Here is a 55,034-nt window from a genome sequence, read left to right on the forward strand (position 1 = left end):
CGGCATCTTGAGGAGAAGCCAGTTGAGTAACGTGCTTTGGCAGGGGGTCTTTCCTGCCGTAACGAGTAAGTTCCATGCCGACGAGACCCTCGACTTCGAGGCGATGCGCAAGCACTTCGGTTTCCTGATCGACAACGGCGTCCATGGCCTGGTCACCTGCGGCTCGCTGGGCGAAGCCAGCACCCTGACCCTGGAAGAAAAGCTGGAAGTGACGCGCTGCGCGGTCGAAGTCAGCGCGGGCCGCATTCCCGTCCTGGCCAACGTGTCGGAAACCAGCACCCGCGAAGCGCTGCGCTTCATCAAGGCCGCCGTGGAACTGGGCGTGGACGGCTTCATGCTGATGCCCTCGCTGATCTACGTGGCGGATGCGCGCGAAGCGATGCAGAGCATCCGCACCATGGCCGAAGCGGCGCAGAAGCCCTGCATGATCTACAACAACCCCGTCGCCTACCGCGTGGACCTGAAGACCGAGCACATGGCCGAACTGGCCGACTGCAAGTGGCTGGTCGCCATCAAGGAAAGCAGCGACGACGTGCGCCGCCTGACCGACCTGCGCAATGCGCTCGGCACCCGCTACCAACTGTTCATCGGCGTGGACGACCTGTCGTTCGAAGCGCTGGCGCTGGGCGCCGACGGCCTGCTGGCGGGATTGGTGACCGCCTTCCCGCGCGAGACCGTGGCCCTGTACGACCTGATGAAGGCCGGCAAGTGGCAGGAAGCGCTGGCGCTGTACCAGTGGTTCACGCCGCTCTTGCACCTGGATGTGTCGACCAAGCTGGTGCAGAACATCAAGCTGGCCGAGACGCTGGCCGGGGTGGGCAACGAGCACGTGCGCCGTCCACGCCTGCCGCTGGTCGGGGCCGAGCGCGAACGCTGCGCCGCCATCATCCAGGCCTCGTTGGCCAAGCGCCCCGCGCAGTACCAGTCGAAGTAAGGCCGGGCTCCGGAAGAAGCACGAACCTCCTGGCGCGTGGCGGAGCCGCGACGCGCCAGGGCCTGTCCTCCCGCAAGCCTAACGGACATCATGCAAAGCGACATCATTCTTCAGACCCGGGGCCTGAGCAAGGAATTCCGCGGCTTCGTTGCGGTCAACAACGTCGACATGAGCGTGCGCCGCGGCGCCATCCACGCGCTCATCGGCCCCAACGGCGCGGGCAAGACCACTTTCTTCAATCTGCTGACCAAGTTCCACATCCCGACGCGCGGCGAGATCCTGTACGACGGCGTGGACATCACGCAGGAACGCCCCGCGCAGATCGCCCGCCGCGGCATCGTGCGCTCGTTCCAGATTTCCGCCGTGTTCCCGCTGCTGTCGGTGCGCGAGAACGTGCGCGTGGCCCTGCAGCGCAAGCTGGGCGTGGACTATTGCTTCTGGCGTTCGGAACGCACGCTGGAAAGCCTGCACCATCGTGTCGAGGAACTGCTGGACCAGGTTGGCCTGCGCACGCATCTGGACGTGGCCGCGGGCGACCTGCCCTATGGCCGCAAGCGCACGCTGGAGATCGCCACCACGCTGGCGCTGGAACCCGAACTGCTGTTGTTGGACGAACCCACCCAGGGCATGGGCCACGAAGACGTGGACCGGGTCAAGCACCTGATCAAGCAGGTCAGCGCGGGCCGCACCATCCTCATGGTCGAACACAACATGAAAGTGGTGGCCGACATCTCCGACACCATCACCGTGTTGCAGCGGGGCGAGATCCTGGCCGAAGGCCCCTACGCAACCGTGTCGGAAAACCCGGCGGTGCGCGAAGCCTACATGGGAGCCGAAGATGAATGAAGCCGCCGCTGCTCCCAGCATGCTGGAGATCCGCAACCTGCACGCCTGGTACGGCGAATCGCACATCCTGCACGGCATAGACCTGGACGTAAAGCCGGGCGAATGCGTGACCTTGCTGGGTCGCAACGGCGCGGGCCGCAGCTCCACGCTGAAGTCCATCCTGGGCCTGGTGGGCCGGCGCAGCGGCTCCATCAAGATCCAGGGCCAGGAGACCGTCGGCCTGCCGCCCCACAAGATCGCGCGCCGCGGCATCGGCTATTGCCCCGAGGAACGCGGCATCTATGCGTCCTTGAGCGCCGAGGAAAACCTCATGCTGCTGCCCTCGGTGGGGCCGGACGGCATGTCGGTGGCGGAGATCTACGACATGTTCCCCAACCTGAAAGAGCGCGCCCACAGCCCTGGCACGCGGCTGTCGGGCGGCGAACAGCAGATGCTGGCGATGGCGCGCATCCTGCGCACCGGCGCCCGCCTGCTATTGCTGGACGAGATCACCGAAGGCCTGGCCCCGGTCATCGTGCAGTCCCTGGGCCGCGTGATCCGGCAATTGAAAGAGCGCGGCTACACCACCGTGCTGGTCGAGCAGAACTTCCGCTTTGCCCAGCACCTGGCCGACCGCCATTACGTCATCGAGCACGGCCAGGTGGTAGCGGTGATCGACCGCGCCGAGGTCCGGCAATCGCAGGACAGGCTGAACGCCCTGCTCGGCATTTGAGTTTTCCAGCCACATTCCTTCCGACCGCAGTCCCCTTCCTACACGGAGCGTAGTCAGATGAAATTGAATCGAATCTCAGCAGCGCTGTTCGCCATCGGCATGATCGGCGCCGCCCAGGCCCAGACCAAGGTCAGCGACGACGTGGTCAAGATCGGCGTCCTGACCGACCTGTCCGGCGTCTATTCCGACCTGGCCGGCAACGGCTCCGTGATCGCGGCCCGCATGGCCGCCGAGGAAATGGGCAACAAGGTGCTGGGCAAGCCGGTGGAAGTGGTTTCGGCTGACCACCAGAACAAGCCCGACGTCGCCGCCAACCTGGCGCGCGAATGGTTCGACCAGGGCAAGGTCGACATGATCACCGACTTCCCCACCGCGTCCACCGCGCTGGCGGTGATGGAGATCGCCAAACAGAAGAACCGCGTGACCATGCCGTCGGCCGGCCTGTCCACCGCCATCCTGGGCGAGAAATGCTCGCCGCTGAACGCCCAGTGGACCACCAACACCTATGCCCTGGCCGCCGGCACCGCGCGCGCGCTGGTCAAGGAGGGCAAGAAGAGCTGGTATTTCATCACCGCCGACTACACCTTCGGCCACTCGCTGGAAAAGGACGGCACCGAGGTCATCCAGGAGAATGGCGGCAGCGTGGTGGGCGTGTCGCGCCACCCCTTCCCCGGCAATGATTTTTCCTCGTTCCTGTTGAAAGCGCAGGCCTCGAAGGCGGATGTCATCGCGCTGGCCAACGCCGGCAACGACACCGTCAACGCGGTCAAGCAGGCCAACGAGCTCGGCATCAACAAGAAACAGATCGTGGCGCCGCTGCTCACCTATATCTCGGACGTGCACAGCATGGGCCTGGCCAAGGCGCAGGGCATGTACCTGACCGAAGCCTTCTACTGGGACTATGACGACGCCTCGCGCGCCTGGGCCAAGAAGTTCTTTGAAAAGGCCAAGAAGATGCCGACCGCCTCGCAGGCCGGCGTGTATTCGGCCACGCTGTCGTACCTGAAGGCGATCGAAGCCGCCGGCACCGACGAGGCGCCGGCAGTGATGGCCAAGCTGCGCGAAATGACCATCAACGACGCCGTGATCCGCAACGGCAAGCTGCGTGCCGACGGCGCGCTGGTGCATGACATGCTGCTGTTGCAGGTGAAGACGCCCAAGGAATCCAAGGCGCCCTGGGACTACTACAACGTGAAGTCGGTGCTCAAGGGCGAGGACGTGTTTCCCAAACCCCAGGCCGCGTGTTCGTTGAACAAGACGTAAAGTCGCCACGCGCCGCACGCCTGGCGTGCGGCGCCGGCTGCCCTGGCCGCGGCGCACCGCCGCGCGCTTCCCGGAAATCGACGCGACACCTGTCCGCCCGCCGCCTACTATGTTCGACATCTCGCTTCCCGCCTTGCTCGCCCAACTGCTGGTGGGGCTGATCAACGGCTGCTTCTACGCCATTCTGAGCATGGGGCTGGCCATCATCTTCGGCCTGCTCAACATCGTCAATTTCACGCACGGCGCCCAGTTCATGATGGCGGCGTTCCTGGCCTGGATCGGCTTCACGCAGCTGCCGCAGCTGCTGGGGCCGGGCGTGCAGATCAACTTCTGGGCCGCGCTGATCGTTGCGCCGCTGCTGGTGGGGCTGGTGGGCATCGCGATCGAGAAGACGCTGCTCAAGCGGCTCTACCACCTGGACCATCTGTACGGCCTGCTGCTGACCTTCGGCATCGCGCTGATGATGGAAGGCGGCTTTCGCTACTTCTACGGCATCTCGGGCGTCGGATACGAGCCGCCTGAAGTCCTGCAAGGCGGCTTCGACCTGGGCTTCATGTTCTTGCCGGCCTACCGCGCTTTCGTGGTGGTGGCGTCCCTGGTGCTGTGCTTTGCCACCTGGTATCTGTTCGAGCGGACCCGGCTGGGCGCCATGCTGCGCGCCGGCACCGAAAACCCCAGGCTGCTGCAAGCCTTTGGCGTCAACGTACCGGTGATGATCACCCTGACCTATGGCTTCGGCGTGGCCCTGGCCGGCGTGGCCGGGGTGCTGGCCGCGCCGGTCATGCAGATCAACCCGCTGATGGGGTCGAACCTGCTGAACATCGTGTTCGCCGTGGTCGTGATCGGCGGGCTGGGTTCCATCATGGGCGCCATCGTCACCGGACTGGCCCTGGGCTTGCTGGAAGGGCTGACCAAAGTGTTCTATCCCGAAGCCTCGACGGTGGTCGTCTTCATCGTGATGGCGATCGTTCTGCTGACGCGCCCGGCCGGCCTGTTCGGCAAGGAGAAATAAGGTGCAGCGCATACCCTCCTCGATCCGCATCCTGGCGCTGCTGCTGGTGCCGGCCCTGCTGGTGCCGTTCTTCCCGCAGATCGTCTACCCCGTGTTTGTGATGAAGGTGCTGTGCTTTGCGCTGTTCGCGCTGGCCTTCAACCTGCTGACCGGCTTCACCGGCCTGGTGTCTTTCGGCCACGCCGCGTTCTTCGGCTGGGCCGGCTACGCGGCCGGCGAAATGATGATCCTGTTCGGCGCCCGCGGCCTGCCGCCAGAGATCGCCATGGCCTGCGGCGTGGCCATGGCCGCCGCCATCGGCTACGCGATCGGCTGGCTGGCGATCCGGCGCACCGGCATCTACTTCGCGATGATCACGCTGGCGCTGTCGCAGGTGGCGTACTTCATGGCCGTGCAGGTGGGCTGGACGCGCGGCGAAGACGGCATGCAGGGCATCCCGCGCGGCAAGTTCCTGGGCCTGGTGGATTTGAGCGTCGACGCCAACATGTATTACTTCGCGTTGGGGGTGTTTGTACTGGGCTTCCTGTTTGTCTACCGGGTGATCCATTCGCCCTTCGGCCAGGTGCTCAAGACCATCCGCGACAACGCGCCGCGCGCCATATCGCTAGGTTACGATACAGACCGGTGCAAGCTGCTGGCCTTTGTGCTGTCGGCTGCGGTCGCCGGCCTGGCCGGTTCGCTGAAGGCGCTGGTGCTCCAGCTGGTTGCATTGAACGACGTGTCGCTCGCCACCTCCACGGAAGTGCTGCTGATGACGCTGCTGGGCGGCATCGGCACGGTATGGGGGCCGGTGGTGGGCGCGACGCTGGTCGTCAGCTTGCAGAATTATCTTGCCACCCTGGGCGACATCGTCACCATCGTCATTGGACTGATTTTCGTGTTGTGCGTGTCGTTCTTCCGGCGCGGATTCGTCGGCGAATGGCTGGCCTACGCGCAGTGGCGCAAAACGAAGGAAAACAATAGTTGATGGCAGCAGCAGAATCCAAACGGCGCGCCGCCGATGTCGCCTACGACCAGATCGAAAGCATGATCGCCACGCTGCAATTGCAACCGGGCAGCGCGGTCGTCGAAGCGGATCTGGTCGAAAAGACCGGCCTGGGCCGCACGCCGCTGCGCGAGGCGCTGCTGCGCATGGTGGCAGCCGGGCTGATACGCCCTGAGCCGCGGCGCGGCCTGCGTGTGTCCATGATCCAGCTGGCCGACCACATGGACCTGATCCAGACCCGCCGGGCGCTGGAACAACTGATCGCGGCCAACGCCGCGCGCCGCGCCACGCCGGCTCAGCGCAGCCAGATCGTGGATTGCGCGGCGCAGATGATACGCGCGGCGGAAGGCGGCAATCTCGACGACTACATGCATGCCGATCAGCTGCTGGACCACGTCTGCCACCAGGCCTGCCGCAATGCTTCGGCCGTGAACGCCGTGGCGCCGCTGATCATCCAGTGCCGGCGCTTCTGGTACGCCTACCAGCACGAGGGCGACATTGCCGAAGGCGCGCGCCGCCACATGCTGATGGCCGAAGGCATCGCCACCGGCAACGAGTCCGCGGCCATCAAGGGCGCGGACTCGCTGATGGACTACCTGGAGATGTTCACGCGCAAGGTGATTGACGCGTGACGGCCGGCGCGCCCTGCCCATTGCGGCGGGCCAGCCACTGCAAGACCCGCGGCCGCGAGCGGTCGTACGCCAGGTTGTAGAGGAAGGCGTAGGGAAGATAGAACAGCACCAGCGCGATATCCAGCACGAAGGCCTGCCACAGGCTGATATTGAGCCACCAGGCCGCCAGCGGGATCACGATCAGGATCAGGCCCAGTTCGAAGCCGAAGGCGTGCACCACGCGCAGCCGCAGCGTGCGGGTCCAACCCATGCGGTTCTCGATGCGGTCAAAGCCCGCGTTGTAGATCATGTTCCAGACCAGCGCGATCCAGGCGATCACCGCGGTCAGCACGCCCATTTCAAACAGGGACTTGCCCATGGCCCAGGCGGCCGCCGGGGCGCACAGGCCGATGGCGATGATTTCGAACAGAAAGGCGTGAAGGAAACGTTCTTTGAGGGATTTCTTGGCTTGGGTCATGACCCACCTGCGGTCGGTTGATACTCAGTGGCAGGGATTTTCGACGATATTTCCGTTACCATAAAGATGGTTTTCATCGGAAAAACCGATAACCCATCAGCCCTACCCCAGAGCCTGCCCGCATGCGCCACTCCCTGGAATCCCTGGCGGCGTTCGCCCAGGTCGCCTCCGAAGGCACGTTTTCCGCCGCCGCCCGCAAGCTCGGCAAAAGCCAGTCCACCGTCAGCGAGACCGTGGCCAACCTGGAGGTGGACCTGAACGTCATGCTGTTCGACCGCAGCCAGCGGCAGCCGACGCTGACCGAGGCCGGCCAGGTGCTGCTGGGGCAGGCCCTGCAGGTGCTGGCGGCGAACGACAGGCTGAACCGCAGCGCCAGCCAGTTGGCCGAGGGCCTGGAACCCCGGCTGACGGTGGTGCTGTCCGACACCTTCCAGTCCGAGACCTTCGATACCATGCTCAGCCAGATCGATCAGCGCTATCCGGCGCTGCGCTTCGAATGCCTGATCGCGGAATATGAGGACGTGGTGGCGCTGGTGCAGCAGGGACGCGCTCACCTGGGACTGATGGCCGCGCAGGACAGCTATCCGCCCGACGTGGCGCACGCGACGCTGGCGGAGCTGTCGGAGATCGTCTTGTGCGTGGGCCGCAGCCATCCTCTGGCCAAGCTGCCCCAGGTCACCGAAGACCAACTGAAATCCGAGCGCGCCCTGCGCCTGAGCACGTATGAACTGGGCGACAAGGACGCCGAGCCGGCCTATGCCACCTGGTCGGCGCCCGGCTATCTGATGCTGCTGGAAATGGCCAGCCGCGGATTCGGCTGGACCGAACTGCCGCGCTGGATGATCCAGCGCTTCGGCCAGGACCAACTGGTGGAGTTGAAGGCGCCGGGCTGGCCGCGCCACATCAGAGTGGATGCGGTCTGGTCGCGGCGCCGTGCGCTGGGGCCGGCGGGCGCCTGGCTGCTGCAGAGCCTGACGGGCGGCTAGCGCCGCACGCAACAGGATCTGGAGCCGGTCAGCGCGCCGTGGCGGGCAAGCGCGAGATGTGCACGCCGTTGGCGTTGAGCCAATCACCCAGCTTGGGGCTGGCCAGCACGTCGAATTCCGCGCGGCGCTGGCGCGACATGGCGCAGCCGTCCTGGCTGCCCATCGCCGGATGGCACATGAGCAGGTCGCAGTCGCGCGCGTTGAACAGCCAGTTCTGCAGCAGATCCGCATAGCGGCGCTTGCCGCCTTCGAAACCGTAGACGCCCAGCAGCCGGCGATTGGTGCGCATGCCGTCCTGGCGCGCCTGGCGCGCCAGCGCCGCTGAGCCCAGCGCCCCGATGACGCGCGCCTTGATGGCTTCCTTCAAGGGTATGCCGAACTGCATGCCTGGCGCCGTCTGGCGCAGCCACGGCATGTGCGCTCCGTAGCGGCGCTTGAGCAGCTGCAGCAGGCGTTCGCGGATGCCGGGCAGCTGATGCACGTGCTGGTGGCCATCGACGTAATCCGGCGCGCGGCCGAACGCGGCCTCGAAGGCGTCGAACTGGCGTTCCAGCAGCGCCTCGACCCAGGCGCCGTCCAGCCTGCCCGTGTAGGCGTTGAGGATCAGCCGGCTCAGCGTGGGCATGGGTTCAGCGCCGGGTTCAAGCGCTTCGGTGAAGTTCACGTGCAGGCCGATATCCACGTTCATCTGCGCCAGCCGCCCTGCGTTCGCCGCGAACGAAGGGCCCAGCGCGAGGCAACTGACCGCGCTCAGGCGGCCCATGCCGGCCAGCGCAATCATGCCTTCATCGATGTCGGCATTCATGCCAAAATCGTCACCGCAGACCACGATACGTTTGCTCATCGCTATACCTTTGACTTCCCTTTCATCACAGCCTTCATGCGCGCCCTGCTGCAACAAGTAAGCACCTTCATTGCTGTCGGATGCGCCGCCGCAGCCACCCATTGGGCTGTCGCCGTGGGTTGCGTCGAACTCTTCCGCATGCCGCCCCTGGCCGCCAACCTGGTGGGCTGGCTGATCGCCTTCGCGGTTTCCTTCACCGGCCACTACCGGCTTACGTTCCGACATTCCAAAACTCCCTGGACGGTAGCAGCGCGCCGTTTCTTCTTTGTGTCAGCCATAGGCTTCCTCATCAACGAAGCCGCTTACGCCTGGCTGCTGCACAACACCGCCATCCGCTACGACATCCTGCTCGCGCTGATCCTGCTCGGGCTCGCCGTGGCGACCTTCATCGTCAGCCGGTTCTGGGCATTCCGCCACAAACCCGCTGCCTGAAGGCCGCGTCCACGTCGACGCGCCACATCACGTACTTCACGCTGCTGACCACGGGCGCCAGCCCCTGCAGCGGCGGATAGACCGGGTTGTCCGCCGCGGTACCCCAAACCCAGAAACGCGCTCCTTCCGCCGCCTGGCACAGGCGCGCAGTGAACTCCGTCGGGCTGAGCAGCACCTCCGCGCCCGTCGCGGGATCGAACTGGGCGGCGTCGTACAGTTCCTTGCGCCAGTTGTCGCGCACCGGCACCTCGGGGTTGCGCCAGTCGTCCACCACCCACGCGGGCCGCGCGGCTCTGGCGTACAGCGCCAGATCGAAGGGATAGGTGTGCAGCGACACAAAAGTGTCTTCCGGCCGCGCCTGTTCGCGCACCACCTTGGCCAGGGGCGCGGCGCTGCCGCGCGCATTGTTGGCCGCAACGCCCACCGCGACGACGCAGATGCCTGCCGCCACGGCTGCGCTCAGACGCACCAGGCGCGCGGTGCCTTCGGCATCGGCGCGCCTGGCGCCCTGGATCACTTCCGCCAGCAGAAAGGCCAGCGGCGCCAGCGCCGGCAGGACATAGCCCACGAGCTTGGAGTCCGGCAGCGAAAAAAACACCAGTACGACGGCAAACCACACCAAGGCCAGGCGCCGCAGGCTGCGCGTGGGGCCTTCCCAGAACGCCTTGCGCAGAATGCCGCCGCCCCATAGCGACCATGGCAGACTGAGCCCGACGACCACCGGCAGGTAGAACCAGAACGGCTGCGCGTTGTTGAAACCGCTGGCCGCGAAGCGCTGGAAATGCTGGTAGACGAAGAAATAGTCGTAAAAACCGGGATAGCGCAGTTGCATCAGCACGAACCACGGCGCCGCCACGGCGATGAACGCCAGCAGCGCGGGTGGCCACAGCAACGCGGCCAGGCCGCGCCAGCGCCGCTCCCACAGCAACCAGATCAGCAGGATGGCGCCCGGCAACGCCAGGCCGATCAGGCCCTTGGCCAGAACCGCCAACGCCGCCAGCACACCTGCCGCCACCGACATCGCACGCCAGGCTTGACCGCACTCGATACGCAGCGCCGTATCCACGGCGGCCAGCACGCACAGCGTAATCAGGCCCGCAACCAACATGTCCAGATTCGCAAACTGCGCGCCACCATAGAAAAACGGCAGGGTGGCGAGAACCAGAACGGTCAGCGCGGCGGCCGTGGTATCGCGGTAGCGCCGCACGAAGCAATACAGGGCCGCAACGGCGCCCCACGCGGCAAGCCAGGAAGGCACCCGCGCCGCCCAGGGATGCACGCCGAAGATCGAGAAGGACAGCTCGGTCAACCAGTAGTAGAGCGGCGGCTTGTGGAAATACGGCATGCCGTCCAGCAAGGGCACCGCATGCGAGCCGCTGCGCAGCATGTCCCAGGCCACGCCGGCATAACGTCCTTCGTCCGGCAGCGTCAGCGGCCTGAGCCAGGCCAGGAAGGCAAGCCACGCGCCTATCGCGAGCAGGAAGCGTCCCGCCGGCGGGGTCCAATCGGAACGCCGCCAGAAAGTGGTGGCGGACATGTCAGCTCAAACCTTGGCCCGGCCGGGAAGCCCGGCCCTGGCGGCGGCGCACCACAAACAGCGGGCGGCCCTTCACCTCATCGAAGATCCGGGACACGTATTCGCCCACCACGCCCAGCGAAATCAGGTTCACGCCGGCAAAGAACAGCACCGCCGTCACGATCGTCGTCCAGCCCGAGACCTCGTTGCCGAAGAACAGGTATTCCCCCACCAAGTAAGCCGCATAGGCCAGCGCCAGCATGGCGAAAGCCACGCCGACCAGGCTGACCAGGCGCAGCGGCCAAGTGGTGAAGGCAGTCAGGCCGTCCAGCGCCAGCCGGAACAGGCGCATGCCGCCAAAGCGGCTGTCGCCGTGCATGCGCTCGTCGGGGGTATAGGTCAGGGCCTCGCCCTTGAAGCCGACCCAGGCGTACAGGCCCTTCATGAAACGGGTGCGTTCGGGCAGGGCGATCAGCGCATCCACCACGCTGCGGTCCATCAGGCGGAAATCGCCGGCGTGCGGCGGCACGTCCACGCCGCGCGCGCCGCTCAAAAGCTTGTAGAACCAGCGCGCGCCAGCGCGCTTGGCCCAGGATTCATCGGCGCGCGTCTCGCGCACGGCGTAGACCATTTCGACGCCGGCCGCCCAGCGCGCCAGCATCTGCTCGATCAGCGCGGGGGGATGCTGCAGATCGGCGTCCAGGCAAATCACTGCATTGCCGGTGGCCGCTTCCAGGCCGGCGCTGATCGCGGCTTCCTTGCCAAAGTTGCGCGACAGCTGCACGTAGCGGAAGCCATCGTGCCCGGTCCATTCGGCCATCAGCGCTTCCGTGCCGTCCGTGCTGCCGTCGTCGGCCACGATGATTTCCCAGCTGGTGCACAGCGCTTCCAGGCGGTTGCGCAGCAAGGGCAGCAGCACTCGCAGGTTCTCGCATTCGTTCAGGCAGGGAATCACACAAGTCACGCAGGTGTCGTACGGCACGGGAGCCTGCGCAGCCGGCCACACCGTTTCCAGGGGAAACGATTTGGTCAATACTTGCTGAACGGCGGGTTCGGACCGGAACTGGATGTGCATGGCTTTAGACTCGGATTGCAGGACTATGGCGAGCAGTATGCGCAGCAGGTCGTTGAATTTTCATAAAATGCGCCGCAGCCCGATCAGCCGGTAATCCAGGGCAAATTCTAGGGGTCCGATCCCTGGAAACAATAAAGTCCGGTGAACCTGTGTCCCCAATTTGTGAAGGCCTGTAAAGCCGGGGACCGCGCGCGCATCGGTAAAATGCGCCCGAGTTCTTGTTTTCGCAGGTTGTCATGCAATATCGAGTCCGGCCCATGCGGGCCAGCGACGTGAACGCCATCCTGGCCCTCCAGACCCTGGCCTATCCCGGTTTCCTGCTGGAAAGCGCCGGTTTCTTCCAGAACCGCCTGACGCTCGCCCCCACGCACTGCTGGGTCGCGCAAGCTTCCGCCAATCTGGACGGGTTGCTGGGCTATCTGATCTCCTATCCCTGGGACGCGGGACTGCCCCCGGCGCTGGACGTCGCGCTGACTGCGTTGCCGGCCGATGCCGACCACTGGTTCCTGCACGACTGCGCCGTGGCGCCGTCGGCGCAAGGGTTGGGCGTCGGCCAGGCGCTGCTGCGCGCCGCCGCGGCCAGCGCGCATGAAGGCGGTTTGCGCCGGGCAAGCCTGGTGTCCCTGGAGTCCGCCGTGGGCTATTGGCAGCGCCACGGCTATCAGCCCGTCAGCGCAGACAGCGCCGACCTGGCTGAAAAACTGGCCGGCTACGGGCCACGCGCGCAATACATGTCGCGCGCGTTTCCGCTTTAGCCGCCGCCCGGCCGCGGCGGTCTCCTGCCACGGCCCCGCCCGGCTCCGCGCCGCGCGCCGCTCCCCTGCCCCCATGTACACCGCTATCGCGGCGGACGTAACATAAGCCTCAGTCCGTGTGAGGCGGCAGGGTTCCAATAGCCAGAAAGTTCACCGTGTCCTGACAGGGCGCAAAGGTACCTATGATCTCGCTTACGCCCGTTCAATCGCTGCTGGCATGCTGCCTCGTCCTGGTCATCGGACGCGTGCTCACCACCAGGATCGGCGTCCTCGCCCGCTACAGCATTCCCGACCCCATCGTGGGCGGCCTGCTGTTCGCCGTGCTGGCCTATCTGCTGTCCACCTGGGGCGGCGTTTCCGTCTCGCTTGAAACCAGCATCAAGCCGACCTTGCTGCTGCTGTTCTTCGGCAGCATCGGCCTGACCGCCAACCTCAAGCTGCTGGCCAAGGGCGGCCCCAGGCTGATCGCCTTCCTGCTGGCCCTGATCCCCTTCCTGGTGCTGCAGAACGCCGTGGGGCTGGGCATGGCCTGGCTGCTGGACATGCATCCGCTGATGGGCCTGCTGGGCGGCACCATCACGCTGGTGGGCGGACACGGCACGGGCGCGGCCTATGCCACGCGCTTCGCCGACTTCAACAATATCCAGGACGTCATGGCGCTGGCGATGACCTCCGCCACCCTGGGGCTGGTGCTGGGCGGCGTGGTGGGCGGACCGGTGGCCGAATGGCTCATGCGGCGCCACAAGCTGGCCGGCAGCCTCGACCACGTGCCGGGCGACGGCCACGAGGCCCCGGACCTCATGGAAAACGCGCCTACGTCCACCGCGGGCTCCTACATCGTGTCGCTGACCGCCGCGCTGGTCTGCCTGGTGGTGGGCGGCTACCTGGCCGCGCTGGTCGAGGACGCCCCGGTCAGCCTGCCGAACTTCCTTTGGTGCCTGGCCACGGGCGTGCTGATCCGCAACGGCGGCGAACGACTGGGCCTGAAGCTGGACGACCGCGCCACCGAGATCATCGGCACCATCTCCCTGTCGCTGTTCCTGGGCATGACCATGATGACGCTGGACCTGTCCAGCGTGGCGCGCCTGGCCGGTCCCCTGGCGATGATGCTGGTGGTGCAGACCCTGGTATGCGCGCTGTACGCCGCCTGGGTGGTGTTCCGCATGCTCAAGCGCGACTACGAGGCCGCCATCATGTCGGCCGCGTTCTGCGGCTTCGCGCTGGGCGCGACCGCCACCGCCATCGCCAACATGCAAGCATTGACGCGACGCCACGGCCCGGCGCCGGAAGCGTTTATCGTCGTGCCGGTCACCGGCGCCTTCCTGGTCGACATCCTGAACGTGATCGTGCTGACTTCGCTGATCTCCTTGCCGTTCGTAGGGGGTATGTGACCATGTTCAAACGCCTCGTCATCCTGAGTCTCTGCCTGCTGCTGGCGGCCTGCGGCCGCGCGCCGGATACGGACGCCTTGCGCGCCGACGTCGAGCACAGCCTGACCACCGCCTATGGCGCCGGCCTGTTCCGCATCGCCGAGCTCAAGCGCATGGGATCGGCCTCGGACAACAGCGCCCCCGCGGGCGAAACCCGCCGCGTGGTCTATTACGACGTCGAACTGGACCTGGGACGCAACGTCACTTTGGGCGCCTGGGACCAGCCCGGCGCCGCCGCGCTGGTCACGCTGCTGGGGGCCGGCCCGCGCAGCATCAGCGGCGTGAAATCCGGCGGCAACCAGGCCGGCGACCGCATCGTCGCGCACGCCAGCGCGATCTACCGCAAGGACGGCGATACCTGGAAACTGGTGACCCCGGCCGGATTCAAGGCAGCCGAGGCGCCCAACCTGGACACCGGCGCGCCGCCGCCCGTCACGCGCCAGTTGCTGGATACGCTGGACCAGATCACCCATTCGGTTTCCTATAGCGCCTCCAGCACCGCGCAGCACGTGGTGCAACAGGAGCTGGAACGCTCGGTGGCGCGCATCAACGGCCGGCTGGCCCGCATGCAACAGGGCTACCCGCTGGCCGGCGGCCCGGACCGCGGCGAGTACGTGGCCTTCGCGCGCGCCCTGAGCGACGTGGCGCGCAAGCAGCAGATCCGCGTCTCGCCCCTGATCACTGGCGGCGGCGCCGAGAATATCGCGCTGCTGCGCAGCGGCGACGCCGTGGTCGGGCTGGCCCAGGCCGACACGGCGCGGCTCGCCTACGACGGCAAGGGGCCGTTCGCGGGCCAGGGCCCGTTCACCGGGCTGCGCGCCCTGGGCAGCCTGTATCCGGAACTGGTCCATATCGTGGTGCGCGACGATGCTTCCCTGCGCGGCGTGCGCGACCTCAAGGGCAAGACCATCGCCCTCGGGCCGGAAGGCTCGGCGGTGCGCGCCACGCTGGAAACCGTGCTGGCCGCCCACGGCCTGCAGGCCGGCCGCGACTACAAGGTGGCCGACACACCCTTCACGGAGTCCCTGCCGGCCTTGAACTCTGGCACGGTCGACGCCGCCGCCCAGGTCATCGGCGTACCTGCAACGCCCCTGCGCGACGCGCTGACCCAGGCGCGCCTGAAGCTGCTGCCGCTGGACCCTGCCGCCATCAAGACGCTGACCGCGGCCGAGGACAACGCACTGATGCCGCTGGACATCGCCGCCGGCACCTACCCCAACCAGACGGAAGCGATCCCCACCGTGGGCATGGCCGCGCTGCTGCTCACCACCGCCGACCTGACCCGCGATGAGGCCCTGGTGATCGTGCGCGCGGTTTACGTGACCGGGCAGGACCTGCTGGCCGCCGGATCGGCCCAGGGCGCTCAAGTGGGGCTGGCCACCGCCCGGCGCGGGCTGACCGTGCCGCTGCACGACGGCGCCCAGGAAGGGCTGGCCAAGCTGGAACAGGCCAAACCGCAATAAAGCCGGTTGCGCTTATGATTGCGCTCCCTACCAGGAATTCCCATGAATAAATTCGATCTGCAGAAAAACCAGGCCCTGAAGCTGGCCGGCCAACTCAAGCAAGCCGCCACGCCGGACCGCTTCGGCACCGCCTCGCAAGCGCCCGACCGCCGCGAGCAGCGCAAGCTGGATCAGGCTGCCGGCCTGGTGCCGTTCCCGCTGAAGCTGTCGCAGGCCCACGCCGACAAGCTGCGCGCCCTGGCGGCCGAACGCGGCGTGTCCACCAACGACATCGTGGCCGAAGTGCTGCAAAACGCGCTGGACAAGTAAGCGCATGCACATCTGGGTCGATGCGGACGCCTGCCCCGCAGTCATCAAGGACATCCTGTTCCGCGCCGCCCAGCGCTGGCAGGTGCCGCTGACGCTGGTGGCCAACCAGATGCTTTACACCCCGCCCTCGCCGCTGATCCGCGCGGTGCAGGTGCCGCGCGGCTTCGACGTGGCCGACGCCCATATCGCCGAACGCGCGGAGCCGGGCGATCTGGTCATCACCGGCGACATCCCGTTGGCTGCGCAAGTCCTGGAAAAAGGCGCGCTGGCGCTGAACCCGCGCGGCGAGCGCTATTCGCCGGAAACCATCCGGGAACGGCTGGCGCTGCGGGACATGATGGAAGAACTGCGGGCCAGCGGCGTGGACACGGGCGGCCCGGCTTCGTTCAGCCAGGCCGACCGCAAGGCCTTCGCCAACCAGCTGGACAGCCTGCTGGCGCGCACCGCGCGCAACGCGCAGAAGGGCTGAGTCCCCGGCGGCCGCGACAGGCGGTCAATAGAAGGTGATGTAGGCCTTGTAGATGATCGTGCCCAGGGCCGTGATCAGGCCTACGCCCATCAGCCCCATGCCGAGATTGCGGTCGCGCAGCCCGAAGCCGATCAGCATGAGCGCCACGCCAGCGCCGATGATGATCAACATGGTAGTGGTGTGCTCGGACATGACCTTCTCCTGTTCGCCTACGCCTGGCCCCACGGGCCAAAGCCTTTGTTATCAATGATAGTCAGGCTCGCATGCGATGCGGCTCAATCGATGAGAGTCCGCTTGCGTCAAATCAATCTAAGCGTAATGAAAGGGACGGTTCCGCGCAATGGCTGGCGTCCCATATGCAAAGCACCCCGGGCCAAAGCACTTGGGTTTGAAGGCGGGCTCGATATGTCCGACGCGCGCAAAACAAAAAAGCCAACCTCGCGGCTGGCTTTTTGCTTTGCGTCTTTTTAACCTTGGGACGCCGACAACGATGGGCCTGGGGCCTGCGTTATCTTCCAAGGGTCTTTGGTGGGTAGTACTGGGTTCGAACCAGTGACCCCTGCCGTGTGAAGGCAGTGCTCTACCACTGAGCTAACCACCCCGAAAGAGGCGAAATATTAGCACGTTTTTTTGAACGTGTGCAAGTCGCCTCTGAAAAACCTTATGCGGCCGCCACCGGCGCGTCGATCTTGCGCCAGGTGCACTCCCCGCCCACGGACTTGTCCAGTGCCGCGAGGTAGGTTTCATGCTCGGCCAGTTCCGCTTCGCTGGCCTTGAGCACGGGCAGGCCCGACGCGTCGAACCGGGCCAGCACGACGCCGTTGCCGCCTGCGCCGGCGCCATCGTCCACGTCGATCAGCAGCGCGTCCTGGCCGCGGGTCATGGCCAGCCAGACTTCCGCCAACAGCTGCGAGTCCAGCAATGCGCCGTGCAGCGTGCGGTGGGCGTTGGAGATGCCGAAACGGTCGCACAGCGCGTCCAGCGAATTGCGCTTGCCCGGGAACAACGAGCGCGCATGCAGCAGCGAATCGGTGACCGTCTCGCAGTAGTCGGTGACCGGGCCGCGCCCGGTCTTGGCGAGTTCGGCGTTGAAGAACTTGACGTCGAATGCCGCGTTGTGCGCGATCAGCTCGGCGCCCTGGATGAACTTGACGAACTCGTCCGCGACATCGGCGAAGCGGGGCTTGTCGGACAGGAACTCCGTGGTCAGGCCGTGCACCGCCAAGGCCTCGGGATCGCTGTCGCGGTCCGGGTTCAGGTAGATGTGCAGGTTGTTGCCGGTGCTCATCCGGTTGACCATTTCCACACAGCCGATTTCGACAATGCGATGGCCCTGGGCAGGGTCCAGTCCGGTGGTTTCCGTGTCAAAGATGATCTGGCGCATAACTTATTCCGACGCTTGGGCAGGCGCGGCGGGCTGCGCTTGCGGCGCCGGGGCGGGGTCCGGATGATGCGCTGCGCTGCCGGCCTGGCCGGGTTTCTTGCGTGCGGTGGCAATCAAGGTATAGGCCACCGGCACGACGAACAAGGTCAGTAGTGTACCCAGCATCAGCCCGCCCACCAGAACCCAGCCGATCTGCTGGCGCGATTCCGCCCCCGCGCCCGTGGACAGCGCCAGCGGCACGGTGCCCAGCACCATGGCGCCGGTCGTCATCAGGATCGGGCGCAGGCGCAGCACGCTGGCCTCGACCACGGCCTCGAACAATTCCTTGCCCTCGTCGCGCAGCTGGTTGGTGAATTCGACGATCAGGATGCCGTGCTTGGTGATCAGCCCCACCAGCGTGATCAGGCCGATCTGGCTGTAGATGGACAAGGTGCCGCCGGTCAGCCACAGCGCCAGCAGCGCGCCGGTCATGGACAGCGGCACCGACAGCATGATGATGAAGGGATTGCGCCAGCTCTCGAACTGCGCCGCCAGCACCAGGTAGATGAAGGCCAGCGCCATGGCGAAGACCAGATAGATGCTGCCGGAGGAATCGCGGAACTCGCGCGACTGGCCGTCCAGGTCGGTCACGATGGTATTGGGCAGCACGTCGCGCGCCACCTGGTGCATGTGAGCCAGGACTTCACCCAGGGCGTAGCCCGGCGCCACCGCGCCGTCGATCTTCACGGCGCGCAGGCGGTTGAAGTGGTTCAGCGACTGCGGCGACACGCCTTCGTGCACGCCCAGCAGGTTGTCCAGCTGCACCATGCTGCCGTCGCGCGCCCGGACATAGATGCCGGAGATGTCGGTGGGATTGGCGCGGTCGCGCGGCGTCACCTGCACGATCACGTCGTACTGCTCGCCTTCGTCCTTGTAGCGGGTGACCTGGCGGCCGCCCAGCATCGATTCCAGGGTGCGGCCCACGGTGTCCACATTGGCGCCCACGTCGGCCATCTTGTCGCGGTCCACCCGCACCCGCAATTCGGGCGTGTTCAGGCGCAGGTCGGTGTCCAGGTTGATCAGGCCGGGATACTTGCGCAGTTCGGTCAGGAAGACTTCGGTCAAGCGCGACAGCTCGGCGTACGACGCCTGGCTCATGATGATGAATTCCACCGGCTTGGAACGCGCCGACTGGCCCAGCGAAGGCGGATTGGTCGGAAACGCCCGCACCCCGGGCAGCGAGGCGAACTGCGGCTGCAGCTGCTGCGTGATGGCCTGCTGCTTGCGGCTGCGTTCTTCCCAGGGCTTCAGGCGCAGGATCGCGGTGCCGTCCGTCACCGTGGGAAAGCCCACGGTCACCTGGCTGCCGCTGGCCTCCGGAATCTCGGAATAGAACTTTTCGATGCCCAGCATGCTTTCCAGCGTGTAGTTCAGCGTGGCGCCTTCGGGCGAGCTGACGATGCCGAACACCACGCCGCGGTCCTCGATGGGCGCCAGCTCGCTCTTGACCACCTTGAACAGCACGCCGCTTGCGGCCGCGACCGCCACGCCTATGGCCACCACCAGCCAGCGGTGGCGCAGGGACGCTCCCAGCGCGCGCCGGTAGCCGTTGCTCATGGCATTGAGCCAGCCTTCGATCAGGTTGTACCAGCGGCTGTGGCTGCTCTGATGGCGCAGCAGCACCGAGCACATCATCGGCGTGAGCGTCAGTGCCACGAAGCCCGACACCAGTACCGCGCCGGCCAGCGCCAGCGCAAATTCAATGAACAGCCGGCCGGTGCGGCCGGTGGCGAAGGCCAGCGGCGCGTACACGGTGACCAGGGTCATGGTCATCGCGACCACTGCGAAACCGATCTCGCGCGATCCGCGCAACGCGGCTTCCTTGCGCGGCATGCCCTCTTCGATGTGGCGGAAGATGTTCTCCAACACCACGATGGCGTCGTCCACCACCAGGCCGATGGCCAGCACCATGGCCAGCAGGGTCAGCGTGTTGATGGAAAAGCCGAACAGGTACATCAGCGCACAAGCGCCCACCAGCGACACCGGAATGGTGACGATGGGGATGATGCTGGCGCGCAGGTTGCGCAGGAAGAAGAAGATCACCAGCACCACCAGGACGATGGCTTCACCGATGGTGCGGAACACGGAATCGATGGAGCGCTCGATGAACACCGACGAGTCGTAGGCGATGTTCAGCTTCATGCCGGCCGGCAGGTTCTCGTTCAGACGCGCCACTTCCTCGCGCGCTGCCTTGGACAGTTCCAGCGGGTTGGCGGTGGACTGGCGCGTCACGCCGATGTTGATGGCAGGCTTGCCGTTGAAGCGCGACAGCACGCGGTCGCTGGCGGCGGCGATCTCCACATTGGCCACATCGCGCATGCGCACTGGGTAGCCTTTGACGTTGGCGACGATCACGTTCTCGAACTGCGCGGGCGTCTGCAGGTCGGTGGACGACACCACCGAGAATTCGCGGGCGCGCGATTCGATGCGGCCGGCCGGAATCTCCACGTTCTGGCTGCGCAGCGCGGCCTCCACGTCCTGCACGGTCAGGCCGTAGGCGGCGAGCTTGTCGCGGTCCACGTAGATGCGCATGGACGGCAGGCGTTCGCCGAAGACGCGCACCTCGGCCGCGCCGGGCAGCACCGACAGGCGGGTCTTGATGTAGCGGTTGATGTAGTCCGAGGTCTGGATCGCGGAATACGTACCGGACTCGACCGCGATGTAGATGATGGGCTGGGAGTCCGCCTCGACCTTGCCGATGATGGGTTCATCGATCTCGTCGGGCAGGAAGCGGCGCGCACGCGAGACCTTGTCGCGGACTTCCGCGGCTGCGGCGTCCGGATTGCGCGACAGATTGAACTTGATGTTGATGAGGCTGCGTTCCGAGCGGCTGCGCGAGGTCATCACGTCCACGCCCTCGATGCCGGCCAGCTGGTCTTCCAGCGGCTTGGTCACCTGCGATTCGATCACCTCGGGCGAGGCGCCCTTGTAGGTGGTGTCCACCGAAACGATGGGTTCATCGATCTTGGGGTACTCGCGCACGGTCAGCCGCGAATACGAAATCAGGCCGATCAGCACGATGATCAGCGACAGGACCGATGCGAACACCGGCCGCTTGATGCAGGTTTCCGAGATACGCATTGCGCTACCGCCAGATAGGGAAAAAAGCCGGCGTCACGCGCCGTTGGCCAGAACGGTCACCGCGGCGCCGTCCGTCACCCGTTGCAGGCCCGACACCACCAGCTGGTCGCCCGCCGCCACCCCGGTCAGGATCTCGACGCGGCCCTCGCGGCGCTCGCCGATGGTGACCTCGCGCCGCTCGGCCGCGCCGTTCTTGACCCGGTAGACATACTGCGTCGCGCCCGAGGGCGACAACGCGGCTTCCGGCGCGACCAGCGCCTTGTCCTGATTGAACTGCAGCTGCACGCGGGCGAACATGCCCGGGCGCAGCACCGCATCCTTGTTGGCGACCGTGGCGCGCATCAGGATGGAACGTCCGCCCGCGTCGACCAGCGGGCTGACCGCGTAAACCGTACCCGGCCGCTCCTGGCCGGGCAGCGCATCCATGCGCAGCGTCAATTGTTGGCCCACGCCCACCTTGCTCAGATACATCTCGGGGACGCGGAAGTCCACCTTGAGCGGATCGATCGCCTCCAGGGGAGCCAGGTCCTGGCCCTGATTGACGTAGTCGCCCACCGACACGCTGCGCAAGCCCGCGATGCCACCGAACGGCGCCGAGATCGTCATCTTGTCCAGCCGCGCCTGGGCTAGTGCCACGGCGGCTTCCTGCACCTTCAGCGTGCTGGCCGACTCGTCGCGCGCCTGCTGGCTGACGAAGCCCTTGCCCTGCAACTCGACGGAGCGCCGGTAGTGGCTTTGTGCCAGCGTCAGGTTGGCGCGCGCCTGGGCCAATTCCGCACGCGGCACGGAATCGTCCAGGCGGATCAGCACGTCACCGCGCTTGACCGGCTGGCCTTCCTTGAAATCGATGGACTGGATGCGGCCGGCGACTTCCGGACGCAGCACCACGGATTCGTCGGAGCGCAGGCTGCCCACGGCCGAGATGCCGCGCGCGAAAGGAATCTCTTCGACGGCGGCCACTTCGACCCGGACGGGCGCCGCGCGCGTGACCAGGGGCGCTTCGACGGCGCCGGGTGGTGGACTGACGGTTCCGAAGGCGAGCCAGCGCGGCACAAAAACGCCGAGCGCGGCCCCCGCGGCCAACCCTGCCGCTACGGCGGCGAGCAGTACTGCTTTTTTCATGCGCGAATGTGGCGGTATTGCGGCGCGGGCCTGGCATGCCCCCACGCGGACTGCGCCGCAGGAACTGGAATGAGGGTTGGCACTTTAGCACCCGGATTTACATACTGGAACAATCCTGAAGCCGGATGAAAGAACTAAATCCGCCCCTGAGGGCGGATTTGAGGGTATATCCCGATGCCCTCAGCCCCGCTTGGCCGATTCCACGCCCATATTGGCCAATTGGTCAGCCCGTTCGTTGCCCGGATCGCCGGCGTGTCCGCGGACCCAGCGCCAGGACACCGTATGGCGCTGCACCTGTTCGTCCAGCAATTGCCACAGTTCGACGTTCTTGACTGGCTTCTTGTCGGCCGTCATCCAGCCGCGCCGCTTCCAGTTGGCCAGCCACTCGGTCATGCCCTTCATCACATATTGGGAGTCCGTGTGGATGATGACCGTGCACGGGCGCTTGAGCGCGCGCAGGCCCTGGATGACCGCCAGCAGTTCCATCCGGTTGTTGGTGGTCTGGAGTTCGCCGCCATGCAGCGTCTTCTCGTGGCCCCCGGCGCGCATCAGCACGCCCCAGCCGCCCGGACCAGGATTGCCCTTGCAGGCGCCGTCGGTCCACATTTCCACTTTCTGCTCGTTCGCTTTGTCGTCCTGCATGGTGCTGCCTGGTATTCCTTGCTAAAAAAAATCGGCGCCGCGGCGCGGAGCCATGCCCTTCAGGAGCCGTCGTCCGCCTGGCGGTTGACCACCACCGACGCAGCGCGGGCGCGCTTGGGTTTGGCCTTCTTCCAGGCCGGGCCAATGATACGCATGCCGGCCACCCGCTTGACCGCCGACACCACGTAGACCGCGCCGCCCAGGCTCCACCAGCGGGCGCCCGCCGACTCCAGGAACGACCAGCGCTGCAGCCATTTTTCGCTGCGGCAGGCCGGCGCGTAGCAGCCGAAGTGGCTGGCCTCGACCTCCAGCGACAGCAGCTTGAACCAGTCCTTCAGGCGCGGCAAGGACACCTGGGACGACGGCGGCTGAGGCAGCCAGGGCTCCATGCCGGGCATGCGCGTGCGCGCGCCCCACATGCTCCAGGGATTGAAGCCCGAGATCACGACCCGCCCTTCCGGCACCAGCACGCGCTCGACCTCGCGCAGCACGTTATGGGGTTCTTCAGCGCATTCGAAGGCGTGCGGCAAGATCAGCAGGTCCACGCTCTGGGATTCGAACGGCAGGGCCTCCGGCTCGGCCAGCACCACCCGCGACTGCCAGCTGGCCGCGCTTTCCGCGGACGGAGTCTCGGTACCCACGTAACCTTTGAAGGGCATGCGGTTGGCGCGCAGCAGATTCATGTCCGCCAGACCGACCTGCCAGGCGTAATATCCGAACACGTCCGCGACAGCCGCGTCGAACTGCGCCCGCTCCCAGGCCAGGGCGTACTGTCCCGGCGGCGTCTGGAACCATTCGGCCAGTTCTACAATCGGCGGAGTATCTTCTGCCACGTTTTATTCCTTCGAATCCCATGCAAGCCATGACCGCCCCCACAGGCGGCCGCGATCGCAACGCCGCGGTCTTGCCTCTACCCGCCTTCAACGACAACTACATCTGGGCCATCGTCCACGGCGGCGAAGCCGCCGTGGTGGATCCCGGCGATGCCGGCCCGGTGCTGCAATGGCTGGACCGGACGGGCTTGAGACTGCGCGCCATTCTACTCACGCACCATCACGGCGACCACGTGGGCGGTGTTCCGGAATTGTCCCGCATCGAGGGCATCACCGTATACGGGCCCGCGCATGAACAGCTGCCGCGCTGCGATGTGCGCCTGGCGGAAGGCGACCGCGTGGCGATCCCGGAACTGGACCTGGATCTGACCGTGCTGGACGTGCCCGGGCACACCGCCGGCCACATCGCGTACTACGGCCGGGCAGCCGGCCAGCAGCCGGTTCTGTTCTGTGGCGACACCCTGTTTGCCGGGGGCTGCGGCCGTCTTTTCGAAGGCACCCCAGCGCAAATGCATGATTCTTTAGGGAAATTTGCTGTTTTACCGCCAGATACACAGGTTTTTTGCGCACACGAGTACACTCTAGCGAACTTGCGCTGGGCCTTGGCAGTCGATCCGGCCAACCGCAGCCTGCAACAGTGGCACCAGCAGGCCCAGCAATTACGAGCAGAAGGTCTTCCCACGCTTCCGTCCACGATCGGGCAGGAACGCGCGGCCAATCCGTTTTTGCGCACGCAAGAAGTTGAGGTCGTCCACGCCGCAGAGCGCTGGGCCGGCCACAGCCACGCTACGCCGGTAGAGGTTTTTGCCTCCCTTCGTAAATGGAAGAACGATTTCAAGTGACAGCCTGATGAATCTATCCCGACTCCTTCTGCCGCTCATGCTGGCAGTCCTCGCCGGTTGCGCAGGAACAAAAGCCCCCGATAGCAAGAACCTCACCACCAATTCCCAAGGGCGATACATCGCCCGCGACACGTCCCGGACGGTGGATCTGACCAACCCGCCCGCCGACGCCTGGGACCGCATCCGCCGCGGTTTCGCCATCCCCAACCTGAACACCGACCTCTCGCAGCAGTGGACCGACTATTACGCGTCCCACCCCGAGTCAGTGCAGCGCATGGCGGAACGCGCCGGCAAGTACCTGTATTTCATCGTCGACGAGATCAACCGCCGCGGCCTGCCGACCGAGCTGGCGCTGCTGCCCTTCGTCGAAAGCGCCTACAACCCGACCGCCCTGTCGCGCGCCCAGGCCTCGGGCCTGTGGCAGTTCGTGCCGGCCACGGGCCAGCATTTCAACCTGAAGCAGGACTGGTGGCGCGACGAGCGCCGCGATCCCATCGCCTCGACCAACGCGGCGCTGGACTACCTGGAAAAGCTGTTTGAAATGCAGGGCGACTGGTACCTGGCGCTGGCCTCGTACAACTGGGGCGAAGGCTCGGTGCAGCGCGCCATGGCCAAGAACGAAGCGGCCGGCCAGGGCACGGACTACCTGTCCCTGAACATGCCCGACGAAACCCGCAACTACGTACCCAAGCTGCAGGCGATCAAGAACATCATCGCCGATCCGCAGCGTTATGCGGTGGCCCTGCCCCCGGTCGGCAACACACCCTACTTCGTGACGGTCCAGAAGAACAGCGACATCGACCTGGAAATCGCCGCCAAGCTGGCCGAAATGCCGCTGGACGAATTCAAGGCGCTGAACCCCTCGTTCAACCGCCCCGTCATCCGCGGCGACCACGGCCCGACCCTGCTGCTGCCGGCCGACCGCGTCGAGATCTTCAACGCCAACCTGACCAACTACAAGGGCGACCTCAGCGCCTGGAAGATCTACCACTCGCGTCGCGGCGAATCCTACGCCTCGATCGCCAAGCGTTTCGGCGTGAGCGAAGCCACGCTGCGCCAGACCAACGACATCGGCTCGCGCCAGAAGTCGGCTTCCGGCCAATCCCTGCTGGTGCCGGGCGAACCCGGCACGGGCGGCGTGCAACTGGCCTCGTTGGCGCCGCCGGTGGGCGCCCTGGACTCGGCGCCGTCGGACAACAAGGCCGCCGCCCCGCGCGGCCGCGCCGCGCAAGCGCCGGCCGCCCGCGTCGCCAGCGCCCGTCCCAATGTCCGCACCCACAAGGTGCGCCAGGGCGACACGCTGTTCTCGCTGGCCAAGCAGTACGGCACCTCGGTCGACGCGCTGCGCGCGCTCAACAACATCAAGGGCAGCGCCCTGAAGGTGGGCTCGCAGCTACGCGTGCCGGGCACCAACGCCCGCGGCTGAACGCAGCCGGAACAACAAAAGGCGCGTCCTTGCGGGACGCGCCTTTTTTATTTCAGCTTGCCTGGCTTTTTATTCTAGTACTAGAATAAAAACAATGACCCTGACCGACTCCGAGCTCTTGCTACTAGGCCTCGTCGCAGAAATGCCGCGGCACGGCTATGAACTTGAACAAGTCATCGAAACCCGGGGCATGCGTGAATGGACCCAGATCGGTTTTTCCTCGATCTATTTCGTGCTTGGAAAGTTGGAGAAAGCGGGGCTGGTTTTGGCGGAAGCCCCCGCTGGAACCAAGGCGCGCAAGACGTTTTCGGCGACTGCGGCGGGCCACGAGGCGCTGCTGGAACAGACGATCTCTGCCCTTGGAGCCTATCGCCCCACGCATTCATCCCTTTTGCTGGGGATGATTCATTGGCCAGCGCTGTCTCGCGAGTCAGCGCTGGCTGCGTTGGATAACCGCCTGTCTTCGGTCATGGCCGAGGCAGAAAGGCTCGAACTCATGCGCCGGCAACGGCAACCGATGCCTGATCACATTGAAGTCCTTTTTGACTTTTCCGCGAGCCAACTGGCGGCGGAGCGCGGGTGGATCACCACCACCTTGGATTACATGAGGAGCAAGCCATGGCCGACGAAGGAATGATCGATTTGATCCGCGACAGAGCGATGCTCAGGGCGCTCTACGCCCCCCCGGCGGGGGCTTTCAGCATGGTCGATGTGCCCAAGCTGCCATTCGCAGTCTGGGATGGCGCAGGAGCACCCGAACCGTCGTCCGTCACGGCAGCGATCAAAGGCCTTTACACCGCCATTTATCCCATACGGCGCGAAGCTCGTGAGCGCCTGGGAAAGGCCTTTGTCGAGCCTCCGGTGGAATTGCTCTATTGGGCAGACGATATGCGCGACTTCGCAGCAGGCCATCGCGAGAATTGGCGTTGGCGCGCGCAGATAACCTTGCCTGTGTGGGCGAATGCGGCGTGCCTTGAGGAATCCGCCGCGCAAATGCGCCACGAACTGAACGGTGCGCCAGCGCCGCGCTGGGAGGCGCTGGCCGAAGGAAAGTGCGTACAGATTCTTCATGTGGGCCAAACCAATGATCTGCCCGCCCTGCTTGAAAAGCTCTACGGGGAATATCTGCCGCAAGAAGGTTTGGCGCCGTCAGGGCCGTATCACGAGATCTATCTTGATGATTGGAATCGCACCGCCCCCACGAAACGCAAGGTCATTCTTCGGCAACCCGTGAGCATTCTGCCCAAGTGAGGCCGGACGGCGCGACCAGTCACCATTGCCTGGCCCGCTAGCAGGGCTATGCCGCGAACTGCCCGCTCCATTGCGCCAGCTGGCCCGCCGTGACACCCACGCCGCCGCACAATATGACCGCCACCGAGCGGGCGCTCTTCAGGAACTCCGAGCCGCTGTCCAGCGCCGCCACGGATGCGCCGCAGGCGGGCTCGACCAGGATGCGGTGCTCCAGCAGCACGTCTTCGCAGGCAGCCACCGCAGCGGCGTCCGATACGACGACGCTCTCGATGGGATGCTCTTTCACCAGTTCCAGCGCGCGGTCGCAGACCTGGCGCGCGCCCAATGAAGTCGCAATCGACCTGATCTCGGGCAACAGCACCGGCGCCCCCGCGCTCAGGGCCTGGGCGTAGGAATCCGCGCCGGCGGTCTCGGCCGCGATCACAGGCACCTCGGCCCAGCCATTGCGCCGCAGGCCTTCGACCACGCCGCACAGCAGCCCGCCGCCACCCACCGAGCAGATGACCACGTCCGGCCGCCCGCCCTGCCGGGCCAGCTCGTCGATCATGGTCGCGTGCCCCTCCCACAGCAAGGGGTCATCGAAAGGATGCAGGAACGCGTCCGCCGGCGTCATGAGTTCAAGTGCGTGGGCGTTGGCCTCCATCCAGGAGGCGCCATGCACGATGACTTCGGCGCCCTCGGAGCGGATCAGGCTCTTGGCGCGTTCCGAGGTCGTGGCAGGCACCACCACGGTCACCGGCGTAGCCAGCATGCGGCCGGCGTAGGCCACCGCATAGCCGGCATTGCCGCCGGACGAAGAAATGAAGCGCCGGGCGCCGCGGGATTTGTAGATCTGGCAGGCGTGGCCTATGCCGCGCGCCTTGAACGAGCCGCTGGGCTGCAGCGCCTCCATCTTCAGGCGCACGTCCTTGCCGCTGCGCAGGGAGAAAGCGCGGGATGCGAGCGCCGGGGTTTCGATATGGATTGCCATGTTCTGATTTCTGAAAAAGTGAATCGGGCTGCGGCCTCACGCCGCGCTGGCCACCACGCAGCAGACGTTGCCGGGTACGACGATGCCAGGATGCCGCTTGGCGAAGACGACCCCGCTGGTCCCGTAAAGCAGTTCTACCGGCGCGCGCCGCGGATCGAAGGTCTGGTGGATGCGGCCGGCGGGCTGGCCGGCTTCGACGGCCTCGCCATGCCGATGGTAAGCCTCGAACACGCCCCGCTCCAAAGCGATGACGTAGGACTTCGCGCCGCTGACCTTGTACAGGGGCGCGGGCTGCGCCGCCAGCGGCTGGGTACAGGCCTGGTCCAGCACGCCCCAATGCGCCAGCACGCGCAAGGCGCCGGCGCGGCATAGCGCGAGCGCGCTGTCCGTCACGGTGCCGCGCCCCGCCATCTCGGTGCTGACGCAGGTGAGCCCCGCGGCCACTGCCGTGGCGACGCTGGTGCGCGTGTCGCCCAGCGTATCCAGCAGCACGTTGAACGGCGCGCCAAAGGTCATCACGGCGTCGATATTGCGCTGGGTCTGCTCCGCATCCTTCGACGGCTGCACCAGGGCGCTGGGAATGATGTCCAGGGACGAACCGCCGGAATGCAGGCTCAGGAACGCGTCGCCGCGCGAGAACAGCTGGTCGCTGACGTAGGCGGCAATCTGTTCGGTGATGCTGCCGGCATGGTCGCCGGGAAACGTGCGGTTCAGGTTCTTGCCGTCCAGCGGCGACGTGCGCAGTCCGGCTTCGGCAGCCGGCGCATTGAGCGAGGGCATGACGATCAAACGGCCCCGGACACGGTCCAGCGGCAGGTCGCGGATCAGTTCGCCCAGCACGATCTGCCCTTCGTACTCGTCGCCATGGTTGCCGCCTTCCAGGATGACCGTGGGGCCGTCGCCATTCGCCAGCACCGCCATGGGAATGCGCACCGTGCCCCAGGCGTCGTCGTGAGGCGACTGCGGAATATGCAGGAAGCCCGCCTGCCGGCCCGGCGCGTCGAGATCGATGTCGGTGAAGGCCGTCGCGCACTGCGGGTTGCTCGCGGGCAGGTGCGCGACCCGCCGGTCACGCAACGACGGCGAATCTCGGAAGGTGGCTTTCATCATAGACTTTTTAGGTATACGTTATCGGATCAAATCGGAAAATATAGGTATTTGCAGCCGTCGCAACAAATACTTTTGTTGAGCATTACGTATGCCTGGGAGGCATGGCATGGAGTTGAGGCAGTTGCGTTATTTCGCGGCCGTATGCGCGGCCGGCAGTGTCGCCGGCGCGGCCAAGGCTTTGCATATCGCCCAGCCCGCACTATCCCGCCAGATGATGGCCCTGGAAGAGGAACTCGGCGCGCAACTGCTGGTCCGGCTGCCGCGCGGCGTGGCGCTGACGCGGGCCGGCGAGGCCCTGCTGGCCCAGGCGAAGCTGATGCTGGCGGGCAGCGAAGCCTTGCGGGCGCAAGTCGCGCTGGCGGCCAACGGCAAGGCCGGCTCGCTGAAGATTGGCGTCATGCCCGGCTATGGCTGGCTGCCCGGCCTGGGACAGGCGATCGCCGCCTTGTCGCGCGCCTCGCCCGATACCGACGTGATGGTGGAGCCCGGCCTGTCGGCCTGGCAGCTGGATGCGATCAAGCGCCATGAATTGGACGCGGGCATCGTCGCCTGGCGCTCTCCGCTCGACAGCGAAGTAGAGGGGCTGAAAATCTATGAAGACCGCATGATCCTGGCCATGCCCGCGGCGGTCGCCCGCGGCGCGGGAAGCGTCCGCGCGCTCAAGGATCTGGCCGGCCAGAAATTCATTCTGTTCCCCCGCGCCGGGTCGCCCTCGCACTATGACGCCCTGGTGCGCATCCTCAGGGCCGCTGGCATTCCAATGACCCGGCCGGCTGCCGTGGCGACCGATCTTCCCACCATTCTGGGGCTGGTGTCGGCCGGGCTGGGCTGCGCCGTCATTCCCGCCTCGTTCAGGCAGCACGGCCCCGCTGGCGTCGTCTTCAAGGAGGTCGGCGGCATAGACCTGACGTTCGATCTGGAGCTGGTCTGGCGCGCCGACCAGCGCGATCCCCTGCTCGCCAGCTTCGTGCGCCTGTTCCCGCCGCCCGGGCAACCGTCCTGAAGCGCAATCCGGGTAGATCCGGCCCCGGGTTTTTCATATCGCGAAATCGCGCAAACTCCTTAAAATAGGCGGTCTCCAGAGGGAAAAAATCAAAGGATAGATATATGGGCTTTCTCGCCGGCAAGCGCATCCTGGTCACCGGGGTGCTTTCCAACCGATCCATCGCCTACGGCATCGCGCGCGCCTGTCACCAGCAAGGCGCCGAACTGGCGTTTACCTACGTGGGCGACCGCTTCAAGGACCGCGTGGGCGAATTCGCCGCCGAATTCGGCAGCAAGATCGTGCTGCCTTGCGATGTGGCCGAAGACAGCCAGATCGACGGCGCCTTCGCCGAACTCGGCCAGCACTGGGACGGCCTGGACGGCCTGGTGCACTCCATCGGCTTCGCGCCGCGCGAAGCCATCGCCGGCAACTTCCTCGACGGCCTGTCGCGCGAAGGCTTCCGCATCGCCCACGATATCTCGGCCTACAGCTTCGCCGCCATGGCCAAGGCGGCCCTGCCGCTGATGGAAGGCCGCAACGGCTCCGTGCTGACGCTGACCTACCTGGGCGCCGAGCGTGTGGTCCCGAACTACAACACCATGGGCCTGGCCAAGGCTTCGCTGGAAGCCAGCGTGCGCTACCTGGCCACGGCGCTGGGCCCGCGCGGCATCCGCGCCAACGGCATTTCCGCCGGCCCCATCAAGACGTTGGCCGCCAGCGGCATCAAGGACTTCTCGGCCATCCTGAAGTTCGTGGAAGCCCAGGCTCCCCTGCGCCGCAACGTCACCATCGAAGACGTGGGCAACGTCGCCGCCTTCATGCTGTCGGACCTGGCCGCCGGCGTAACGGGCGAGATCACCCACGTGGACGCGGGCTTCTCGACCATCGTCCCGGGCATGGAAGACTAAGTCCCTGCGCGGCGGGGCCTACGGCCCCAGCCGCGGCAGCCGGCCCGCTCAGGCCGGCTGCACCACCACGGTGGACACTTGCACGTCCACCGCCGTCATCAGCTTGTGTACCGGGCACTTCTCGGCCACCGCCAGCAGTTCATCGATCTGCGCATCGGACAGCTCGCCATTCAGCGTCAGCTTGGCCGTCAGGCGGTAGATGCCCTTGCGCTCCTCGCCGGCATCGCGCACTACCTCCACCCCCACCGATTCCAGCGGCAGACCCTTGCGCTGCGCGTAGACCATCAAAGTCATGGCCTTGCAGCCGCCCAGCGCGGTATCGAAATAGTCGTGCGGATCAGGGCCGGCGCCCTGCGGCTGGGGCATGTCCAGCGGCAGATCGTGGCCTTCGGCCGTGGCGGTGAATTGCAGCGAGTTGGGCGCATTCTGGCGCACGCGGATGCTCATGGGTCCTGTCTCCTGGTAACGGGTCCTGGCGGGCGACCGTCGCGGTCGCCCCAGACCACGTTGTATCACCTGGCGGCGCTCGCTGTACGTCGCCAGCGCAAGCAACTGACTGTAAGCTGAACTTCTAGCCTCCGGGCCGGTCGGATATCTCTATCCGCAATATCTGAGCAAACTTTAAGGGGGCCGCATGAGCGCCAGACAACTCCTCGATCAACTGCTGCAGTCCGGGCAAGGGCTGCTGTCCGACACCACCAACCGCGTGCAGAACGCCACGGGCGGCAAGGGTTCGTCCTTCCTGACCGGCCTGGGCGGCGGCGCGCTGGGCGCGGGCGCCCTGGGACTGCTGCTGGGCAGCAAGAAGGCCCGCAAGATCGGTGGCAAGGTCGCCATGTACGGCGGCATGGCGGCGCTGGGTGCCCTGGCCTACCGCGCCTATGGCGACTGGCAGCGCAGCCAGTCCGGCGCGCCGGCGGCCCCGCCGCAGACGCTGGACCGCCTGCCCGCGCCCCAGGCCGAGCAGCACAGCACGGCGGTGCTGACCGCCATGATCGGCGCGGCCAAGGCCGACGGCCACATCGGCCCGGAAGAACGCAGCCTGCTCGAAACCGAACTGTCCAAGCTGTCTTCGGACGCGCAAGACCGCCGCTGGCTCGAAGCCGAGTTGTCGCGCCCGCTGGATCCTTCCGTCATCGCGCAAGCCGCGCAAACGCCGGAAATGGCGGCCGAGATGTACCTGGCCAGCCTCTTGGTGGTGGACGAGGAAAGCTATATGGAACGCGCCTATCTGGACGAACTGGCGCGCCAGCTCAAGCTGCAGCCGGGCTTGAAGGAACAGCTGGAACAGCACGCCCGGGCCGCCGCGGCCTGAGACCGGGCTGCCTGCACATCGTTTAGTCGGCGCGCAGGCCGATTGCTGCCGTCAGGGCGGTATAGCGGTCGATATCCGCATCGATCATCGCCTGGAATTCGCGCGGCGTGCTGCTGGCAGGCGTAAAACCCTGTTCACGCAGCGCCGCCTGCACATCCGGGCGCTGGACGATCTTCGCAACCGCGGCATTCAGCTTGGCCACCACCGCGGGCGGCGTGGCCGCCGGCGCCAGCAGGCCATGCCATTGATCCAGCGCGTAACCGGGCACGCCCTGCTCGGCCACGGTCGGTACCGACGGCAGCAGCGGCGAGCGCGCCGGCGAGGTCACGGCCAGTGCCCGCAACTTGCCGGCCGCGATCAAAGGCGCGGCGCTGGACGCAGTCACCACGCCCATCGCCACCTGGCCCGCGGTCACGTCCGTAAGCGCCGGCCCGCAACCCTTGTAAGGCACGTGCTGCAAAGGCGCCCCAGTGGCTCGCGCCAGCATCTCGCCCGCCAGATGCTGCGGCGTGCCGTTGCCGCAGGACGCGAACGGCAGCGGCCGGTCCGGCGCGGCCGCGGCCAGCGCCTGGTCCAGGCTGTGCCAGGGCGACGCCGCCGGCACCACATACACCGACGGCACAAAGGCCACATTGATGACGGCCGCGAAGTCCTGCTTGGGCGCGAAACCCAGGTTGCTATAGACACCCGGATTGATCGCGAAGGAACTGTTGACCATCAGCAGCGTATAGCCGTCGGCAGGCGCCTCGGCCACGGCGCGCGCGCCGATATTGCCGCTGGCGCCAGGACGATTCTCCACCACCACCGCCATGCCGAACTGCTCCTGCAGGCTGGCGCCGATGCGGCGCGCCAGCAGATCGGTGCCGCCGCCTGGCGGAAACGTCACCACGATGGTGATGGGATGGGAGGGATACGCGGCGTCCTTGGGCGCTTCGCCCGAAGGCGAATTGCCGCAGGCGGCCAGCGGCAGGACCAGAAACGTAAGAACGGAGCTAAGCAGGCGATTCATGATGCGGGCTTGCAAGCGCCCCTGCACGGGACACGCGCACAGGGACTTGGGCGATGCCGGCCAGAAGCCGGCGAACAGGCTCAGGCGTCCAGGCCGATGTCGAGCACCTTGGCGCTATGGGTAATCCAGCCCACCGCGATCTGGTCCACACCGGTGGCCGCTACCGCGGCGGCGGTTTCGGGCGTGATGCGGCCCGAGGCCTCGGTGATGGCGCGGCCGCGTGCCATGGCGACCGCGCGGCGCAGGTCGTCCAGGCTCATGTTGTCCAGCAGCACCACGTCCACGCCCAGCGACAGCGCCGTTTCCAGCTGCTCCAGCGTGTCCACTTCCAGTTCGATCTTGACCATATGGCCGATACCGGCGCGCGCCCGCTCGACCGCGGTGGCAACCCCGCCCGCTAGGGCGATGTGGTTGTCCTTGATCAGCACCGCGTCGTCCAGGCCGTGGCGGTGATTGCTGCCGCCGCCCACTCGCACCGCATATTTCTGCACGGCGCGCAGGCCTGGCATGGTCTTGCGGGTGCAGGTGACGCGGGCGCCGTAGCCTTCGATGGCGCGGGCGATGGAAGCGGTGGCGCTGGCCACGCCGCTCAGATGGCACAGGAAGTTCAGCGCCACGCGCTCGGCTGTCAGCATGGCGCGGGCATTGCCGCTGATGCGGGCGATTTCCGCCCCCGGCTGCAGCTCGCTGCCGTCGCGCAGCGCGACCTCGAACTTGATGCCCGGGTCCATGGCGCGAAACGCCAGTCGCGCCAGGTCCAGCCCGGCCAGCACGCCTTCCTGGCGCGCGACCAGGCGGGTCTGCGCCGTGGCGTCGGCGGGCACGATGGCATCGGTAGTCAGATCGCCGGCGCGTCCCAGATCCTCGAGCAAGGCCGCGCGCACCAGCGGCTCCAGCATGACTTCCGGCAAGGGAGGAACGGCCAGTCGGGCGACGGTCACAGGCGCTGCGGCTTTAATGCTCATTTTGAGTATTTAATGATTAAAAAAAGGCGCGCAGGGATTGCGCAGTAATTATGCTAGAGACGAGCATAAAGCTTGTCAAGCCTCACATCGCCCGCGACAGCGGCAATTTACTGCCCGCAATAGCGCGCTCCAACAGCACGTCGCGGCGGAAGCGGAACAGTTTGGCCGGCCTGCCGGCCGTGCCGGTGGCCATTTCACCAGTTTCTTCGACCAGCGCCTGCTGCTCGATGAGGCGGCGGAAATTCTGCTTGTGCAGGGCGCGTCCGGCCAGCGCTTCCACGGCCAGCTGCAATTGCAGCAAGGTGAACTGCGCCGGCATCAATTCGAACACCACGGGCCGGTATTTGATCTTGGCGCGCAGCCGGGCGATGCCCGTGGCCAGGATGCGGCGATGGTCGTGGCGCATGGGTTCGCCCGGCACTACGGCGCCCTTGTTCCCGCGCCGCGCGGCTTCGGGCACCAGCCCGGCCTCGAATAGCAACTCGTAGCGCTGCAGCACCATGTCCTCGTTCCATGGCGAGCCGTCCAGCCCGAAGGTGATGGCGGCGCGCTGGCGGCGGCGCATGCGCACGGCCGCATCGGGACTGTCTTCGCACCAGGCGGCCAGGCGCGGCACGATCATTTCCTCCACCAGCGCGGGCGTGCCCGCGCGCCGGTCTTCCCAGGGGAAGTAGCGATACCAGTCCTGCCAGCCGACTTGCGCCACGCCGGTCTCGCCGGCCTCGCGCGTCAGGCCCAGGTAGCTGACCGACATGACGCGCGCGCCCGACTCATCGGAACGGTCGCCATCTGCGAAGGTGTAGAGCTGCTCCACGTAACCCAGCGGGTGATGGGTCTGCTGCTCCACCCAGGCGCGCAGGCCGGCCTGCAACGAACGGTGCGACAGTTCGAAGGGGCCTGCCGGCAAGGCGCGCGCATCGTCGGTCGTCAGCACCCGCGGTTCGCCGTTGGTGACGGCGACCAGCACGGCAACGAGTTCAGCATGGACGGAGCGTTCGACGGATTCAGTCAAGGTAGGCGTATGGAAAGTGAGAAACCGGGCGGCTGGCGGCAAACCGCAGGGCGCTGGAAATTATAAGGGTCGGGCTCCTGCAACAGCCCCTTGCAAACGTGACAGGCATTCCTGCTCCCGGGCGTGCGTGCCGTCCTAAGATGGAAGTGGCAACCAGGCGCGTCGCCATCCCGGGACGCCCGCAAGCGGAGCAGACATCATGTTGAAAACCGCCCCCGATCCGCAGGCGGCCAAAACCGCCGAAACAGAACAACCCGTCGCCGTCGACCCGCGCAAAGGCACCGAAGTGCTGCCGATGGCGGACCACAGCAAGGAGGTTGCCGGCATGCCGCGGCGCGGACGCGCCATTGCGGAACCCGGCGAACCCGGCATCATCACCCCGGAAGATGACGTGCTGGATACTTCTTACGAGAACCGCAAGAGCTAAGCCCTCCCGGCGCGATGGCAAGATGATACGCGAGCCCGAACGCCGCCCGCGCGGCGCTCAGGCCGCGCCGGACAGCGCCTGGAATCCGCGCGCCAGGATCTCCACAAATGCCTCCGTCACCGACGACGGCGCGGTCTGCGCCGGATAAGCCATGCTGACGCGGACCGGCAGGTGCGGCCTGAACGGCCGTATCGCCAACCGGTCCGCGAACACGGCCGCGATGTAGGGATTGACCACGCCCAGGCCGCTGCCGGCGGCGGCCAGCGCGCAGATGGTAGACGAATACGTGGTCTCGATTTCCGAGGCGGGCTGCGCCTGGTGTTCCTGCATGGCGCCGCGCAGCTGCAGATAGACGTCGTCGTCCGCGTTCAACACCAGCAGACGCCGCCCGTCCAGGTCCATGATGCCGACGGACGGTTGCGCGGCAAGCGGATGATCGGGCCGCATCACGCAGACCGCGGCGCTTTCGTGCAGGCCCTGCATTTCCAACTGCGCGCCGTCCAGCGGCGCCGTGGTCACCACCACATCGTAGGTGCCGTGCAGCAGCCCTTCGCGCAGATACTGGCTGCCCACGGTCTGCATATTGATGTGCACGTCGGGATAGCGCTGCGCGAAGGTCTCGATCGCGCCCGGCAGCACGCCCAGCCCCAGCGCCGGCGTGCAGGCCAGCCGCAGCACCCCGCTGCCGCTGCGCCGCATCGCCGCCACGCGATCCTCGATGCGCTCCAGCCCCACGAAATGGCGCTGGACGGTATCGAACAAGTCCTTGGCCTCCCGCGTGGGCCGCAAGCGTCCGCGCTCCATGTCAAACAGCTTCAGGCCGCTGGCCTGCTGCACCTGCGCCAGCAAGCGGCTGACTGAAGGCTGGGTGGTGCGCAGCATCTGCGCCGCGCCGGTCGTGGTGCCGGCCAGCATCACCGCGTGGAAGGCTTCGATCTGGCGGAAATTCAGCGGTCGGCTCATGGTTGGGCAATGTATGGCAATTCTGCATAGCCTATGTTGAAAAAAGAATTTTTTCAAATACCAGCAGGCTCCTACACTGGTTTTCCCAAGGGCGCCGCCAGATGCGCCCCCGCACTATCCAACCTCCCAGGGGAAACCACATGAACTTCCGCCGCTCCTGGCGCCACCTCCTGCAAACGCTGTGTCTGAGCGTGACGGCAGCGACGCTGCCGCTGGCCGCGCACGCGCAAGCCAACTATCCCGACCGGCCGATACGCATCATCGTGCCGTTCACCGCGGGCGGCAGCTCCGACATCCAGGGCCGCCTGCTGGCCGAGCACCTCGGCAAACTCTATGGCCAGTCAGTGGTGGTGGAAAACCGTCCCGGCGCGGGCGGCCATATCGGCGGCAAGTTCGTCGCCGACTCCGGCCCGGACGGCTATACCCTGCTGCTCGGCTCCATCGGCCTGCACGCCACCTACGGGGTCTACAAGAACCTCAACTACCAGCCCGCCCGCGATCTGAAGCTGATCACCATCGTGGCCGAGATGCCGCACGTGGTGGTGGCCAATCCCGCGCTGGAAGCCAACACCCTGGCCGAACTCACCGCCCTGGCAAAGGCCAAGCCGGAAACGCTGCACTTCGGCTCGGCCGGCGTGGGGTCGTCCGTGCATATGGTCGGCGAGCTCTACAAGATGGCGGCGCAGGCGCCCATCGTGCACATCCCGTACCGCGGCAGTTCCGCCGCCACCAACGATCTGCTGGGCGGCCAGATCCAGCTGCTGTTCGAGAACGTGCCCACCACCATCGGCTACATCCAGGCCAAGAAGCTGAAGGCGCTGGCCATTACCGGCGCCACCCGCTCGCCCGCCCTGCCCGACGTGCCCACCGCCGCCGAAGCCGGCCTGCCCGGCTTGACGGTCACCTCGTGGCCGACGCTGGCCGCCAGCAAGGATGTGCCGGACGCACTGGTCGAAAAAATCAGCGCCGACCTGCGCCGCATCTACGCCGACCCCGCCTTCCGCGACGGCCTGGAACGCCTGGGCATGACGCCGGTGGGCAACAGCCCCGCCGAAGCGCGCGAGTTCGTCGAACGCGAACGCGCCCGCTGGAACAAGGTCATCGAGACCGAACACATCACCGCGGGCTGAACGCCTGCCTGGGGCGGCGCCTGCGCCGCCCTTTTTCTTTCCGACTTTATCTCTGCCCCGTCATCCATGAACCGTATGCTCGCCACGCCCATCGCCTGCCGTCGCCTGGGCGCCACGCCGCACCACCATTTCTTCGGCTACTACAACAAAACCGTCTGGCATCGCGACGGCCGCTATCTGCTGGCCAACCGAACGCCATTCAAGGACGCGCTGCTCACGCCCGAACTGGGTGCCGAAGTGGGCTACTTCGACCTGCAGGATGGCGACCGCTACCACGCCGTGGGCAACACCACGGCCTGGAACTGGCAGATGGGCTGCCAGCTGCAATGGCTGGACGGCGAGACCGAGCCGCAGATGATCTACAACTGCCGCCGCGACGACGACAGCGGCTTCTATCCGGGCTTTCGCTCCGCCGTCCACAACGTCGCCACCGGCCAGACCCGCTATCTGCCGCTGCCCATCTACGTCGCCGCACCCAACAGCCGCTACGCGCTCTGCGTGGACTACCGCCGCCTCTACATCACGCACGAGACCATCGGCTACAGCGAACACGCCCCCGGCCCGGTGAGCAACGCCCCGGCCGACGACGGCATCCACGGCATGGATCTGGCGAGCGGCGCGCACCGCCTGCTGGTCAGCTATGCCGACCTGCGCAACTTCCATCCGCGCGACTCGATGGAACGCGCCATCCACTGGGTCAGCCATATCGAGATCAATCCCTCGTCCTCGCGCATCCTGTTCCTGCACCGCTGGACCGAACGCGTGAAGGATGAGACCTGCTTCCTGCACCGCCTGATCACCATGAACGCGGACGGCAGCGACATGCGCCTGCTGGAATGCTCCGACCACCCGCTGCCGCAACTGGCCGACGACTTCGATCCCAGCGCGGTCGGCACCTTCGATTACGAGAAATCCGAATACCAGATCTCGCATCCGCTGTGGCGCGACGACCATACGATCATCGTCTGGGGTCCGCATGACGGCAGCATCCATTACCACCTCTACCGCGACGCGCCCGGCGGCGCGGTGGAGGTGGTGGGCGACGGCGTGCTGACGGAGAACGGCCACATGACCTACTCGCCGGTGAACACGCGCTGGCTGCTGAGCGACACCTATCCGGACCCGACCACGCACGAACGCATCCTGTTCCTCTACGACATGCAGACCGGCCTGCGCCATGCGCTCGGCAGCTTCTACGCCGATCCCCATCTGTCCAAGGAAAACCGCTGCGACCTGCATCCGCGCTGGAGCCGCGACGGCACGCAGGTCTGCATCGACTCCGTGCATGAGGGCGAACGGCAGATGTATGTGCTGGACGTCACGCCCATCGTCGGACCGCGCGGTTAAGACACGCCCAGCCGCCGCCTCGGCCGCGATTCAAGCCGCGACTCCGCCAGGCGGCGGACTACCCAGACCACAGCAAGGACTTCACACTATCGTCACCCCTTTGTAACGACCGACCTTTAACCTCGCTTTCGTTTTGCTTACAGACAACTGAGCGACCCGTTCGCGACACTATGAGGTTGGAATGTCCTACTTGACTGATAAATTGCGCGCTCCCTATCGCGAAGCCCAGGACGAGGTCACCGTGCCCGGGCAGATGTTCGACGAGATCGTCGCCGCGAACCCCCAGCGCCGCACTTTGCTGAAGAACAGCTTCGGCCTGTCAATGCTATCCGTGTTCGGCGCCTCGACCCTGCTGACCGCCTGTGGCGGCAGCGACGATGACGACGACGATTCCCCTGGCACCCAGCCTGGCGAAGGCGGCGAAACCAAGCCGCCCCCCGGCCCCGACTATTCCGTCACGTTCACCCCGCTGGCCGACAAGATCGTCGCCGACACCGTCACCGTACCCGCAGGCTACGTCGCCGAAGTGCTCTATTCCGCCGGCGACAAGTGCATGATCGGCTCGGCCGGCTACGCTGGCGTACCGCAGTCCTATCCCGCCACCGAGACCCAGTCCGGCGGCCAGCACGACGGCATGCACTTCTATGCCCTGCCCGGCGTCGATCCCAACCAGGGCGGCCTGCTGGTGCTGAACCATGAAGCGCTGGACGACGAGACCCTAGACCAGAGCGTCGAAGGCGTGAAGACCCGCCTGTCCAACGTCGGCGTGTCCGTCGTCGAAATCGCCCGTAGCGCCAACGGCGCATGGGCCGTCAAGACCGACTCGCGCTACAACAAGCGCTACACCGGCAACACCGTCTACAACGTCAGCGGCCCGGCCAAATCGGTGGTCGGCGACACCGTCGTCGGCACCCTGAACAACTGTTCCAGCGGCGACACGCCCTGGGGCACCTACCTGACCTGCGAAGAGACGCTCAACAACTACCACTACAAGACCGGCGACGCCGGCAAGCCGGCCGATGAAGGCTACGGCTGGGTAGTGGAAATCGATCCGCAGAACCCGGACTCGACCGCCGTCAAGCGCACCGCGATGGGCCGCTTCAGCCACGAAAACACGGCCTTCATGCTGGACGAGAACAACCGCGTCGCCTTCTACATGGGCGACGACACCACGCCCGGCTGCATCTACAAGTTCATCCCCACCAAGCCCTACGACCCGGCCAACCGCGCCGCCAACATGGGCCTGCTGGACGAAGGCACGCTGTATGCCGCGCGCTTCAACGACGACGGCAGCGGCAACTGGGTGGAACTGACGGTGGGCAAGAACAACCTGACCGCCGGCGCCACCGACCCGGGCAACTTCACGCAGGTCGCCAGCGGCGCCGTGATCACCGGCAAGCTCATCAACTTCAACACGCAAGCCGACGTGCTGGTCAACACCGGGGCCGCCGCCCGCGTCGCCGGCGCCACGCTGATGGACCGCCCCGAATGGATCACGGTGGGCGTGGACAAGACCGTGTACTGCACGCTGACCAACAATGGCAGCCGCAAGCGCACCAGCGCCGCCAACCCGCGCGTCAGCAACTCGCACGGCCACATCATCCGCTGGCACGAGCGCGGCGATTCGCCGCTGGCTACCACCTTCGAGTGGGACCTGCTGCTGCTGGCCGGCCGCGACAAGGCCGACGGCGCGGCTGCCAACCTGACCGGCAACGTCAACGGCGACACCTTCTCCAGCCCCGACGGCATCCGCGTCGACCCCAAGGGCCGCCTGTGGGTCCAGACCGACGCCGGCACCAGCGCCTCGACCACGGACTTCTTCGGCAATAACTCGATGTACTACATCGACCAGAAGACCGGCGAATCCAAGCGCTTCCTGGTCGGCCCGCTGGGCTGCGAGATCACCGGCATCGCCTACACGCCGGACCTGACCACGTTCTTCATCAACATCCAGCACCCGGATAAGACGTGGAACACCCTGCGCGCAGGCGGCGGCGACGCCCGTTCCGCGACGGTGGTGGTGCGCCGGACGGATGGGAAGCCCGTGGGCGCGTAAGCGTTCTACCGTAAAACGCCGCCCGGCTGCACCAGCCGGGCGGCGTTTTTTTATTCCACGCAAATGAAAAAACCCGCAAGGCTTGAGCGCTTGCGGGTTTTTCGTGCACTGCTTTGCAGTGCGAATTCTGGCGGACAGAGGGGGATTCGAACCCCCGATACGCTTTTGACGTATACACGCTTTCCAGGCGTGCGCCTTCAACCGCTCGGCCACCTGTCCTATTTGCGATTTTCGCCACGGGCAAGCCGCTGCAGAAAATGCGAATCCGCGATTCTAGCAGATTTCGCGCATCATCGACAAGCGGACGAAGAAAAGGGGACGACATGTGCGCCCCCCTTGCCTGCCTGGTCGCTTAAGCCGATGCCGGCGGGTCCTGTTCCCGATAGGAGCTGACCGTGCCGTCCGGCTCCGTCTCTTCCAGACGCACCCTGAAGCCCCACAGCCGGGCCAGATGCTTCATCACCTGTTCGGCATCATCGCCGGCCAGCGGGCGGCCGCGGCTCTTCAGGTGGCGCAGCACCAGCGAGCGATCGGAATCGCGATTGAAGCGAACCACCTGGATGTCCGGCACCTGGTTGTCGCGGTTGTGCTGCGCGGCCAGCAGGCGGCGGATGTCGCGGTAGCCTTCGTCGTCGTGGATGGCGGCGACTTCGAGCTTGGGGTTGGCCTGGTGGTCGGAGATCGCGAAGAAACGGAACTCGCGGATCAGGCGGGGCGACAGGTACTGCGAGATGAAGGACTCGTCCTTGAAGTTGCGCATGGCGAAGTCCAGCGTCTTCAGCCAGTCGCCGCCGGCGATGTCGGGAAACCAGCGCCGGTCCTCGGGCGTGGGCGCTTCGCAGATGCGGCGGATGTCAGACATCATGGCGAAGCCCAGCGCATAGGGGTTGATGCCGCCGTAGCCGCGCTCGTCAAAGCCGCGCTGGCTGACGACGTTGGTGTGGCTTTGCAGGAACTCCATCATGAAGCCGTCATTCACCAGCCCTTTTTCGTGCAGCCGGTTCAGGATGGTGTAGTGCCAGAACGTGGCCCAGCCTTCGTTCATGACCTTGGTCTGGGTCTGCGGATAGAAGTACTGCGCGATCTTGCGAACAATGCGCACCAGCTCTTTCTGCCACGGCGCGAGCTTGGGCGAGTACTTCTCGATGAAGTACAGCAGGTTTTCTTCGGGCTCCGGCGGGAAAACCGAGGCTTCGACGTGCGCATCCTTGTCGGCGTCAAGGCGCGGCAGGGTCCGCCACAGGTCGTTGTATTGCAGGCGCGCGTGTTCCTGGCGCTCGGCCTGGCGCGCGGCCTCTTCCTTGTACGAAATCGGCGTCGGGCGCTTGTAGCGGTCCACGCCATGGTGCGAGAGCGCATGGCAGGAGTCGAGCAGGGCCTCCACCGCATCAATGCCGTAGCGGTCTTCACAGGACATCACGTACTTGCGGGCGAAGACCAGGTAGTCCAGCACGCCGTCCGCGTCGGTCCATTGGCGGAACAGGTAATTGCCTTTGAAGAACGAGTTGTGGCCGTAGCAGGCGTGCGCAATCACCAGCGCCTGCATCGTCATGGAGTTTTCTTCCATGAGATAGGAGATGCAAGGGTTGGAGTTGATGACGATCTCGTACGCCAGCCCCTGCATGCCGCGGCGATAGAACTGCTCGTTGCGGATGAATTCCTTGCCGTACGACCAGTGCGGATAACCGATGGGCAGCCCGGCCGAGGCGTAGGCGTCCAGCATCTGCTCCGAGGTGATGACCTCGATCTGGTTCGGGTAGGTGTCCAGCCCGTATTCGGCGGCGATCTTGGAGATGGCTTCGTCATAGGACTGGATCAGTTCGAAGGTCCATTCGGAACCCTGGGAGATCGGCCGGGCGCTGCCGGCGGCCTCTGGTTCCACGAGCGCTCCCACAATGGCATTCATGCGGTTTCCTTTTTGAACAGGTCATGGAACACGGGGAAGATCTCGCCGCGTTCGCAGATGCGCCGCATAACGAAATGCGGCTCCAGTTTCTGTTCATATTCCGCCCACAGGCTGCTCTTGCGCGCCTCCTGCGAGTCGGGCACTTCGATGTAGGCAAAGTAACGCGTGGCCGGCAGCAGGTGTTCGGCCAGGAAGCGCGCGCTCTTGCCCGCGTCGGCGCCGAACGAATCGCCGTCGCTGGCCTGCGCCGCGTACACGTTCCACGCGGTCGGCGGATAGCGCTTCTCCAGGATCTCGCGCATCAACTCCAGCGCCGACAGCACGATGGTGCCGCCGCTCTTGGGATCGTAGAAGAAGGTTTGCTCGTCGACTTCCTCGGCGTTGTCGGTGTGGCGGATGAAGACCAGGTCCACGTGCTCGTACTTGCGCGACAGGAACAGGTAGAGCAGCGAGAAGAAGCGCTTGGCCAGATCCTTCTTGTTTTCGTCCATGGAGCCCGACACGTCCATCAGGCAGAACATGACGGCGCGCGCCATGGGGATGGCCACCGACACGCGGTTGCGGTAGCGCAGGTCCAGGTCGTCCAGGAAAGGCACGCGGGCCAGACGCTCGCGGCAATCCTCGACGTCCTGCTCCAGCGCCTTGATGTCGTCGGCGCAGGCGCCGGCCTCGCGGGCCTTGGCCAGGCGCTCCTCGGCATCCTCGAGATCGGCGCGCGCCTTCACGCTAAGCGCGACGCGGCGCGCCAGCGACGATTTGAGCGTGCGACTGATGCTCAGCATGCTGGGCGAGCCGGTGGTCGTGTAGCCGGCGCGCTGCCACTTCTTCTGGCTGACCTCGCCCAGCTGGGTACGCGCCATGTGCGGCAGTTCCAGATCCTCAAAGAACAGGTTCAGGAACTCGGCCCGCGACAGGCTGAAGGTGAACTGGTCGACCGATTCGCCTTCGCCCGGTTCGGACCCGCCTTCCCCCTGCCCGCCTTGCGGCCGGTCGAAGGTGTCGCCCTTGGCAAACTCGCGGTTGCCGGGGTGCACCATCTCGCGGTCGCCGCCCTGGCCGTGGTGGAAGGTCGGCTCGGAGATGTCGCGGGCGGGCAGGTTGATCTCGCCGCCCTGGTCCATGTCCTGGATGGAGCGGTCACGGATCATCCCGTGTACCGCCTTGCGGATCTGGTCCTTGTAACGCCGGAGAAAACGCTCCCGGTTGACGGCGCTTTTGTTGCGCCCGTTAAGACGGCGATCGATGAGTGAATTCATGATTCACCTCGCTCAGGAAGACTTCCTCACACGGAGATACCACTCGCACAGCAGCCTGACCTGCTTTTCCGTGTAGCCCTTTTCAACCATGCGATCAACGAAGCTCTGGTGCTTGGACTTGTCCTCGGCCGAGGCCTTGGCGTTGAACGAGATCACCGGCAGCAGGTCTTCGGTGTTCGAGAACATCTTCTTCTCGATCACTTCGCGCAGCTTTTCATAGCTCGTCCAGGTCGGGTTGCGGCCGTTGTTGTTGGCGCGCGCCCGCAGCACGAAGTTGACGATCTCGTTGCGGAAGTCCTTCGGGTTGGCGATGCCGGCCGGCTTCTCGATCTTTTCCAGTTCATCGTTGAGCGCGCTGCGGTCGAAGCTTTCGCCGGTTTCCGGGTCGCGGAATTCCTCGTCCTGGATCCAGCAATCGGCAAAGGTCACGTAGCGGTCGAAGATGTTCTGGCCGTATTCCGAGTACGACTCCAGGTAGGCGGTCTGGATTTCCTTGCCGATGAATTCGGCATAGCGCGGTGCCAGGAATCCCTTGATGAATTCAAGGTAGCGCCGGCGGATTTCCTCGGGATAGTCCTCGCGGCCGATCCGCTGCTCGAGCACGTACATCAGGTGCACCGGGTTGGCGGCCACTTCCGTCTGGTCGTAGTTGAAGACGCTGGACAGGATCTTGTACGCGAAACGCGTCGACACCCCGGTCATGCCTTCGTCCGTCCCGGCATAGTCCTTGTATTCCTGCAAGGCCTTGGCCTTGGGATCCACATCCTTCAGGCTTTCGCCGTCGTAGACGCGCAGCTTCGAATAGATGCTGGAGTTCTCGGGTTCCTTCAGGCGCGTCAGCACCGAGAACTGCGCCATCATGTCCAGTGTTCCCGGCGCGCACGGCGCGGTGGACAGCGAACTGTGGTGCAGCAGCTTTTCGTAGATGCGGACTTCTTCCGACACCTGCAGGCAGTAAGGCACCTTGACGATGTAGATACGGTCAAGGAACGCCTCGTTGTGCTTGTTGTTGCGGAAGGTCTGCCATTCCGATTCGTTCGAGTGGGCCAGGATGGCGCCGTTGAACGGGATCGCGGAAAAGCCTTCGGTGCCCTTGAAGTTGCCTTCCTGGGTGGCAGTCAGCAAGGGGTGCAGCATCTTGATCGGGGCCTTGAACATCTCCACGAATTCCAGCAGACCCTGGTTGGCCAGGCACAAGCCGCCGGAGTAGCTGTAGGCGTCCGGGTCATCCTGCGAGTGGCGGTCGAGCATGCGGATGTCGACCTTGCCCACCAGCGAGGAGATGTCCTGGTTGTTCTCGTCGCCCGGTTCGGTCTTGGCGATGGCGATCTGGCGCAGCACCGAGGGGTTCAGGCGCACGACGCGAAACTTCGAGATGTCGCCGTCGAATTCCTTCAGGCGCTTCACGGCCCAGGGCGACATGATGCCGCTGAGGTAGCGTCGCGGGATGCCATATTCCTTTTCCAGCGTGTCGCCGAAGCGTTCCGGATGGAACAGCCCGAGCGGCGATTCGTTCACCGGCGAACCCTTCAAGGCGTAGATGGGATAGGCCTCCATCAGCGACTTGAGGCGTTCCGCGATGGACGACTTGCCGCCGCCCACGGGACCCAGCAGATAGAGGATTTGCTTGCGCTCTTCCAGTCCCTGCGCGGCGTGTTTGAAGAACGCGACGATCTGTCCGATCACGTCCTCCATGCCGTAGAACTCCTGGAACGCCGGATAGCGTCGGATGGTCCGGTTGGAAAACAAACGGGAAAGACGTGGGTCGTTGCGCGTGTCCACGATTTCGGGTTCGCCTATCGCCGCCAGCATGCGTTCTGCGGGGCTGGCGTACGCCATGGGATCGCTTTTGGCCAGGTTGAGGTACTCCTCGAGAGAGAGTTCCGATTCCTGCTCTTTTGCATACTGCGACTTGAAGCCTTCGACGATGTTTTGCACGGAAACCTCCTACAACACGCGAAAAATCCAATACGTCCCTACCTGCCCCCATTGTGCCTCAGCGCTCGCGCATTACTAGACAATCTCGCGATAAGCACTGTCGGCCGGATGGTATGTTGCTTTCGCCACACATCAACCAAAGGCATGATCAGGCCCTTTCCAATTAGGCTGCACTCTTCGGATACAAGTTCCGTCAGGGAATGCAACTTAAGTGAATAAGTTCACTCGTCCGGTTTCAGCATATCGCTGTATGCGCGCATGCATGATGCGGTCGCACATGAAATGCTCAGCAATGATTTGAAGGGAAGAGCGATGTCCCGGGGATTCTTATGATGCGGGTACAAACCCGGTGCGCCCGCTATGCGATGGCAGCGGACGGTCTGAACGGCGCGTGGCGTCTTCGTTCAGCAGCATGCCGGTTCGGTTTTGAAAATGCGCCGATAACGCGGCACGGGAATCCGTGGTGACGAGGGCGCGTGGCATTGCATGGAGTAGCCCAACAGTACGTAGCGCCAAGTCATGCGCCTATGCTAAAGCCAATTGACGTTTTTGTGGCAATTCATTTAGCGCAATGCCAAAAATAGTCGCACTGCGCACTTCAAAATTCGTGCAACAGACCTGCGCGGCAAGCGCGCCGACATGCGCAAACTTGATGGCATATCGATAGCGCTTGCGCATCGCGATTGCCCGCAGGCCGCGGATTACGGACGCATGCGCGATTGGCAGCCGCAAGCGCAGAGTGCTAGTACCCCTACGGGCAGCGATAGAATCACGCATTCGAAATGCGCCGCGCATCCATCGCGTTTCTTCCTTTCCGTTCATCATCATCACCGCGTCATGCCTTTCCGATCGTGGCCAGCTGCATGAATGTCCTTGCCAAACGCTGTTCCGCGGCGATTTGCGGCGTCTTGCTGTTGCTTCTGGCCGCTTGCGGCAAACAGGCCGACCTGCCCGGCGACGCCTATGTCTGGCAGCGGGTCTGGACGCCGCCCGTCAGCCAGGCGCTGGCCGGCAACGCCGATGTGGTGCGGGCATGGCGCGTGCTGATGGCGGAGATGAATCCGGATGGCAAATGGTTCACTGCTGCGCCCGATCTGGCCGCACTGGCAGCCGCCAAGCGCCCCGCCATCATGGTTTTGCGCCTGGACGGCCGCGCCGACGCGCTGCCGGTCGCGGATGTGCTTGCGCGGATTGCGGCCGCGCGCAGCGCATGGAGAGACGCCGGCGTCGCCCTGGCCGGCGTCGAAATCGACTATGACTGCCCCACCTCCAAATTGCCCGCCTACGCGGCATTTCTTGAAACCCTGAAGCATGGGCTGGGCCCGGATCTCCCTCTGTCGATAACCGCGTTGCCGACATGGCTGAACGGCTCCGGACTCGACGCGCTGCTCCGGATTCCCGATGAAGCAGTGTTGCAAGTGCATGCGGTGCTGAGCCCCGAACAAGGCTTGTTCAACGCCAAGCGCGCAAGCGCCTGGCTGGCGGCTTTCGCGGACCGCACCCGGCGGCCGTGGCGCGTGGCGTTGGCAACCTACGGCAGCCGCGTGAGCTGGAACGACGACGGCAGCATCGCCGCGGTCGAAAGCGAGCGTTCCTCACTGTTGCCAGGCGGACGCGCCAGCGAGCTGGTGGCCACGCCCGCGTCCATGGCGGCTTTCGTCGACGAGATCCACCGCTCCCGCCCGCGCGGATTGGCGGGCATTGTCTGGTTCCGCCTGCCCACCGCGCGCGACGAACGCGCCTGGAGCCTGGCCACTTGGCGCGCGGTGCTGACGCGCCAACCCCTGCTGCCGGCGCTGGCGGTCACGGCACGCGCGGCGGGCAATAGCGGCTTGCAGGACCTGATACTGTCCAACGGCGGCAACGCCGACGCGGCCCTGCCCTTCGCGATCCGCTGGGACGGCGCCTGCCGCGCGGCCGACGGCATCAACGGCTATACCCTCGAACATGATTCCGGCGGCGCGTTCCTGCGCCGCTCCCAAGACGGCCTGCTGCACGCCGGCGGCCAACGCAATATAGGCTGGATACGCTGTGAAAATGGGCCTTCGAGCTTCCATGTACAACCGTAAATCGCTGGCAGCGCTGCTGCTGTTGACAGGCGTCGGCATCGTCATCGCCTGCGGACCGGAGTTCCCCGCCCAATTGCTGGACGACCGCGCGGCCACGCTGCGCGCCACGCCGGCCAACTCTTTCGGCTACGAAGCCGCCCGCCTTGTCGGCGCCAGCGATGCGCTGCAGGCCCAGGAAGCCTACGAACTGCCGGACGGCAGCTATCAGCAGAACGCCTTGCCGGAAGACCGTGATCCCGCGCTCACACCGGCACAACGGGTCACGACGCGCGCGATGCGGGCGCAGCCCGACGGCGAGCAGGCCTATGCCCTGGGCGCCGGTTTGCCGGAAGCCTTGCGGCTTTACACCGCGGCCGCGGTCGACACGCATGCCGCCCGCGGGGCGGATACCGACCGCCTGCTGGAGCAGGCGCGCGCGCGCTATCGCGCCATCCTCCAATTGCCGCCGCAACAGGCGGCGGCGCGCAGCGTATGGGCCACTTACATGCTGGCTGAAATCGGGGACGAGGCAGAACTGGCGGCCAGCGACGCGGACGCGCAGCGGCAGGCCGCAGCACATGCGTATGCCCGCGTGCGGCAACTGGCGCGCGACGGCGCGCCGGATCCACTGGGTCTGGCGGTGGCCAGCTACGGTCAAGAGGCCCGCCTGTTCCTGGCCGGACCGCAGGGGCAATGCAGCTATATGGAGCTGGTCAACGCCGAGCCCTGCATGGACGCCATCCCCGCTGCCTCGCTCAAGCAGGCAGTCCGCCTGTATGCCGAACAGGCCGCGCGCGACTCCGCCAGCGGCAATGCCTCGCTGCGCATGCTGGCGCAATGGGCCCTGGACGATCCGGCGCGCACGCGCAAGCTGATCGACGATCCGGTCGCGCAACGGTTGCTTGTGGCTTACGCGCTGGCCCGGGTCGGCGACATCGTGAACGGCAGGCCCGACAGCGCCACCGACCCCTACGCCGCCTACGACACGACCGGCCAGGCCGGGTTTGCCGACGCCGCGCAGGGACATGAGGTCACGCCGAATCCGGCGCTGCAATCGCTGGTTGCCGCGCTGGCGACCCAGGATCTGAAGCAGGTGCCGGACGCCGACCGCGTGGCCGCGCTGGCCTACCGCATCGGCCGCTACGACCTGGCGCAAACGCTGGCCGCGCGGCTGGACACGGCCCTGGCTTGGTGGGTGCGCGCCAAATTGGCGCTGCGGCAAGGCGACACGCAAGCGGCGGCCCAGGCCTATGCCCAGGCGGCCAGCGCCTTTCCGCGCGCCGACGGCAGCGTGGAGGCGCCGGGCGCGGCGCGCCTGTTGGGGGAACAAGGCGTGCTGACGCTGTCGCGCGGCCAGTACGTCGAGGCGCTGGACCAGCTGCTGCACGCCACCGTGCCGGAGGTGCCGGGAGGCTTCTGGCAGTCCACACCGTATTGGAACGACGCGGCCTACGTCGCCGAACGCGTGCTGACAACCGCTGAACTCAAGGCCTATGTGGACCAGCACGCACCCGCCGCGGCCGCGTCCATCGGATCGGCGCCGCCAGATCCCCAGCATTTCTACAAATGGCTAGCGGAGCATCCAGTCACCGCGTCCGACCGCCTGCGCCTCCTGCTGGCGCGGCGCCTGGTGCGCGAGGGCTCGATCGCGCAGGCGCTGCCCTATTTCCCCGCTGATTCGGACGCCCGCTACGTCACGCTGGACTATGTCGACGGCAAATTGGAGCTGCGGCAGCAACGAAGCCGGCAGCTCGCCGCCGAGTACGGCGCCGCGTTGCGCAAGGCCGGCAGCGCGTGGGGCCGCACGACGCGGGCCGAAGCCTGGTTCGAAGCCTCCCGGCTGGCGCGGCGTGACGGCATGCAGATCATGGGCTACGAGCAGGAGCCGGATTTCGCGACCTATGGCGGCAACACGACTTATGGCGCGGGGCGCAGCGCGGTCCCCGGCTCGGCGGCCGCTGACGACACCAATCCGCCCGACACGCCAGCGCTGCGCGCCGCGGCCGCGCTGCCGGGTCCATTCGTCACCGAAGAGGAACGCCGGCGCTACGCCGCGAGCGAAGCGCAGCCGTATGCCCGCTTCCATTACCGCCAGATCGCGGCCAATCATGCGTTGCGCGCGGCCGACGAGCTGCCGCGCCGCTCCCAAGCATTCGCCGCGGTGCTGTGCCAGGGCGCCCGATACATCATCGACGATTCGCCCGAACAGGCCTCCGCCATCTACCGGCGCTATATAGAACAGGGCGCGCTGGTGCCCTTCAGCGGCTCTTTCGGCCGCGAATGCGCCGCGCCGGACTTCCAGGCGGCGGCCTGGTTCCACTACACGCAGGCCGAGAAGTCCTGGGACCGCCTGCGCCGCAATCATCCGGGTCTGCTGCTTGCGGCGGCGTTGATGGCGCTGATTGGCGGCGGCGCGGCGGTCCTGGCCTGGCGCCATACCGCGGCGCGTACCGGCCGCAGCGTGGGGCGGGGCTGACGCGGGCGCAGGGCCAGGATCTGTCCGCACTAACTTATAGAAGGCCGGCGCCGGCCCTAGGACAGCTCCGGCAGCGCCACCCGCTGCGTCAGCTGGCTCCAGGTTTCCGCCACCCGGGCGCGCACACGCAGGTCCGCGCCCACTGGCGCGGTCTCGATGAACTCGTAACGCCGGGCTCCGTCCAGGTGCTCCAGCATGGGCAGGCGCACCATGCCGGCCGCGTCGCCCAGCAACACCGGCGCCAGATACAGCAGCAGCTCGTCCACGCAGCCCGCGGCCACCAGCGCGCCGCTCAGACCGGCGCCGGCTTCGACATGGATCTCGTTGAACTGTTCCTGGGCCAGCCAGCGCATCATCGCCGGCAGGTCGACCCGGCCGGGCGCCTCGCCCGGCAGCAGCACCACGCGGGCGTTTTTGGCCTGCAGGCGCGCAGCCTTGGCGGCATCCTCTCGGGCTGTGAAGAGAATGACCTCGGCGCCATCGAACAGCCGCGCGTCTTCCGGAATCTCGAAACGGCCGTCCACCACGGCCTTGCGCGGCTGGCGGGGCGTGTCCACACCCCTGACATTGAGCTGCGGATCGTCCTTCAGCACGGTGCCCATGCCGGTCAGGACCACGCAAGCGCGGGCGCGCCAGCGGTGTCCGTCAGCACGGGCGTCGGGCCCGGTGATCCATTGCGACACGCCGTTATGCAGCGCGCTGCGTCCGTCCAGCGATGCCGCCATCTTCAGCCACACCCATGGCAAGCCGCGGCTCATGCGCGAGATGAAACCCACATTGACGGCCAGCGCCTCTGCGCGGCAAACGCCGGTTGTCACCGCGATGCCCGCTGCGCGCAGGCGCGCCAGCCCCTGCCCGTTGACCAGCGGATTGGGATCGCCGATGGCCACCACCACCCGCGCCGGCCGGGCCGCGAGCACGGCATCCACGCAGGGCGGCGTGCGGCCGAAATGGCTGCAAGGCTCCAAAGTGACGTAGAGCGTGGCGCCTGCCACGGATTCGCCGCGCGCCTGGACGTCGCGCAAGGCGCAGACTTCCGCGTGCGGGCCGCCCGGCGGTTGCGTCGCGCCTTCGCCCAGCACGCGCCCGTCACGCACGATCACGCAGCCGACCCGGGGGTTGGGCGCGGTGGTGTACATGACGGTCTGCGCCAGCGCCAGGGCGCGCCGCATCCAGAAAATGTCGTCGTTGTCGCTGGGAATCATCATGATCAGGATTGTATGTCCGCCACGCGGCGGGCAGACGGTCCGGCGCTGGCTCTCGGCGGCATCGGCCGTGCATGTCCGTTTTGGGCCGACAGCCGTCTTTCGCCGCGCTCGTCCGGGCGCTGGATTGCAGTAAAAATGACGTCACACCTCTACAATTCCCGTTCCAGGAGTCCGGACCATGAAACAAGCACTGATCGTCATCGACGTACAAGACTCTTTCCGGCAACGTCCGTTTTGGGATGAAACCGAGTATCCGGCCTTTGTGGAACAGATCCAGTCCCTGATCGACGCGGCCGAGGCGCAGGACATTCCAGTACTGCAGGTGTTTCACACCAGCGTGTCGAACGACCCCGCCAACCCCTTCTCCATGGCCTCCGGACACGTCAGGACGCTCAAGGAATTGCGCATCGCGCCCACCGCCGTGTTCCACAAGACCGTGCATTCCTCGCTCTACGCCAAGGACGCGGACGGCGCCAGCCTGCAAGACTGGCTGGTAAAGCATGGCATCGAAGGCATCATCGTCAGCGGCATCCGCACGGAGCAATGCTGCGAAACCACCTCGCGCCATGCCAGCGACGCCGGCTACAAGGTGGTGTTCCCCACCGACGCCACCCTGACCTTCGCCATGCAGAGCCCGTCCGGCCAGCACTACACGCCGGCCGAGATCCGCGATCGGACCGAACTGGTGCTGCAAGGCCGCTTCGCCCGCATCGCGCGCGCTGCCGACGCGCTGGCTGCCTAGTGCTGGCGGGAGGGCCGCATGGTTCCGGTGTATTTCGTGCTGACGCGGGGCATCGTGCTGCTGGACGTGGCAGGCCCGGCTGAGGCCTTCCGCGTGGCCAACAAGCTGATTCCCGGCGCCTTCGAGCAGCATTTCTGCGGCCCATCGCGGGAGGTCGAAAGCGGCTTGCCCGGCCTGCATCTGGCGCATATCCAGGCGCTGCCGGCCGCGCTGCCACCCGAAGCGCTGGTCATCATTTCCGGCGTGGTGGGCAAGCCCACGCGCCTGGATGACCCCGACTCGCGCGCCATCATCGACTGGTTGGCCGTCCGCCATCCCGCCGACGGCTTCACGCTGATGACGGTATGCGCCGGTGCGCTCTTCGCCGCCGCCGCCGGCCTGACGCGGCAACGGGACTGCACCACGCACCACACCTGCCTGGAACAGCTGGCCAGCATCGACCCGAGCGCGCGGCTGCATGACAACCGCATCTTCGTCGAGGACGGCAAGCTGGTCAGCAGCGCGGGAATCACCGCCGGCATCGACCTGGCCCTGCACATGGTGTCGCGCCATTGCGGGCCGCGCGTGGCCAGCGAAACGGCGCGCGACATGGTCGTCTACCAGCGGCGCGCGGGCACGGATTCCACGCTGTCGCCCTGGCTCGATCACCGCAGCCATATGCATCCGGGCGTGCACCGGGTGCAAGACGCGGTCATTCGCGATCCGGCGGCGCCCTGGTCGGCGCAATCGCTGGCGGACCAGGCGCATACCAGCGCCCGCCACCTGACCCGGCTGTTCCGCGAACACGCGGGCTGCACGCCGATGGACTACCTCTATCAGATACGCGTGGCGCTGGCGCGCGACCTGCTGCGCGACACCAGGCTGGATCTGGAGCGCGTGGCCGAGAAATCGGGCTTCGGCTCGGCCCAGCACATGCGCCGCGTGTGGCGCAAATTCCAGCCGCTGACGCCCAGCCTGGCGCGTACGGCTCCCACCATGCAATGACGGCGCCGCGGCGCCGTCATTTTCTGCTTCGTTGCCGCGTGGCCGGCCCCGACCCCCTTGCGTCGAGCCCCTGCTAGTCCTTGCGCAGCTTGCCCGGCAGCAGCGGACCCTGCATCTCGCGGATGGCCTCGACGAATTCGCCGATGTCCTCGAAGCTCTTGTAGACCGAAGCGAAGCGCACGTACGCCACCTTGTCGAGCTTGCGCAGTTCGTTCATGACCAGCTCGCCGATGTGTTCGCTGGGAACTTCGCGCAGCCCGCTGGCCAGCAATTGCTCTTCGATGCGCGCGACCGCCGCGTCCACGTCTTCCGTGCTGACGGGGCGCTTGCGCAGCGCCAGGCTCAGGCTGGCGCGCAGCTTGCCGGGGTCATAGTCGCTGCGGCTGCCATTGCGCTTGACGATGGAAGGCATGGCCAGCTCCACCCGTTCATAGGTAGTGAAGCGCTTGTCACAGGACAGGCAGCGACGGCGACGGCGTATGGCGTCGCCCTCTTCGGAGACCCGGCTGTCGACGACCTGCGTTTCGGCATTGCCACAAAATGGACACCGCATGTGTGATCCCTAAAGGCGCTGAGGGCAATAGTTAAGCATATTGTAACGAGGCGCCGGACCGCCAGCACCAATACGGGCTAATCCGCCCCCGTATTTTTTGCCAGGATGCCGCCCCGAAAGCAAAGGGACGGCGCCTTACGGGGCCGTCCCTCATGGAGCGCTACGGCCGGGCCGCAGCCCGCCGCAGGGTTGCTCGATTACTTCTTGCCGTAGACCGGCAGGCGCGAGGTCAGTTCATTGACCTTGGCACGCACGGCGGCGATGTTGGCTTCGTCGCGCGGATTGTCCAGCACGTCGGCGATCAGGTTGGCGGTCAGCTCGGCTTCGGCTTCGGTGAAACCGCGCGTGGTCATGGCCGGCGTACCCAGGCGAATGCCGCTGGTCACGAAAGGCTTTTCCGGATCGTTCGGGATGGCGTTCTTGTTGACCGTGATGTGGGCCTGGCCCAGCACGGCTTCCGCTTCCTTGCCCGTGATGCCCTTGGAACGCAGGTCCACCAGCATGACGTGGCTTTCGGTGCGGCCGGAAACGATGCGCAGGCCGCGCTTGACCAGCGTGTCGGCCAGCACCTTGGCATTCTTGACCACTTGCTGCGCGTAGTCCTTGAAGCCGGGCTCCAGCGCTTCCTTGAAGGCCACGGCCTTGCCGGCGATGACGTGCATCAACGGACCGCCCTGGATGCCGGGGAAGATCGCCGAGTTGATGATCTTCTCGTGCTCGGCCTTCATCATGATGACGCCGCCGCGCGGGCCGCGCAGCGATTTGTGCGTGGTGGACGTGACGAAGTCGGCGTGCGGGACCGGGTTGGGATAGGCGCCGCCGGCGACCAGGCCGGCGTAGTGGGCGATGTCGACCATGAACAGCGCGCCGTTTTCGCGGGCGATGCGGGCCATGCGCTCGAAGTCGATGTGCAGGGCGTAGGCGGAGGCGCCGGCCACGATCAGCTTGGGCTTGTGCTCTTTGGCCAGTTGCTCGACCTGGTCGTA

At 66.0% G+C, this 55,034-nt stretch carries 53 protein-coding genes and 2 tRNA genes (1 of these 55 running past the window's edge); 29 read left to right on the top strand and 26 right to left on the bottom strand.

Features of this window, described 5'->3' with window-relative positions; all coding sequences use genetic code 11:
* Positions 1-22 precede the first annotated feature (22 nt).
* From IPU70_RS23440 to IPU70_RS23470, 7 genes are all read left to right on the top strand, one after another.
* The gene (locus IPU70_RS23440; protein ID WP_207471130.1) at positions 23-934 is read left to right on the top strand and encodes a dihydrodipicolinate synthase family protein; all 912 of its coding nucleotides are present in this window, start codon (positions 23-25) and stop codon (positions 932-934) included.
* Positions 935-1,024: 90 nt separating this feature from the next.
* A complete protein-coding gene (locus IPU70_RS23445) occupies positions 1,025-1,780 on the top strand; it encodes an ABC transporter ATP-binding protein (protein ID WP_242702666.1) in 756 nt (251 codons plus the stop codon).
* Entirely contained in the window at positions 1,773-2,492 is a 720-nt protein-coding gene (locus IPU70_RS23450) for an ABC transporter ATP-binding protein (RefSeq protein ID WP_207470876.1), read from the top strand. Before IPU70_RS23445 ends, IPU70_RS23450 begins: the two co-directional genes overlap by 8 nt.
* Positions 2,493-2,549: 57 nt before the next feature.
* Positions 2,550-3,755, top strand: coding sequence for an ABC transporter substrate-binding protein (locus IPU70_RS23455; RefSeq protein ID WP_207470878.1), 1,206 nt, complete (start codon positions 2,550-2,552; stop codon positions 3,753-3,755).
* Between the two features lie 109 nt (positions 3,756-3,864).
* The gene (locus IPU70_RS23460) at positions 3,865-4,767 is read left to right on the top strand and encodes a branched-chain amino acid ABC transporter permease (protein WP_207470880.1); all 903 of its coding nucleotides are present in this window, start codon (positions 3,865-3,867) and stop codon (positions 4,765-4,767) included.
* Between the two features lies 1 nt (position 4,768).
* On the top strand, positions 4,769-5,734 hold the full coding sequence (locus IPU70_RS23465) for a branched-chain amino acid ABC transporter permease (protein WP_207470882.1): 966 nt from the start codon (positions 4,769-4,771) through the stop codon (positions 5,732-5,734).
* A complete protein-coding gene (locus IPU70_RS23470; protein WP_207470884.1) occupies positions 5,734-6,384 on the top strand; it encodes a GntR family transcriptional regulator in 651 nt (216 codons plus the stop codon). Before IPU70_RS23465 ends, IPU70_RS23470 begins: the two co-directional genes overlap by 1 nt.
* Here IPU70_RS23470 and IPU70_RS23475 read toward each other — a convergent pair.
* Entirely contained in the window at positions 6,359-6,841 is a 483-nt protein-coding gene (locus IPU70_RS23475; RefSeq protein ID WP_207470892.1) for a multidrug/biocide efflux PACE transporter, read from the bottom strand. The two genes, IPU70_RS23470 and IPU70_RS23475, sit on opposite strands and share 26 nt — an antisense overlap.
* Before the next feature lie 122 nt (positions 6,842-6,963).
* Between IPU70_RS23475 and IPU70_RS23480 the strand changes: the two genes are divergently transcribed.
* The gene (locus tag IPU70_RS23480) at positions 6,964-7,827 is read left to right on the top strand and encodes a LysR family transcriptional regulator (RefSeq protein ID WP_207470899.1); all 864 of its coding nucleotides are present in this window, start codon (positions 6,964-6,966) and stop codon (positions 7,825-7,827) included.
* 28 nt (positions 7,828-7,855) lie between these two features.
* Here IPU70_RS23480 and IPU70_RS23485 read toward each other — a convergent pair whose 3' ends face one another.
* Positions 7,856-8,671: a ChbG/HpnK family deacetylase gene (locus IPU70_RS23485; RefSeq protein ID WP_013391463.1), complete on the bottom strand. Its 816-nt coding sequence runs from the start codon at positions 8,669-8,671 to the stop codon at positions 7,856-7,858.
* A 36-nt stretch (positions 8,672-8,707) separates the two neighbouring features.
* Here IPU70_RS23485 and IPU70_RS23490 point away from each other — a divergent pair, with 36 nt between their 5' ends.
* The gene (locus tag IPU70_RS23490; RefSeq protein ID WP_207470901.1) at positions 8,708-9,103 is read left to right on the top strand and encodes a GtrA family protein; all 396 of its coding nucleotides are present in this window, start codon (positions 8,708-8,710) and stop codon (positions 9,101-9,103) included.
* Here IPU70_RS23490 and IPU70_RS23495 read toward each other — a convergent pair.
* The gene (locus IPU70_RS23495) at positions 9,063-10,640 is read right to left on the bottom strand and encodes a glycosyltransferase family 39 protein (RefSeq protein WP_207470903.1); all 1,578 of its coding nucleotides are present in this window, start codon (positions 10,638-10,640) and stop codon (positions 9,063-9,065) included. The two genes, IPU70_RS23490 and IPU70_RS23495, sit on opposite strands and share 41 nt — an antisense overlap.
* A 1-nt stretch (position 10,641) precedes the next feature.
* A complete protein-coding gene (locus tag IPU70_RS23500) occupies positions 10,642-11,694 on the bottom strand; it encodes a glycosyltransferase family 2 protein (protein ID WP_207470905.1) in 1,053 nt (350 codons plus the stop codon).
* A 257-nt stretch (positions 11,695-11,951) separates the two neighbouring features.
* Here IPU70_RS23500 and IPU70_RS23505 point away from each other — a divergent pair, with 257 nt between their 5' ends.
* The 5 genes from IPU70_RS23505 (at position 11,952) to IPU70_RS23525 (ending at position 16,120) form a co-directional block, all read left to right on the top strand.
* Positions 11,952-12,449: a GNAT family N-acetyltransferase gene (locus tag IPU70_RS23505; RefSeq protein ID WP_207471139.1), complete on the top strand. Its 498-nt coding sequence runs from the start codon at positions 11,952-11,954 to the stop codon at positions 12,447-12,449.
* 182 nt (positions 12,450-12,631) lie between these two features.
* On the top strand, positions 12,632-13,840 hold the full coding sequence (gene gltS, locus IPU70_RS23510) for a sodium/glutamate symporter (protein WP_207470907.1): 1,209 nt from the start codon (positions 12,632-12,634) through the stop codon (positions 13,838-13,840).
* The gene (locus tag IPU70_RS23515) at positions 13,837-15,342 is read left to right on the top strand and encodes a TAXI family TRAP transporter solute-binding subunit (RefSeq protein WP_207470910.1); all 1,506 of its coding nucleotides are present in this window, start codon (positions 13,837-13,839) and stop codon (positions 15,340-15,342) included. The genes gltS and IPU70_RS23515 overlap by 4 nt, the downstream gene beginning before the upstream one ends.
* 42 nt (positions 15,343-15,384) lie before the next feature.
* Positions 15,385-15,651 (top strand): hypothetical protein, encoded by a 267-nt coding sequence (locus IPU70_RS23520; protein WP_207470912.1) that lies wholly within the window; start codon positions 15,385-15,387, stop codon positions 15,649-15,651.
* A 4-nt stretch (positions 15,652-15,655) separates the two neighbouring features.
* Entirely contained in the window at positions 15,656-16,120 is a 465-nt protein-coding gene (locus IPU70_RS23525; protein ID WP_207470914.1) for a YaiI/YqxD family protein, read from the top strand.
* Positions 16,121-16,144: 24 nt separating this feature from the next.
* Here the strand turns inward: IPU70_RS23525 and IPU70_RS23530 are convergent, their stop codons facing one another.
* The 7 genes from IPU70_RS23530 to IPU70_RS23560 all read right to left on the bottom strand — a co-directional run bounded on the left by IPU70_RS23530 (position 16,145) and on the right by IPU70_RS23560 (position 23,221).
* Positions 16,145-16,312 carry a hypothetical protein gene (locus tag IPU70_RS23530; protein ID WP_013391454.1) on the bottom strand — a complete coding sequence of 56 codons (168 nt, stop codon included), beginning with the start codon at positions 16,310-16,312 and terminating at the stop codon, positions 16,145-16,147.
* 334 nt (positions 16,313-16,646) lie between these two features.
* A tRNA-Val gene (locus IPU70_RS23535) sits at positions 16,647-16,721 on the bottom strand.
* Positions 16,722-16,781: 60 nt separating this feature from the next.
* Positions 16,782-17,504: a DNA polymerase III subunit epsilon gene (gene dnaQ / locus IPU70_RS23540; RefSeq protein WP_207470916.1), complete on the bottom strand. Its 723-nt coding sequence runs from the start codon at positions 17,502-17,504 to the stop codon at positions 16,782-16,784.
* 3 nt (positions 17,505-17,507) lie between these two features.
* Positions 17,508-20,624, bottom strand: coding sequence for an efflux RND transporter permease subunit (locus tag IPU70_RS23545; protein WP_207470919.1), 3,117 nt, complete (start codon positions 20,622-20,624; stop codon positions 17,508-17,510).
* 33 nt (positions 20,625-20,657) lie between these two features.
* Positions 20,658-21,746 (bottom strand): efflux RND transporter periplasmic adaptor subunit, encoded by a 1,089-nt coding sequence (locus tag IPU70_RS23550; RefSeq protein ID WP_207470921.1) that lies wholly within the window; start codon positions 21,744-21,746, stop codon positions 20,658-20,660.
* Positions 21,747-21,926: 180 nt separating this feature from the next.
* Complete coding sequence (gene rnhA, locus IPU70_RS23555) at positions 21,927-22,388, bottom strand: ribonuclease HI (RefSeq protein ID WP_207470934.1); 462 nt, start codon at positions 22,386-22,388, stop codon at positions 21,927-21,929.
* Between the two features lie 59 nt (positions 22,389-22,447).
* On the bottom strand, positions 22,448-23,221 hold the full coding sequence (locus IPU70_RS23560; protein ID WP_207470936.1) for a class I SAM-dependent methyltransferase: 774 nt from the start codon (positions 23,219-23,221) through the stop codon (positions 22,448-22,450).
* Between the two features lie 20 nt (positions 23,222-23,241).
* Here IPU70_RS23560 and gloB point away from each other — a divergent pair, with 20 nt between their 5' ends.
* From gloB to IPU70_RS23580, 4 genes are all read left to right on the top strand, one after another.
* Positions 23,242-24,063, top strand: a complete 822-nt coding sequence (gene gloB, locus IPU70_RS23565; RefSeq protein WP_013391448.1) for a hydroxyacylglutathione hydrolase — start codon at positions 23,242-23,244, stop codon at positions 24,061-24,063.
* A 7-nt stretch (positions 24,064-24,070) separates the two neighbouring features.
* The gene (locus IPU70_RS23570; protein ID WP_207470950.1) at positions 24,071-25,489 is read left to right on the top strand and encodes a transglycosylase SLT domain-containing protein; all 1,419 of its coding nucleotides are present in this window, start codon (positions 24,071-24,073) and stop codon (positions 25,487-25,489) included.
* 94 nt (positions 25,490-25,583) lie between these two features.
* The gene (locus IPU70_RS23575) at positions 25,584-26,126 is read left to right on the top strand and encodes a PadR family transcriptional regulator (protein WP_207470952.1); all 543 of its coding nucleotides are present in this window, start codon (positions 25,584-25,586) and stop codon (positions 26,124-26,126) included.
* The gene (locus tag IPU70_RS23580; protein WP_242702668.1) at positions 26,108-26,740 is read left to right on the top strand and encodes a GyrI-like domain-containing protein; all 633 of its coding nucleotides are present in this window, start codon (positions 26,108-26,110) and stop codon (positions 26,738-26,740) included. Before IPU70_RS23575 ends, IPU70_RS23580 begins: the two co-directional genes overlap by 19 nt.
* Positions 26,741-26,786: 46 nt before the next feature.
* Here IPU70_RS23580 and IPU70_RS23585 read toward each other — a convergent pair whose 3' ends face one another.
* Both IPU70_RS23585 and IPU70_RS23590 read right to left on the bottom strand, forming a co-directional pair.
* Positions 26,787-27,710: a pyridoxal-phosphate dependent enzyme gene (locus IPU70_RS23585; protein ID WP_207470954.1), complete on the bottom strand. Its 924-nt coding sequence runs from the start codon at positions 27,708-27,710 to the stop codon at positions 26,787-26,789.
* Between the two features lie 36 nt (positions 27,711-27,746).
* Entirely contained in the window at positions 27,747-28,820 is a 1,074-nt protein-coding gene (locus tag IPU70_RS23590; RefSeq protein ID WP_207470955.1) for a succinylglutamate desuccinylase/aspartoacylase family protein, read from the bottom strand.
* 106 nt (positions 28,821-28,926) lie between these two features.
* On the opposite strand from IPU70_RS23590, the gene IPU70_RS23595 reads away from it, so the two are divergent.
* Positions 28,927-29,823 carry a LysR family transcriptional regulator gene (locus tag IPU70_RS23595; protein WP_207470958.1) on the top strand — a complete coding sequence of 299 codons (897 nt, stop codon included), beginning with the start codon at positions 28,927-28,929 and terminating at the stop codon, positions 29,821-29,823.
* A gap of 104 nt (positions 29,824-29,927) precedes the next feature.
* Positions 29,928-30,713 carry an enoyl-ACP reductase FabI gene (gene fabI, locus IPU70_RS23600; RefSeq protein ID WP_207470959.1) on the top strand — a complete coding sequence of 262 codons (786 nt, stop codon included), beginning with the start codon at positions 29,928-29,930 and terminating at the stop codon, positions 30,711-30,713.
* Positions 30,714-30,761: 48 nt separating this feature from the next.
* Here fabI and IPU70_RS23605 read toward each other — a convergent pair whose 3' ends face one another.
* Positions 30,762-31,160: an OsmC family protein gene (locus IPU70_RS23605; protein WP_013391440.1), complete on the bottom strand. Its 399-nt coding sequence runs from the start codon at positions 31,158-31,160 to the stop codon at positions 30,762-30,764.
* Between the two features lie 187 nt (positions 31,161-31,347).
* Here IPU70_RS23605 and IPU70_RS23610 point away from each other — a divergent pair, with 187 nt between their 5' ends.
* Positions 31,348-32,028 carry a tellurite resistance TerB family protein gene (locus IPU70_RS23610; protein ID WP_013391439.1) on the top strand — a complete coding sequence of 227 codons (681 nt, stop codon included), beginning with the start codon at positions 31,348-31,350 and terminating at the stop codon, positions 32,026-32,028.
* A gap of 22 nt (positions 32,029-32,050) precedes the next feature.
* Here the strand turns inward: IPU70_RS23610 and IPU70_RS23615 are convergent, their stop codons facing one another.
* The 3 genes from IPU70_RS23615 to IPU70_RS23625 all read right to left on the bottom strand — a co-directional run bounded on the left by IPU70_RS23615 (position 32,051) and on the right by IPU70_RS23625 (position 35,014).
* Positions 32,051-33,037 (bottom strand): tripartite tricarboxylate transporter substrate binding protein, encoded by a 987-nt coding sequence (locus IPU70_RS23615; protein WP_207470961.1) that lies wholly within the window; start codon positions 33,035-33,037, stop codon positions 32,051-32,053.
* An 80-nt stretch (positions 33,038-33,117) separates the two neighbouring features.
* A complete protein-coding gene (nadC, locus tag IPU70_RS23620; RefSeq protein WP_207470963.1) occupies positions 33,118-34,002 on the bottom strand; it encodes a carboxylating nicotinate-nucleotide diphosphorylase in 885 nt (294 codons plus the stop codon).
* Positions 34,003-34,084: 82 nt separating this feature from the next.
* The gene (locus IPU70_RS23625) at positions 34,085-35,014 is read right to left on the bottom strand and encodes a hypothetical protein (protein WP_207470965.1); all 930 of its coding nucleotides are present in this window, start codon (positions 35,012-35,014) and stop codon (positions 34,085-34,087) included.
* A 199-nt stretch (positions 35,015-35,213) separates the two neighbouring features.
* Between IPU70_RS23625 and IPU70_RS23630 the strand changes: the two genes are divergently transcribed.
* The gene (locus IPU70_RS23630) at positions 35,214-35,441 is read left to right on the top strand and encodes a hypothetical protein (protein WP_013391435.1); all 228 of its coding nucleotides are present in this window, start codon (positions 35,214-35,216) and stop codon (positions 35,439-35,441) included.
* Between the two features lie 57 nt (positions 35,442-35,498).
* Here IPU70_RS23630 and IPU70_RS23635 read toward each other — a convergent pair whose 3' ends face one another.
* On the bottom strand, positions 35,499-36,404 hold the full coding sequence (locus IPU70_RS23635) for a LysR substrate-binding domain-containing protein (RefSeq protein ID WP_207470971.1): 906 nt from the start codon (positions 36,402-36,404) through the stop codon (positions 35,499-35,501).
* Between the two features lie 140 nt (positions 36,405-36,544).
* On the opposite strand from IPU70_RS23635, the gene IPU70_RS23640 reads away from it, so the two are divergent.
* The 3 genes from IPU70_RS23640 to IPU70_RS23650 all read left to right on the top strand — a co-directional run bounded on the left by IPU70_RS23640 (position 36,545) and on the right by IPU70_RS23650 (position 40,937).
* Positions 36,545-37,534 (top strand): tripartite tricarboxylate transporter substrate binding protein, encoded by a 990-nt coding sequence (locus tag IPU70_RS23640; RefSeq protein ID WP_207470972.1) that lies wholly within the window; start codon positions 36,545-36,547, stop codon positions 37,532-37,534.
* Positions 37,535-37,600: 66 nt separating this feature from the next.
* Positions 37,601-38,881 (top strand): hypothetical protein, encoded by a 1,281-nt coding sequence (locus tag IPU70_RS23645; protein WP_207470973.1) that lies wholly within the window; start codon positions 37,601-37,603, stop codon positions 38,879-38,881.
* Positions 38,882-39,062: 181 nt separating this feature from the next.
* Positions 39,063-40,937 carry a PhoX family phosphatase gene (locus tag IPU70_RS23650; protein WP_207470974.1) on the top strand — a complete coding sequence of 625 codons (1,875 nt, stop codon included), beginning with the start codon at positions 39,063-39,065 and terminating at the stop codon, positions 40,935-40,937.
* Positions 40,938-41,065: 128 nt separating this feature from the next.
* Here IPU70_RS23650 and IPU70_RS23655 read toward each other — a convergent pair.
* The 5 genes from IPU70_RS23655 to IPU70_RS23675 form a co-directional block, all read right to left on the bottom strand.
* Positions 41,066-41,156, bottom strand: a tRNA-Ser gene (locus tag IPU70_RS23655).
* A gap of 133 nt (positions 41,157-41,289) precedes the next feature.
* Positions 41,290-42,843, bottom strand: a complete 1,554-nt coding sequence (locus tag IPU70_RS23660) for a SpoVR family protein (protein WP_207470976.1) — start codon at positions 42,841-42,843, stop codon at positions 41,290-41,292.
* Positions 42,840-44,099, bottom strand: coding sequence for a YeaH/YhbH family protein (locus IPU70_RS23665; RefSeq protein ID WP_207470978.1), 1,260 nt, complete (start codon positions 44,097-44,099; stop codon positions 42,840-42,842). The genes IPU70_RS23660 and IPU70_RS23665 overlap by 4 nt, the downstream gene beginning before the upstream one ends.
* A 12-nt stretch (positions 44,100-44,111) precedes the next feature.
* The gene (locus IPU70_RS23670; RefSeq protein WP_371819061.1) at positions 44,112-46,028 is read right to left on the bottom strand and encodes a PrkA family serine protein kinase; all 1,917 of its coding nucleotides are present in this window, start codon (positions 46,026-46,028) and stop codon (positions 44,112-44,114) included.
* 534 nt (positions 46,029-46,562) lie between these two features.
* Positions 46,563-46,865, bottom strand: coding sequence for a hypothetical protein (locus IPU70_RS23675; RefSeq protein ID WP_207471150.1), 303 nt, complete (start codon positions 46,863-46,865; stop codon positions 46,563-46,565).
* Between the two features lie 80 nt (positions 46,866-46,945).
* Between IPU70_RS23675 and IPU70_RS23680 the strand changes: the two genes are divergently transcribed.
* Both IPU70_RS23680 and IPU70_RS23685 read left to right on the top strand, forming a co-directional pair.
* Positions 46,946-48,106: a DUF3142 domain-containing protein gene (locus IPU70_RS23680; protein ID WP_242702669.1), complete on the top strand. Its 1,161-nt coding sequence runs from the start codon at positions 46,946-46,948 to the stop codon at positions 48,104-48,106.
* Complete coding sequence (locus IPU70_RS23685; protein WP_207470982.1) at positions 48,093-50,561, top strand: hypothetical protein; 2,469 nt, start codon at positions 48,093-48,095, stop codon at positions 50,559-50,561. Before IPU70_RS23680 ends, IPU70_RS23685 begins: the two co-directional genes overlap by 14 nt.
* A 56-nt stretch (positions 50,562-50,617) precedes the next feature.
* Here IPU70_RS23685 and ribD read toward each other — a convergent pair whose 3' ends face one another.
* Positions 50,618-51,769: a bifunctional diaminohydroxyphosphoribosylaminopyrimidine deaminase/5-amino-6-(5-phosphoribosylamino)uracil reductase RibD gene (gene ribD / locus IPU70_RS23690; RefSeq protein ID WP_371819056.1), complete on the bottom strand. Its 1,152-nt coding sequence runs from the start codon at positions 51,767-51,769 to the stop codon at positions 50,618-50,620.
* Between the two features lie 178 nt (positions 51,770-51,947).
* Between ribD and IPU70_RS23695 the strand changes: the two genes are divergently transcribed.
* Positions 51,948-52,511, top strand: coding sequence for a cysteine hydrolase family protein (locus IPU70_RS23695; RefSeq protein ID WP_207470984.1), 564 nt, complete (start codon positions 51,948-51,950; stop codon positions 52,509-52,511).
* A gap of 18 nt (positions 52,512-52,529) precedes the next feature.
* On the top strand, positions 52,530-53,495 hold the full coding sequence (locus tag IPU70_RS23700; RefSeq protein ID WP_207470986.1) for a GlxA family transcriptional regulator: 966 nt from the start codon (positions 52,530-52,532) through the stop codon (positions 53,493-53,495).
* A 73-nt stretch (positions 53,496-53,568) separates the two neighbouring features.
* Here the strand turns inward: IPU70_RS23700 and nrdR are convergent, their stop codons facing one another.
* Together nrdR and glyA are read right to left on the bottom strand one after the other, a co-directional pair.
* Positions 53,569-54,048 carry a transcriptional regulator NrdR gene (gene nrdR, locus IPU70_RS23705; protein ID WP_013391422.1) on the bottom strand — a complete coding sequence of 160 codons (480 nt, stop codon included), beginning with the start codon at positions 54,046-54,048 and terminating at the stop codon, positions 53,569-53,571.
* Positions 54,049-54,245: 197 nt separating this feature from the next.
* Positions 54,246-55,034, bottom strand: the 3' portion of a protein-coding gene (glyA, locus tag IPU70_RS23710) for a serine hydroxymethyltransferase (protein ID WP_207470988.1). Its footprint extends 462 nt past the window's final position; 789 of the gene's 1,251 nt are visible here — the last part of the coding sequence; its start codon lies beyond the right edge, outside the window; it ends in the stop codon at positions 54,246-54,248.

It is taken from the genome of Achromobacter sp. SD115 (assembly GCF_017355315.1).
GTDB lineage: Bacteria > Pseudomonadota > Gammaproteobacteria > Burkholderiales > Burkholderiaceae_B > Achromobacter > Achromobacter xylosoxidans_B.

What these genes read in the sequence shown, in the direction of transcription:
- IPU70_RS23445 (WP_242702666.1), top strand. Translation starts at nt 1,025, where the DNA reads ATGCAAAGCGACATCATTCTTCAGACCCGGGGCCTGAGCAAGGAATTC.
- IPU70_RS23450 (WP_207470876.1), top strand. Translation starts at nt 1,773, where the DNA reads ATGAATGAAGCCGCCGCTGCTCCCAGCATGCTGGAGATCCGCAACCTG.
- IPU70_RS23455 (WP_207470878.1), top strand. Translation starts at nt 2,550, where the DNA reads ATGAAATTGAATCGAATCTCAGCAGCGCTGTTCGCCATCGGCATGATC.
- IPU70_RS23460 (WP_207470880.1), top strand. Translation starts at nt 3,865, where the DNA reads ATGTTCGACATCTCGCTTCCCGCCTTGCTCGCCCAACTGCTGGTGGGG.
- IPU70_RS23470 (WP_207470884.1), top strand. Translation starts at nt 5,734, where the DNA reads ATGGCAGCAGCAGAATCCAAACGGCGCGCCGCCGATGTCGCCTACGAC.
- IPU70_RS23475 (WP_207470892.1), bottom strand. Translation starts at nt 6,841, where the DNA reads ATGACCCAAGCCAAGAAATCCCTCAAAGAACGTTTCCTTCACGCCTTT.
- IPU70_RS23480 (WP_207470899.1), top strand. Translation starts at nt 6,964, where the DNA reads ATGCGCCACTCCCTGGAATCCCTGGCGGCGTTCGCCCAGGTCGCCTCC.
- IPU70_RS23485 (WP_013391463.1), bottom strand. Translation starts at nt 8,671, where the DNA reads ATGAGCAAACGTATCGTGGTCTGCGGTGACGATTTTGGCATGAATGCC.
- IPU70_RS23490 (WP_207470901.1), top strand. Translation starts at nt 8,708, where the DNA reads ATGCGCGCCCTGCTGCAACAAGTAAGCACCTTCATTGCTGTCGGATGC.
- IPU70_RS23495 (WP_207470903.1), bottom strand. Translation starts at nt 10,640, where the DNA reads ATGTCCGCCACCACTTTCTGGCGGCGTTCCGATTGGACCCCGCCGGCG.
- IPU70_RS23500 (WP_207470905.1), bottom strand. Translation starts at nt 11,694, where the DNA reads ATGCACATCCAGTTCCGGTCCGAACCCGCCGTTCAGCAAGTATTGACC.
- IPU70_RS23505 (WP_207471139.1), top strand. Translation starts at nt 11,952, where the DNA reads ATGCGGGCCAGCGACGTGAACGCCATCCTGGCCCTCCAGACCCTGGCC.
- gltS (WP_207470907.1), top strand. Translation starts at nt 12,632, where the DNA reads ATGATCTCGCTTACGCCCGTTCAATCGCTGCTGGCATGCTGCCTCGTC.
- IPU70_RS23520 (WP_207470912.1), top strand. Translation starts at nt 15,385, where the DNA reads ATGAATAAATTCGATCTGCAGAAAAACCAGGCCCTGAAGCTGGCCGGC.
- IPU70_RS23525 (WP_207470914.1), top strand. Translation starts at nt 15,656, where the DNA reads ATGCACATCTGGGTCGATGCGGACGCCTGCCCCGCAGTCATCAAGGAC.
- IPU70_RS23530 (WP_013391454.1), bottom strand. Translation starts at nt 16,312, where the DNA reads ATGTCCGAGCACACCACTACCATGTTGATCATCATCGGCGCTGGCGTG.
- dnaQ (WP_207470916.1), bottom strand. Translation starts at nt 17,504, where the DNA reads ATGCGCCAGATCATCTTTGACACGGAAACCACCGGACTGGACCCTGCC.
- IPU70_RS23545 (WP_207470919.1), bottom strand. Translation starts at nt 20,624, where the DNA reads ATGCGTATCTCGGAAACCTGCATCAAGCGGCCGGTGTTCGCATCGGTC.
- IPU70_RS23550 (WP_207470921.1), bottom strand. Translation starts at nt 21,746, where the DNA reads ATGAAAAAAGCAGTACTGCTCGCCGCCGTAGCGGCAGGGTTGGCCGCG.
- rnhA (WP_207470934.1), bottom strand. Translation starts at nt 22,388, where the DNA reads ATGCAGGACGACAAAGCGAACGAGCAGAAAGTGGAAATGTGGACCGAC.
- gloB (WP_013391448.1), top strand. Translation starts at nt 23,242, where the DNA reads ATGCAAGCCATGACCGCCCCCACAGGCGGCCGCGATCGCAACGCCGCG.
- IPU70_RS23570 (WP_207470950.1), top strand. Translation starts at nt 24,071, where the DNA reads ATGAATCTATCCCGACTCCTTCTGCCGCTCATGCTGGCAGTCCTCGCC.
- IPU70_RS23575 (WP_207470952.1), top strand. Translation starts at nt 25,584, where the DNA reads ATGACCCTGACCGACTCCGAGCTCTTGCTACTAGGCCTCGTCGCAGAA.
- IPU70_RS23580 (WP_242702668.1), top strand. Translation starts at nt 26,108, where the DNA reads ATGGCCGACGAAGGAATGATCGATTTGATCCGCGACAGAGCGATGCTC.
- IPU70_RS23585 (WP_207470954.1), bottom strand. Translation starts at nt 27,710, where the DNA reads ATGGCAATCCATATCGAAACCCCGGCGCTCGCATCCCGCGCTTTCTCC.
- IPU70_RS23590 (WP_207470955.1), bottom strand. Translation starts at nt 28,820, where the DNA reads ATGATGAAAGCCACCTTCCGAGATTCGCCGTCGTTGCGTGACCGGCGG.
- IPU70_RS23595 (WP_207470958.1), top strand. Translation starts at nt 28,927, where the DNA reads ATGGAGTTGAGGCAGTTGCGTTATTTCGCGGCCGTATGCGCGGCCGGC.
- fabI (WP_207470959.1), top strand. Translation starts at nt 29,928, where the DNA reads ATGGGCTTTCTCGCCGGCAAGCGCATCCTGGTCACCGGGGTGCTTTCC.
- IPU70_RS23605 (WP_013391440.1), bottom strand. Translation starts at nt 31,160, where the DNA reads ATGAGCATCCGCGTGCGCCAGAATGCGCCCAACTCGCTGCAATTCACC.
- IPU70_RS23610 (WP_013391439.1), top strand. Translation starts at nt 31,348, where the DNA reads ATGAGCGCCAGACAACTCCTCGATCAACTGCTGCAGTCCGGGCAAGGG.
- IPU70_RS23615 (WP_207470961.1), bottom strand. Translation starts at nt 33,037, where the DNA reads ATGAATCGCCTGCTTAGCTCCGTTCTTACGTTTCTGGTCCTGCCGCTG.
- nadC (WP_207470963.1), bottom strand. Translation starts at nt 34,002, where the DNA reads ATGAGCATTAAAGCCGCAGCGCCTGTGACCGTCGCCCGACTGGCCGTT.
- IPU70_RS23630 (WP_013391435.1), top strand. Translation starts at nt 35,214, where the DNA reads ATGTTGAAAACCGCCCCCGATCCGCAGGCGGCCAAAACCGCCGAAACA.
- IPU70_RS23635 (WP_207470971.1), bottom strand. Translation starts at nt 36,404, where the DNA reads ATGAGCCGACCGCTGAATTTCCGCCAGATCGAAGCCTTCCACGCGGTG.
- IPU70_RS23640 (WP_207470972.1), top strand. Translation starts at nt 36,545, where the DNA reads ATGAACTTCCGCCGCTCCTGGCGCCACCTCCTGCAAACGCTGTGTCTG.
- IPU70_RS23645 (WP_207470973.1), top strand. Translation starts at nt 37,601, where the DNA reads ATGAACCGTATGCTCGCCACGCCCATCGCCTGCCGTCGCCTGGGCGCC.
- IPU70_RS23650 (WP_207470974.1), top strand. Translation starts at nt 39,063, where the DNA reads ATGTCCTACTTGACTGATAAATTGCGCGCTCCCTATCGCGAAGCCCAG.
- IPU70_RS23660 (WP_207470976.1), bottom strand. Translation starts at nt 42,843, where the DNA reads ATGAATGCCATTGTGGGAGCGCTCGTGGAACCAGAGGCCGCCGGCAGC.
- IPU70_RS23665 (WP_207470978.1), bottom strand. Translation starts at nt 44,099, where the DNA reads ATGAATTCACTCATCGATCGCCGTCTTAACGGGCGCAACAAAAGCGCC.
- IPU70_RS23675 (WP_207471150.1), bottom strand. Translation starts at nt 46,865, where the DNA reads ATGATGATGAACGGAAAGGAAGAAACGCGATGGATGCGCGGCGCATTT.
- IPU70_RS23685 (WP_207470982.1), top strand. Translation starts at nt 48,093, where the DNA reads ATGTACAACCGTAAATCGCTGGCAGCGCTGCTGCTGTTGACAGGCGTC.
- ribD (WP_371819056.1), bottom strand. Translation starts at nt 51,769, where the DNA reads ATGATGATTCCCAGCGACAACGACGACATTTTCTGGATGCGGCGCGCC.
- IPU70_RS23695 (WP_207470984.1), top strand. Translation starts at nt 51,948, where the DNA reads ATGAAACAAGCACTGATCGTCATCGACGTACAAGACTCTTTCCGGCAA.
- IPU70_RS23700 (WP_207470986.1), top strand. Translation starts at nt 52,530, where the DNA reads ATGGTTCCGGTGTATTTCGTGCTGACGCGGGGCATCGTGCTGCTGGAC.
- nrdR (WP_013391422.1), bottom strand. Translation starts at nt 54,048, where the DNA reads ATGCGGTGTCCATTTTGTGGCAATGCCGAAACGCAGGTCGTCGACAGC.